The organism is Pseudomonas sp. AM14(2022) (assembly GCF_036346455.1).
Taxonomy (GTDB): Bacteria; Pseudomonadota; Gammaproteobacteria; order Pseudomonadales; family Pseudomonadaceae; genus Aquipseudomonas; species Aquipseudomonas putida_A.
Genome location: NZ_JAOTNY010000009.1, coordinates 1 through 57,360, shown reverse-complemented (window position 1 = coordinate 57,360; position 57,360 = coordinate 1). Strand labels below are relative to the sequence as shown.

Below are 57,360 nucleotides of genomic sequence, written 5' to 3'. Positions count from 1 at the left end.
CGGTTTGGGCAGGCTCATGGCAAGCACGCCGCTGGCCACTTGCTGAAACTGCGCAGCCGGCGGATAGACGCTCGCCAGATGATGGCTGGCGAACACCGGCTCACCGGTTTCCTGCAACCACTTGTGCAAGGCGCGAATGTCTTCTGGCTCCGGGCAATTGCCGTAACGGTGCAATTGCTTGTCTTCGATGATCGCAATGCCCCCGGCCCCGGCCAGCGCCATAAGCACTTGGGGTTGTTGCGCCAGACCGTCGAAGACGTTTTCCGGCGAGTCGATCATGGCCTGATTGAGCAGCGCCAACGCCTCGACTTTCTCCTCGCGCTGGCGGCTGATTTCCAGCGCTTCCATCGCGCTGATCTGCAGCGACAGCACCTGACCGATGGTCTGGCATGCGCTGCGCAGTTCATGCGGCACATGCAGCGGCTGGCGGTTGCCGCAGCTGATCAGGCCCCAGAGCTTGTCGCCCTTGAGCAGCGAGATGCTCATCGACGACAGCACGCCCATGTTCTTCATGTACTGGCAATGAATCGGCGAGACGCTGCGCAGGGTGGCGAAACTCAGGTCCAGCGGGGTCTGGGTGTCCGGGCGCAGCTTGGGCACCAGCGGCACTGGCTGATAATCGGCATTCGGAATGATCCGCAGCCAGTTGGTGCGGTACAGCTCGCGCGCCTGCTCGGGGATGTCCGAGGCCGGGAAAAACAGGCCGTTGAACACTTCCATCGACGGATCGGACGCCTCGGCGATCACCTGACCGTGGCCCTCTTCTTCGAAGCGGTAGATCAGCACCCGGTCGTAACCGGTCATCGCCTGGATTTCCCTGACGCTGATGTCATACAGCGCCTGCAGCGAGGTGGCCGCTTGCAGACGCTGGAGCATGCGCCCCAGATGGGTCTGGTTGCCGGCGACGTTACGCGGCTGGAAGTTTTCGACGTGGATTTCCAGTTCCAGGATCAACACGCCTTGATGACGGTGCAGCAGACCTTCGAACGCGGTGCCGTTGAGCCGGAAATGCAACGGTCCGGCATCGGCAAATACCGGTTGTTGCAACGCCTCGCGCACGACCGCCGCGTGCGTCTCACCCAGCAATTCGTGCAGTGGCTGGCCGATCAGTTCTTGCGCCGGGCGTGCCAGCAGGGTCTCGACGTTGGCGCTGATCTGAATGATGTCCAGCGCCGGCTCGCTCAGAGTCAGCAACAGGCCGTGGGGCTGGATTGCCCCGGGAAAGCGAATCGGTTCGTCGGCACAGTTGGCCAGCAGTTCTTCAAAGGCTTCTTGGTCTTGCGGGGTCATGCCAGTACCTCCCGGCTGTCGAGCCAGCGCTCGAAACAGCTGAATGTGGTTTGGGCCGCCGCAACAACGGCTTTACGTTCGTCCGCATCCAGCGGTCGACTGCCCAGGTATTCAATGAAAGCGCGCCAGCGGCGGCCGGTGGCGGCGCCATAGATGTCGAGGAATGCCGCGCCATTGTCGGCATTCAGGCTCAACCGCGAGGCGATTTCGCGGCGCAGGATCTGCCCGCCGAGGGTTGCCCCTTCCAGCACGTACATCACCCCCAGGCAGGCAGCGCTGGAGTCGATCACGGGCAACGACTGACACAATGGAAGATGGGCGATAGTCTCGGGCATCAGGCCCAGAGCCCTCAGATCATTGAGCAGGATCTGCGTCTTGAGACGTGGCGCAAGATCGAAATCGACCGGGATCACGCCACTGTCGAGCATTGCACTTTCCAGCGGTCGATAAAAGCCGTAGTAGGCCTGCATCAACCGTACAAAAGCGTTCGAATCGAGGGTATCGGAGAAAAAAGGAAGACGTTTTTCCAGTGCGATGTGCAGTTCGGCAGTGCCGGCTCGCAGATCTTGCAGCACCGGTGGCACATAAACTTCACGGGCCTTTGCTTGCATGTAGATCGCTCTTGGTGGGGCCGCTTCGGGGCCGGCAGGGTGTTTGCAGCTTTGGACGAATATTACACGGCAAACGCCTTTTTCTGACTTGGCGCACAGATTTTTCTGACGAAACCATCGCCCTCAGACCTTTCAGAGCTCTGAAGAATCAGAAAAGTTCGACTCGATCAAAGAGGCTGCCAATGCTGTACCGCGACAGCACCGCGTGACTGTACGGGTCAGCGCGCCCGCCGCCTGTGATAAAAAAGCGTCATCGCTTCTGGAGCCCAAGCCCATGGATCTCGCCACGCTTTCGCTGTTTCTCCCGGCCTGTTTCGCCCTGAACATGGCCCCCGGCCCGAACAACCTGTTGTCGGTGAGTAATGCCACCCGCTATGGTTATCGTCGGGCCTGCGCCGCCGGTATCGGGCGAATCGTTGCATTCGCCGCAATGATTGCCCTCGCCGGCGCGGGGCTGTCGGTGGTGCTGCAGACCTCGGAATGGCTGTTCCATGCGATCAAGATCATTGGCGCGGCGTACCTGCTGTACCTGGCCTGGCAACTGTGGCGCGCCAACCCCGAGGCCGAGCAGCAGGTCGCCGGAGCGTCGGTGGGGTTCTGGCGGCTGGCACGTCAGGAGTTTCTGGTGGCGGCGGGCAATCCGAAAGCGATCCTGTTGTTCACCGCGTTTCTGCCGCAATTCGTTGATCCGAGCCGCCCGGTGCCGGCGCAATTCGCCGTGCTCGGCGCGCTGTTTCTGCTGCTGGAATGGATTGCCATCGGCGCCTACGCGTGGATGGGCCTGCACATGCGCCGCTGGTTCGCCGAGCCGCGCGGCAAACGGGTCTTCAACCGTTGCTGTGCAGGGCTGCTGTCGGCGGCCGCTTCAGTGCTGTTGTTCGCCAAACGTGCTTAAGCCTCGGACGGGCCTTTGAGTTCGACCTGATTGCCGTCCGGGTCGAAGCAATACAGCGACAGGCCGTAGCCCTCGGCGCCGAAGCGTCTGGCGGCTTTTTCCACGGTCAGACCGTGCGCCTGCAAGTGCTCGGTCAGCGCCGGTTCATCGAACGGCTCGATGCACAGGCAGAAGTGATCGACGTTGCGCCGCTCGGTATCGGCCGCCCCGCCACCCTTTTTGCCCAGTTCGCCTTGCAAGTCGACGAGGTCGATCATCGAGGTGCCGGCGCGCAGGTGCACCAGACCCAATGGTTCGTTGTGCCTGACCACCTCGGCGCCGAAGACCTGGCGGTAGAAATCGATACTGCGTTGCAGATCGGCGACACGCAGGACGATGTGATCGAGGTGTTGAATGATGAACGGCTGCATGGGTTGGCTCCATTGAGTCGGTGACCCGCTGATTGTGGTGCAGAATCGAAAAAATTCACTGTCGATTTTTCGGTGGAGCCATCGAAAACCTGGATTTAAGCTCAGGCCATGAACATACAAAACGCACTGCTGCCGCCCCACGCCGAGATGGTTCGCGCCATGCTCGAACGCGACACCGCCTACGAAGGGGTGTTCTTCACGGCCGTGAAAACCACCGGGATCTTCTGCCGCCCCAGCTGCACGGCGCGCAAGCCGAAACCGGAGAACGTCGAATTCTTCGCCCATGCCGATGAGTGCTTGAGCGCCGGTTATCGCGCCTGCCTGCGCTGCAAGCCGCTGGACGCCGCAGCCATCGCCCCCGACTGGGTGCAGCGCCTGCTCACCGCCGTCGATGCCGACCCGGAAATGCGCTGGAGCGATGCGCAACTGCTGGCCGAAGGCATCGAACCGCTGAAGCTGCGGCGCTGGTTCAAGCAGCATTTCGGCATGACCTTTCATGCGTGGCTGCGCACGCGCCGGCTCGGTATGGCGCTGGGCGGGATCAAACAAGGCACCTCGATTGACCATGCGGCGTTCGACTCCGGCTACGAATCGCTCAGCGGTTTTCGCGATGCATTCCAGAAGTCGTTCCACATCACCCCGGGCCGCGCGGCCAACAGTGAACCGCTGCTGTTCACCCGCCTGACCACGCCGCTGGGGCCGATGATCGCCATGGCCGAACGTCGCGGACTGGTGTTGCTGGAGTTTCTCGATCGCCCGGCGCTGACCCGCGAAGTCGAAGAGCTGCAAATCCGTCATGGCTACGTGGTCGCCCCGGGACACAACGCGCCTTTGCGGCAGATCGAAGAGCAACTCAACGAATATTTTGCCGGGACGCGCAGTGCATTCAGCGTCCCGCTGCATCTGCCCGGCAGCGCGTTCGACCGGCAAGTCTGGGAGCAACTGCTGCAAATTCCTTACGGCCAGACCAGCACCTACGGCGCCATCGCCTCACGCCTGGGCAAACCCGGCGCCAGTCGCGCGGTAGGTTTGGCCAATGGGCACAATCGGCTGTCGATCGTGGTTCCGTGCCATCGGGTGATCGGTGCGGACGGTTCGCTGACCGGCTATGGTGGTGGACAGCCGCGCAAGGCGTTTTTGCTGAGGCTGGAAAACGCTGCGGTGCAGCTCACGCAACCACTGGCTTTCTGACACTTCGCTCCACTCACAAGAAGGGATTTCGATGAACGCGCTCGAAACTCGGTTCCACCAGTTACACCAGGAAGGTCTGCTGATCCTGACTAACGTCGCCGACGCCACTGGCGCGCGACTGGTCGAGCATGCAGGCGGTAAAGCGGTCGCCACCAGCAGCGCGGCAGTCGCTTGGGCGCATGGCTATCCAGACGGCAACACCCTGCCCCTTGAACGGCTGATCTCAACCGTGGAATCCATCGCGCGGGTGATCCAGGTGCCGCTGAGCGTGGACATCGAGGCGGGTTATTCCGATGACCTTGGCCGTGTGGCCGAAGTGGTCGACGCGGTGCTCGCCGCCGGTGCGGTCGGGATCAATATCGAGGACGGCAGCGGCGCCCCGGAACTGTTGGCGCGCAAGATCGAAGTAGCACGGCAGATCGCTCAGAAGCGTGGTGTTAAGCTGTTCATCAACGCACGCACTGACGTCTACCTCAAGGGCCTGGTACCGGCCGAGGATCGCGTCGCCGAAACCCTGCACCGTTCAGCGTTGTACCAGGCCGCCGGGGCCGATGGCTTGTTTGCCGCTGGCGTGACCGCCGCTTATGAAATCGAGGCAATCTGCAAGGGCACATCACTGCCGGTGAACGTGCTCGGCTTCGCCTGCCTGCCGTCGCCGACCGAGCTGCAAGCTCTGGGCGTGCGGCGCTTGAGCGCCGGGTCCGGGATCGCCGAGTTCCTCTACGGCGCGATGGGTTCGCTGGTGAAAAGCTTCCTCGCCAGCGGCAAGCTCGACACCCACGACCTGAAGGCGCTGACCTACGGCGAAGTCAACGGACTGCTGAAATAGCATGCCGGATCGTTATCAGGCGGCCAGCGAATTTCTGGCCGCGCTCGACGAGGACTGGCAGCGCCACGTTGCAGCCGTCGGCCCGTGCCTGCATCAACCGCACCCGACGCGTGATCCTTACGAATCGCTGGTGCGGGCGATTGCTTATCAGCAACTGCACGCCAAGGCTGGGGACGCAATTGTCGGTCGTCTGGTGGCGTTGTTTCCGGGGCAGACGTTTCCCCGGCCGGAACAGATTCTCGCGACCGACTTCGATCAGCTGCGCGGCTGCGGTTTTTCGGCGGGCAAGATTGCGACCATTCAGGGCATCGCCCGGGCAACGCTGGACGGTGTGGTGCCGGATTATCCCACCGCGCTGGCGATGGACGATGAAGCGCTGATCGAACGCCTTGTCAGCCTGCGCGGGGTTGGCCGCTGGACCGTGGAGATGCTGCTGATTTACAGCCTGGAGCGCATGGATATTCTGCCGGCGGATGATTTTGGCGTGCGCGAGGGCTATCGGCGCTTGAAGGCGCTGGAGGTACAGCCGACGCGCAGGCAGATGATCGAGATCGGCTTGGCGTGGAGTCCGTATCGGACGGTGGCAGCTTGGTATTTGTGGCGCGTTGCCAAGGTCTAGACCGCGTTATCGTTCTTCGCGAGCAAGCCCGCTCCCACAGAGGAACGCATTTCAAAATGTGGGAGCGGGCTTGCTCGCGAAGGCGCCCGTCGACTCAACCTCAAATCAAAGACCTGACTTCAACTTGCTGAACGCCCGAATCAAAGCCCGGTTGAACGCCTTGCCATTGTCATTCTTGCTGTACAGCGAAGCCCGCACCGCCTCCGACGGATACGTCCCCGGATCATTACGGATCGATGCATCCACCAGACCATCCGCCGCCGTGATCGCATTGGCGTAGTGGATGGTGTCGGTGATCGGCGCGATCACCTCAGGCGTCATCAGATAATCCATCAATGCCAGCCCCGCCTGCGGATGCGGCGCATCCTTGGGAATGACCATGGCGTCAAACCAGATCAACGTGCCTTCTTTGGGGATGCGGTAACTGAGCTGGAACGGCTTGTTCGCCGCTTGTGCCTGCCCCGCCGCAATCGCCACGTTGCCATTCCACGACATCGCCACGCAGGTGTTGCCGTTGGCCAGGTCGCTAATGTTCAGATCGTTGTCGAAGTAGCGAATGTACGGGCGGATCTTCGCCAGTTGCTGCTCGGCGAGTTTCAAGTCATCAAGGTTCTGCCGGTTGATGTCCAGGCCCAGGTACTTCATGACTGCCGCGAACACTTCGTTCGGATCGTTGAGCAGACTGACCCCGCAATCGGCAAATTTCGCCACCACGGCCGGGTCAAACAGCATCGCCCAACTGTCGGTCGGCGCCTGCGGCAGACGCTGCTTGATCGCCTGTTCCTGATAGCCCACCCCCGTGGTGCCCCAGGCGTAAATCCCGGCGTAGCGGTTACCCGGATCGAACACCGCCATGTGCTGGCGGAACTCCTCGCCAACCCCGGCAAAGTGCGGCACCCGCGCCTTGTCCAGCGGCTGGATCGCACCGCTTTCAATGGCCCGCGACAGGTGCTGGCCGGCGGTCAGTACCAGGTCATAACCGCTGCGCCCGGTGAGCAGTTTGGTCTCCACGGTTTCCAGCGAATCGAAGTGATCGGCGACCACCTGAATCCCGGTTTTCGCCTCGAAGTTCTTCAGCGTATCCGGGGCCAGGTACTCGCCCCAGATGTACAGATTGACCACCGGTCTGGCGGTGTCGGCGGCCTGCACACACAGGGGTGCGAGCACCAGCAATAACGCTTGAGTCAGTTTGTGCAGGCCCATCATCACACCCCCTTGATGTTTGGCGTGCCGGCGTATTGCGGCATGGTGATGCACGCGACGTTGCCGCCGCCGAGAAGGATTTCCCGGGAGTTTTCGATGCCGACGATCTTGTGCTGCGGGAACAGCTCGGCGAGAGTCGCCAGCGCTACCTGATCGTTGCGATCACCGAACAGCGGCACCACGATCGAGCTGTTGCCGGCGTAGTAGTTGATATACGACGCACAGATTCTGGTGCCGGCCTGACGGATGTGGGTACTGTCCTGCTGATCGAGGCCTTCGGCTTCTTCGGCGGTCCACTCCAGCACGTCCGGTTGCGGCAGCTTGTGCACGATCAACTCGCGGCCACGGCTGTCGCGGGTGCTGCGCAGGATGTCGTAGGCCTCTTGATAGATTTCCCACTGCGGATCGTCGCGGTTGTCGGTCCATTGCAGCACCACTTCGCCGGGGCGGACGAAGCAGGCGAGGTCATCGACATGGCCATCGGTTTCGTCGAACTTGCAGCCGCGTGGCAGCCAGATCACTTGTTCGGCGCCGAGGTAATCGGTCAGGCGCCGGGTTACTTCGTCCTTGCCCAGATGCTGGTTGCGATTGCGGTTGAGCAGGCACTGTTCGGTGGTGAGGATGCTGCCCTGACCATCGCTCTGGATGCCGCCGAGTTCGGCAATCAGCGGTGCGCGGTAACGGTCGAAGCGTTCGATTTCGAGGATCTTGCTGGCGATCTGGTCGTCCTTGTCCCACGGGTAATACAGCCCGCCGTCGAGGCCGCCATAGGCGTTGAATTCGAAGTCGACGCCACGCACTTCGCCGCTCTGGTCGTTGACCACAAAGCACGGGCCGCTGTCGCGGAACCAGGTGTCGTTGCAGGTCATCTCGACCACACGCACTTGCGGCGGCAACTGCCGGCGTGCGATGGCGAATTGTGCGGCGGAGGCACACACGGTAACCGGTTCGCTCTGCGCGATGGCGGTGACGATCTGCACCCAGACTTTCTGCGCCGGTTTCGCGCCGTTGCGCCACACGTCGGTGCGCTCCGGCCAGCCGAGCCAGCAGCCGGACTTGGCTTCGAATTCGCCGGGCAGACGGAAGCCGTCGCGCTTGGGGGTGGAGTCGAGCAAACGTGCCATGGTCAAACCTCGTCTTGGGGTTGGGAATGACCACAGGCTACGGTCGCGGACGGCTGGCCCGCCAACGATGAATATTGCGGAACAGTTGAATTCAACTCATCAATCGGCCAGTTGATCGTTGAACCATTCAAGCATCTGCGCCACCGCCGGCCGCTCCAGGCGCAGCCGTTCGCAGACCAGCGCGTACTGGCCGAGCGCGGTCATGCTCGATGCGAACGGCCGCACCAGCCGCCCGCTGAGCAAGTCCTCCTGCGCGGTGAGGTTGTCGCCCATCGCCACACCCTGCCCCTGTGCCGCCGCTTCCAGCGCCAGACCGGCGTGAGCGAAATACAACTGGCGCTGCGGGCGCAGATCGCCGGCGTGACTGGTCAGCCAGGCGGTCCAGGTCTTGCCGTCCTGATCGTCGTGCAGCAGGCAGTGGCGCGCCAGGTCTTTCGGGGTTTTCAGAGTGCCTTGGTTGAACAGTCCGGGGCTGCATACTGGGAAGAACTGCAGCGCCGGCAACGGCCGCACGAAATAGGCGCTGCTGTCCACCGGGCCGGTGCCGTAGGTGATCGCCAGGTCGATGTCTTCGCCCGGCGCGCTGGCGTCGATCGGCTGTTCGTAGAGATGCAGGGTGATGTGCGGATAGCGCACGTAGAAATCGGTGAGGCGGTTCATCAGCCACTTTTGCGCCAGCTCGGCGGTGACCGCCAGGCGCAACACCGCCAGCGAGGAAGGATCGCGCAGTTCATCGCAGGCCTCGCCGATCAGTTCGAAAGCCTGCTGCAGGCTCTGCATCAGGCGTCCGGCGGCGATGGTCGGGCGAATCTGCCGGCCTTCGCGGATGAACAGCGAGACGCCGAGCTGCTCTTCGAGTTGACGGATCTGGTGGCTGACCGCGCTGTCGGTGACGCACAACTCGGCGGCAGCCCGGCCGAAATGCGCGTGGCGGGCGGCGCATTCGAAGGTTCGCAGGGCCGCCAGTGAGGGGAGTCTTCGCATGGGTTGGGGTGCCTTTTTTGGGGACATGCTGACCGGGCCTTGAGCAGGCGTCCAGTGGCACCGCGTTATCGTTCTTCGCGAGCAAGCCCGCTCCCACATTTTGAAATGCGTTCCCCTGTGGGAGCGGGCTTGCTCGCGAAGGCGTCAACATGATCACCACAAATCTTCTAGGCTCAACCGCACCCACTTCAGCCAACCGGAGGCCCCACATGCACCTCGAAGGCTCCTGCCATTGCGGCGCCGTCACTTTCAGCCTGACCAGCGCCCATCCCTACCCCTATCAACGCTGCTACTGCTCGATCTGCCGCAAGACTCAGGGCGGTGGCGGCTATGCGATCAACCTCGGTGGCGATGCGGCCAGCCTCAAGGCTCAGGGGCGCAAGCACATCAGCATCTACCACGCGAAGATGAAGGAAGCAGGTGAAAAACGTGCCCATCGCAGCACCGCCGAGCGGCATTTCTGCTCACAGTGCGGCAGCGGCTTGTGGCTGTTCAGCCCGGAATGGCCGGAGTTGATTCATCCATTCGCCTCGGCCATCGATACGCCACTGCCGGTGCCGCCGCAGCACACACATTTGATGCTGGGGTCGAAGGCGCCCTGGGTCGAGGTGGATGCGAAACCCAAGGACAAGCAGTTTGCGGTGTATCCCGAGGAGTCGATTGCGCAGTGGCATGAGCGGTTGGGGTTGGTCAAATAAGCAGGGGGTTGTGTTGTGATTGATGGCTCTATCGCGAGCAGGCTCACTCCTACAAGGGAATGCATTCCAAATGCAGGAGTGAGCCTACTCGCGATAGGGCCCAACCTGTCTACACAAATCAGTCCAGATGCGCCCAGGTCATCCGGAACGACGCCCCACCCCACACTGATTCCCCGACCTCGACCTGCCCGCCATGGGACTGCGACACCCGCCGCACCAGTGCCAGACCCAGGCCGAAACCGCCGGTACGCCGATCGCGACTGGCATCCAGCCGCGAGAACGGCTCGAAGATTTTCTCCCGACCTTCCACCGGCACCCCCGGACCGTCGTCGTTGACCCGCACTTCGTAGTAATCGCCGCTGCGCACCAGCGTCACTTCGACACGGCGCTCGGCATAACGAATGGCGTTGCGCAGCAGATTGATCACTGCGCGCGCCATAAAGCGCGGCTCGATGCGTACGGTGTCGAGCAGGCAGTCACCAATCAGCAACTGCACCCCCGCCGCTTCCGCCTCCAGCGCCACGCTGCCGACCACGCTGTCGAGCCAGTTGGCCGCTTGAATGTTTTCGCACTTGATCACCGTCGCGCCACGTTCGAGGCTGGCGTAGGTCAGCAGCTCGGAGACCATTTCTTCCAGCTCGCCAAGGTCGGCGTACATGTCGGCGATCAGTTCGCGGTTCTGGCTGGCGTCCGGTTGCTGCTTGAGCTGGTCGAGTTCGAACGACAATCGCGCAATCGGCGTGCGCAGTTCGTGGGAAACCGCGTTGGTCAGCTCACGCTGATTGGCGATCAAACTCTCGATGCGCGCCGCCATCAGGTTGAAGTGTTCAGCCAGATCGCGAATGTTCGAGCGCTTGGACAGTTGAATGCGCACCGACAGGTCGTTGTCGCCAAAGCGCTCGGCGGCCAGACGCAGTTTTTCCAGATCGCGCCAGTGCGGACGCACCCAGAAAAACAACACACAGCCGATCAGCACGGCGATCATCAAGTAGGCACCGGCAATGTAGAACGGCATCAGGCTGGGTTCGGCGGGCAAGCGAATGCTGAGCAGTTGCGAGCCGCCGTCGATGGCTGAAATGTATTGGGTGTATTTGTCGCGGATCACCAGCAAGCCTTGAGCAAGCTCGGCTTTTTCCTCGTCGCTGAGCGCCAGTTGATCGGCGTCGACCAAGGTCAACCCCAGGCCATAGTGCGGGCGCAGGGCCTGCAATTGTTTTTCACGGGCCGGGCCGTCGAGGTTGCGCAGCAACTCCCCCAGCGTCCAGGCCTGACCACGCACCGCCTCGCGGTTGTAGTCCTGCATCTGATAGTCGAGCAAGGCATCGAACGTACGCTCGACAGTTTGCAGGGCCAGGACCAGGCCCACCGTCATCACCAGAAACAGCCCGAGGAATAACCGCAGCATCTACAGCTCCCACGCGAACGGATTGAACAGATACCCCTTGCCCCACACGGTCTTGATGCACACCGGTTCGCGTGGGTTGTCCTTGAGTTTGTTGCGCAACTTGCTGATGTACACGTCGACGCTGCGGTTGAGCCCGTCAAAAGCGATACCGCGCATGCGATTGAGGATGTCATCGCGGGACAGGGTCTTGCCGGCGGCGCTGGCCAGCAACCACAGCAGCTCGAATTCCATGGTGGTCATTTCGATGATCTCGCCGGCCAGACGCACTTCGCGACAGCTGCGATCGATGCTCAAGCGCCCGAACTCCAGCGCACTGACCACGCCAGCTTCCGGCATCTGCCGCCGCTGCAAGGCGCGCAGCCGCGCGAGCAAAACCGGCGGTTTGATCGGTTTGATCACGTAGTCGTCGGCGCCGGATTCCAGGCCGAGAATATGGTCGAGGTCGTCTTCCTTGGCGGTAAGGATGACAATCGGCGTGTCCGACACACTGCGAATCTCCCGGCACACGTGCAGCCCGCTCTGCCCCGGCAGCATCAGGTCGAGCACCACCACTTTGGGCTGGAACTCGAGAAACGCGGCCACCGCCAGATCACCGCGATGCACCGCGCGCACCTCGTAGCCATGCTGTTCGAGAAAGTGCGCAATCAACGTGGCCAGACGCTCATCGTCTTCGACCAGCAGGACTTTGCCAAAACCCAGGTTATCCATAACGACCGTCTGCCAACCCATGTGTGAAGTGGGCGACAGTATGGCGGGATTCGTCGGCGAGGCGTTGTTTCGGGCAGCAAAAACCGGCCGCAGGGGCCGGTTTTCGGTGATATTTCATACTCTTAAGAATTTTTAACAGTTTGTGTTTCAGGCCGCGGCCGGCACACCACTGTGAAAGCGGAATTCTTCATCCGGCGACTCGATCAGCTCCTGCTCGGCCGCACGCACCTTGTCGATCACCTGAGCGATGTCCTTCGCGTCGCCGTACTGGTAAGCCAGTTTCAGATAACCCTGAAAGTGCCGCGCCTCGCTTTTCAGCAGGCCGAAATAGAACTTGCCGAGTTCTTCGTCCAGATGCGGCACCAGCGCTTCGAAACGCTCGCAACTGCGCGCTTCGATAAACGCGCCGACCACCAGCGTATCCACCAGTTTCACCGGTTCGTGGCTGCGCACCACTTTGCGCAGACTCGAGGCGTAACGCCCGGCATGCAGCTGGCGCAGTTCGATCTTGCGGCGCTTCATGATGCGCATGACTTGTTCGTGGTGCACCAGTTCTTCCCGGGCCAGACGCGACATCATGTTGATCAGGTCGACGTGGGAATGGTACTTGGCAATCAGGCTCAGCGCGGTGCTGGCGGCCTTGAACTCGCAGTTCTTGTGGTCGATCAGCAGGGTTTCCTGATCGGCCAGTGCCGCCTGGACCCAGGCGTCGGGCGTGCGGCAGCCAAGGAATTCGTGGATTTCGGGAAGGATCATGGGGCTCACGGTAAAAGGTGTACGAGCAAAGGCCGCCGATTATACCGGCCTGCCCGCAGACCACCAGTCGCAGGCGTTGATATGTATCAAGTCGCAGGCGCATGAGCAGCAACTATAGTTGTGCAACGCCGTGCCTTTTCTTTGCTGGAGACTCCGCTCATGCAAGCCATTCGCAGCATTCTGGTGGTCATCGAACCTGAACATTCGGAAAGCCTGGCGCTCAAGCGCGCCAAGTTGATCGCCGGCGTGACCCAGGCCCATCTGCACCTGCTGGTGTGCGACCGCAAGCACGACCACGCCGGCATGCTCGGCGTGCTCAAAGCCGCGCTGCTGGCGGATGGCTACAGCGCGACCACCGAACAGGCGTGGAACGAGAGCCTGCATGAAACCATCATCGATGTGCAGCAGGCCGAAGGCTGCGGGCTGGTGGTCAAGCAGCACTATCCCGACAGTGCGCTGAAAAAGGCCCTGCTGACGCCGGCGGACTGGAAACTGCTGCGGCACTGCCCGACCCCGGTGCTATTGGTAAAAACATCCACTTCCTGGAAAGACCGGGTGATTCTTGCGGCTGTGGACGTGGGCAATGCCGATGGCGAACACCGGCATTTGCACACCACGATCATTGATCACGGCTACGACATTGCCAGCCTCGCCAAGGCGCATCTGCATGTGATCAGCGCGCATCCATCACCCATGCTCTCGGCGGCCGACCCGGCGTTACAGCTGAGCGAAACCATCGAAGCGCGTTATCGCGAGCAATGCCGGGCGTTTCAGGCGGAGTTCGATGTGGATGATGAACATCTGCATATCGAGGAAGGCCCGGCGGATGTGCTGATTCCGTTCATGGCGCACAAGCTGCAGGCGGCGGTGACCGTGATCGGCACCGTGGCGCGCACCGGGTTGTCGGGCGCGTTGATCGGCAATACCGCCGAAGTGGTGCTGGATGCGCTGGAAAGCGACGTGCTGGTGCTCAAGCCGCAGGAGGTTGAGGATCATCTGGTGGAGTTGGCGGTGAAGCATTAAGGACTGCGGCGTTTGAAAGTCAGTCTTCGCGAGCAAGCCCGCTCCCACATTTGGAATGCAATCTCCTGTGGGAGCGGGCTTGCTCGCGAAGCTTTTGATCTTCAGGCGCCGAAGGCGTCTTTCAGGAAGCCGGGGGCGATGTAGCGCTGATAATGCGCTTCCGACAGCAGGAAGAATTCCCGATCAATGGCATCGCGCAACTCTGGCAGGTTCCAGTCGCGGAACTCCGGCAGCAACACCATCCCGTAGGCTTCCAGATTAATGATCACCCGCGCCCCGCGTGCAATCAGCTGATAGGCCCAGCAATATTCCGACTGATGCGGCACGAAGCGGATCTTGCGCTGCTCCAGCTGTTGGCGCAGGCGCGCCGGATCGAAGATCTCGACCTTGCTCGCCATCACTTGTGACAGCAATTGCTCCAGACGCAACCACACCGCACGCTTTTCCTCCTCGCCGTAACCATTCCAGTGGATCACTTCGTGGTGGAAACGCTTGCAGCCACGGCACACCAGATCTCCGTAAACAGTGGAGCAGAGGCCGACGCAGGGGGTCTTGATGGTCTGATTGGGCATAAATTGGCAAAACACTGAAACGCGGAACAGGCCGGCATGTTAGCCCTTTGTCGGGCATTGATCACCCCTCAAACGTCAGGGGCAAGCGCTGGCTCGCGGTTTGCCTCGCCCGCGCACAACGCCACCAAAGTCCAATAGAGCGCGACTTACCTTTAAATTTTTTTTGCCGTAGAATCAGCCAGCCTTTTAAGGCGCCAATGTCCGTTAGAAGCTGTTTTCAAAGCGTCACGAGCACAGTCGTTCCTTCAGAGCGGTGTTGGCGAAGGGTTTTTCCAGCGGGGAAAAGCCCAACGCCAACCCTCATCAGCTCCCCGTTCTGCAGGCGTAAAACTTTGAAAGCAGCTTCTGTAAGGAATTGCCGGTAATTCTGGCCAAACGACTCACAACGTCGTGCGGTGCATGAGTACGGCAATTTCGGGATGAGCGTCCCGGACACCCATTTGGGACCACTGATGAGGGTAATAACTGTGCTTGAAGCCTACCGCAAACATATCGAAGAGCGTGCAGCCCTGGGTATCGTTCCCCAGCCGCTTAACGCCGAACAAACTGCAGGCCTGGTCGAGCTGCTGAAGAATCCTCCGGCTGGCGAAGAAGCTTTCCTCGTTGACCTGATCACCAATCGCGTACCACCAGGAGTGGACGAAGCCGCTTACGTCAAAGCCGGTTTCCTGTCGGCCCTGGCCAAAGGCGAAGTCACCTCCCCTCTGCTGGACAAGAAGCGCGCTGTAGAACTGCTCGGCACCATGCAGGGCGGCTACAACATCGTGACTCTGGTTGAACTGCTGGACAACGCCGAGCTGGCGCCAGTGGCTGCCGAAGAACTCAAGCACACCCTGCTGATGTTCGATGCCTTCCACGACGTGGCTGAAAAAGCCAAGAACGGCAACGTTCACGCCAAGGCCGTGCTGCAGTCCTGGGCTGACGGCGAGTGGTTCAAGAAGCGTCCTGTCCTGGCCGACAAGATCAGCCTGCGCGTATTCAAGGTCACCGGCGAAACCAACACCGACGACCTGTCCCCTGCGCCAGACGCCTGGTCGCGTCCTGACATCCCGCTGCACGCCCTGGCCATGCTGAAAATGGCCCGTGACGGCATCGTTCCGGACGAGCAAGGCAAGACCGGCCCGATGAAGCAGATCGAAGAAATGCGCGGTCAAGGCTTCCCGATCGCCTACGTCGGTGACGTGGTCGGTACCGGTTCCTCGCGTAAATCGGCGACCAACTCGGTGCTGTGGTTCTTCGGCGACGACATCCCTTACGTGCCGAACAAGCGCGCTGGCGGTTTCTGCTTCGGCAGCAAAATCGCTCCGATCTTCTACAACACCATGGAAGATGCCGGCGCACTGCCAATCGAGTTCGACGTGTCGAACATGAACATGGGCGACGTGATCGACCTGTACCCGCACGCAGGCAAAGTCTGCAAGCACGGTACCGACGAAGTCATCACCACCTTCGAAATGAAGACCCCTGTGCTGCTGGACGAAGTCCGTGCCGGCGGTCGTATTCCGCTGATCATCGGCCGTGGCCTGACCGAGAAGGCGCGCGCCGAACTGGGTCTGCCGGCATTCGATCTGTTCAAGAAGCCGGAAGCACCGGCTGAAAGCACCAAGGGCTTCACCCTGGCGCAGAAAATGGTCGGCAAGGCGTGCGGTCTGGCAGAAGGCAAAGGCGTTCGTCCTGGCACCTACTGCGAACCGAAAATGACCACCGTAGGTTCTCAGGACACCACCGGTCCGATGACCCGTGACGAACTGAAAGACCTGGCGTGCCTGGGCTTCTCCGCTGACCTGGTGATGCAGTCCTTCTGCCACACCGCGGCGTATCCGAAGCCGATCGACGTGACCACCCACCACACCCTGCCTGACTTCATCATGACCCGCGGCGGCGTTTCCCTGCGTCCGGGCGACGGCATCATCCACTCGTGGCTGAACCGCATGCTGCTGCCGGACACCGTGGGTACCGGTGGTGACTCGCACACCCGTTTCCCGATGGGCATCTCGTTCCCGGCCGGTTCCGGTCTGGTCGCGTTCGCCGCTGCCACCGGCGTCATGCCGCTGGACATGCCGGAATCGATCCTGGTGCGCTTCAAAGGCAAAATGAAACCTGGCATCACCCTGCGTGACCTGGTTCATGCCATCCCTTACTTCGCCATCCAGAACGGTCTGCTGACCGTCGAGAAGAAAGGCAAGAAAAACGCCTTCTCCGGCCGCATCCTGGAGATCGAAGGCCTGGAAGGTCTGACCCTGGAACAGGCGTTCGAACTGTCCGACGCCTCGGCCGAACGTTCGGCTGCCGGTTGCACCATCAAGCTGTCGAAAGAGTCGATCACCGAGTACCTGCAGTCCAACATCACCCTGCTGCGCTGGATGATCGGCGAAGGCTACGGCGATGCACGTACCCTGGAACGTCGCGCGCAAGCGATGGAAGCCTGGATCGCCAACCCTGAGCTGATGGAAGCCGATGCCGACGCCGAATACGCCGAAGTCATCGAAATCGATCTGGCCGAGATCAACGAGCCGGTACTGTGCGCGCCGAACGATCCGGACGACGCCCGTCTGCTGTCCAGCGTGGCTGGCGAGAAGATCGACGAAGTGTTCATCGGTTCGTGCATGACCAACATCGGTCACTTCCGCGCTGCCGGTAAACTGCTGGATCAGGTCAAGGGTCAGCTGCCAACCCGTCTGTGGCTGTCGCCGCCGACCAAGATGGACGCTCACCAACTGACCGAAGAAGGCTACTACGGCATCTACGGCAAGGCCGGCGCACGCATGGAAATGCCAGGCTGCTCGCTGTGCATGGGTAACCAGGCACGCGTTGAGCCGAACAGCACCGTGGTCTCGACGTCGACCCGTAACTTCCCGAACCGTCTGGGCGACGGCGCGAACGTCTACCTGGCTTCGGCCGAGCTGGCGTCCGTGGCTTCGATCCTGGGTCGCCTGCCGACCGTCGAGGAGTACATGGAATACGCTGGCAAGATCGACAGCATGGCGGCCGATGTTTACCGCTACCTGTCCTTCGACCAGATCGCCGAGTTCCGTGAAGCCGCTGCGAACGCCAAGATTCCAGTCGTTCAAGCCTAACGTTACAAAGCAATAGAAAACGCCGCCCATCGTGAGATGCGCGGCGTTTTTTTATGTCTGGGGACCTGTGGGAGCGGGCTTGCTGGCCTGCTGCACCGCACCATCGACGCTCAGCCCGCTGAGTATCACCCCGTTGGCCGTCACCTCCGGCAACGCCTCCAACACGGCCAGCGCCTCATGCTTGAGTCGCGCCAGAATCAGGCGCTTGCCCTCCTGATGCACCCGCAGGAAGAACTCCTGGATCGCCTCGATGCTGGTGCCGTCCAGATCCGGGGTTTCCTCCAGACTGAGAATCACCGTGTGCAGCGCCACGTCCGAATGACGAATCAAGTGCAAAGCTGCACCAAGAACTCGCTCGACGTTAGCAAAGAACAACGCTTCACTGGGCCGCACAATCAGCACTCCCGGCTCAGTCACCGCCGTTGGGTGACGCTGCAGATCGACAAAATCATGCCCGCCGTCGATCCGACCGAGCACCTGAATGTCCGCCGCCGACATCTGTTTGAGCATCAGCAACACGCTGATGGCCACCGACACCAGCAAGCCGTCGAGAATGCCCAGTACCAGCACCGCCCCCACCGCGCACAGCACCAGCAGCCGATCCCGGCGCCAGACGAAATAGCGCCCCAGCGGCTGCAGACTCAAGCCCCGCGCCAGCGCATGAACCACGATGGCCGCCAGAATCGGCTCCGGTGTCAGGGCGATCCACGGCAGCACCGTCAGCACGATCACCAGTACCACCAGCGCCGCCACCCCACCGGCCCAGCGAGAAGTCGCGCCAGCGGCCTCGTTCGCCGACGTTGCCGAATACCCGGCCCCCGCCGGCATGCCATGGAACAATCCGGACAACAAGTTCGCTGCGCCGAGCGCCAGCAGATCGCGGTTGGAGGTCACACGATCACCGTGCTTGAGGGCGAACGAACTGATCGAGCCGTACGACTCGGCGTACAGAATCATCACCAGCGCAAACCCCACCTCCCCCAGCCGCAGCCAGTCGGCAAACGGCAGCACCGGCAGGCTCGGCACCTCCAGGCTCAGGTCGATCAAACCGATCATGCTCACGCCATGAGCCGGCAGGTTCAGCCATTGCCCGGCGACGATGCCGATCACCACCACCAGCAAACCGCCAGGCACCCGTGGAAAGCGCGAGAACAGTCCCAACAGCACCAGCGCCACCGCTGCGACGGCCGCCGCCGGCCAGTTCCACTGCGGCAGTTGTTCGAGCAGTTGCGGGGCGAAGCGCACCAGATTGGCATCGGTCAGGTGCACGCCGACCACGCTGGCGACCTGCTTGAGGATGATGGTCAGCGCGAGGCCGAAAGCGAAGCCGCGCAGTACCGGTTTGGCGATAAACGCAGTGACGCTGCCGAAACGAAAGATCCCCGCCAGCAAGAACAGCCCACCGGTGACCAGCACCAACCCGACCGCCAGCGTCGCGCGTAACTGCGGGTCGCCATTGGCCATGGTCGCGGTGGCCGCCGCCAGCACCGCTGCTGACGAAGACGTGGCCGAGACAATGGCAAAGCGGCTGGTGCCAAACAACCCATAGCACAGCAACCCGGCAAACAGCGCAATCACCCCGGCCTGGGGCGCCAGTGCGGCGATGGTCGAATAGGCGACCGCTTCGGGTAATAGCAGACCGGCAATCGACAGACCGGCGAGGATATCCTGCCAGCGATTGGGTGGCTCTACAGATTGGGGCGCGCTCGACAATCCACTGTCTCCAGACGAAAAAAAGCCGCTGTGCGTATCACGCACAGCGGCCACTGTAGCTGAGTCTCTGGCGCTTTGGCTTACGCCGTCAGCGAATAAATCACCGCCGAAATGGCCACCAGACCGACCAGGGTAACGAATACGTTCGACGCCTGACCGCGATAGCGCGCCATCGCCGGTACTTTACGAATCGCGTACATCGGCATCAGGAACAGGATCGCCGCAATCACCGGACCGCCGACGGCCTCGATCATCCCGAGAATGCTCGGGTTCAGGGTTGCAACGATCCAGCACACCACCAGCATGAACGCCGCGACGATGCGATCCAGCGCTTTGGCGCCCGGACGCTTGCCGCTCTTGACGATCAGGCCCTTGAGGCCTTCGCTGGCACCGATGTAGTGGCCGAGGAACGACTTGGAAATCGCCACAAAGGCAATCAACGGCGCCGCAAAGGCGATGGCCGGGTTGCTGAAGTGGTTGGCCAGGTACGACAGGATCGACAGATTCTGCGCCTTGGCTTCGGCCAGTTGTTCCGGCGACAGGGTCAGCACGCAACTGAAGACGAAGAACAGCACCATCACCACCATCAGCAGGTGGGCGCGGCAGAGGATCTGCGAGCTGCGCTGCTCCGCATTGGCACCGTAACGACGCTTCTGGTCCACCGCGAAGGCCGAGATGATCGGCGAGTGGTTGAACGAGAACACCATCACCGGAATCGCCAGCCACAGTGTGTGCAGCAGTGCCGACGGTGCCGGCACTTGCGAAGCGGTGGTGAGAATGCCGCCATTCCAGTGCGGAATCAGGTACACCGCGAGGAACAGCAACGCGACGATGAACGGATACACCATCAGGCTCATCGCCTTGACGATCGCCTGCTCGCCGCAACGCACCACGGCCAGCAGGCCGAGGATCAGCACGAACGACAGCAGCGCGCGCGGTGGCGGCGTGATGTGCAGTTGGTGTTCGAGGAAGCTGGCGACCGTGTTGGTCAGGCCGACGCTGTAGATCAGCAGGATCGGGAAGATGGCGAAGAAGTACAGCAGGGTGATCAGCGCGCCGGCCTTGATGCCGAAATGCTGCTCGACCACCTCGGTGATGTCGGCGCCTTCGCGACCGGAGAGCACGAAGCGGGTCAGGCCGCGGTGAGCGAAGAATGTCATCGGGAAGGCCAGCAGCGCGAGGATCACCAGCGGCCAGAAGCCACCCAGACCCGCGTTGATCGGCAAAAACAGGGTACCGGCGCCAATGGCCGTCCCGAACAGTCCCAACATCCACGTGGTGTCATGGCGATTCCAGCTCGACAGTTCAGCTGGTGCTGCCGCTTCATAGCGTGCGTCGACGCTATTGGCCTGATCATTCATCCGGTCGGATCTCCGCATTCCGGTCACTTGCCACTCGGTCAGGACGCGTCGGAAAAAACCGACAGACATGCTCCGGCCGAAACAGGGGCGCGATTCTCCGCGATAAATGAGCAGAAGCAAAGACTTAGCTGAGGAATGGTTGTACGGAGCAGATCAGCGGGTTGTCGTTTTCGGGAAAATGGCTGTCGGCTCCGGATACGTGAGATGTCGTTTTCCGGCAAGTTTCAATGGAATACGAGCGGGAAGACTTGATCAGATTGATCGAGCCAGCATGAATCCGAGTGACATGCAAAACAGGCCGAACGCCAGCATTCCCCAGATTGGGTACATATCGCCCTTGTTTTTGATGCGCATTCTTTCTTCCCACTCATCGTGCTCACGTTCCAGTTGTTCCATTCTGGCTTTGCGATCATAGGTACTCATGTGGATTTTCCTTTGGATCATGGGTCGGACGGTTGTGAAACGAACAATCAAAACTTGAAGAAAACACCTGCTGCTGCGGTGATTGCTGTCACCACCCCAGCTATAACTGCGAGCGGATATAAATTTGTCTCTCTCTTAAGCTTTTTTTCCTCCGCCAATAGCTTTTTCCTCTCGGCCACAAGCTTTCTTGACTCATTCTCCAGCCTGTCGAGTTCCAGATTTTCAAGATCGTTCTTGAGCATTTGCCTTCCTTGGCTGTTGGCAGTCACCGCCCGAGCTACTGTATGCCTCATCATTTCTTGTTCATCGGCAGCCGCATAGCAGACGCATCCGCCAAATTCGTAGGCAAAATCCGCGAAAAACGTAGGTAGCCTCGTACAAAAACAGCGGCGAGCTCATCACCCCACACTTTCAATTTGGCCGACATGTTCTAGCGTGAGAGGAGTCCCTGCCCCACGGAGTCTTTGCCCATGCCCCTCGTCCGCGTCGAAATCAAAAAACACTCTGACCCCACCTTCGCCAAACGCATCGGCGAGCAGATCTACGCCGCCATGCGCAGCACCATCAACGTGCCGGAGCACGACAACTTCCAGATTCTCAACGAGCACGACGGCGAACATTTCATATTCGATCCGCAGTACCTGGGCATCCAGCGCAGCGATCAGTTGGTGATCATCCAGATCACCCTCAATGAAGGGCGGACGCTGGAGCAGAAAAAAGCCCTGTACCAGACCATCGCGCACAGCCTGAACACCCAACTGGGCATTCGCATGGAAGACGTGTTCATCAATCTGGTGGAAGTCAAAAAGGAGAATTGGTCGTTCGGCAACGGCATCGCTCAATACGCCAGTTGACAGCCCTTCGCCGCCGCCAGCATGATCGGCGGCATGAACCTTCGCCCGCTGCACCTCACCCGTACCACCACGACCGCCACCGGCGGGTCGTGGTGTTGCTGCCTGAGATGAATCCAGCGCAGTGAACCCAAGGCCCCGCCAGCAATGGACGGGGCCTTGTTGTTTCTCCCGTCCGTGCGGCTTTTGCAGCCCTCAAGGAGAAACATCATGTCCGCAGCATTGTTGATCATCGATATGCAGGTCGGTCTGTTCCATGGCCCGGAAAAACCCCACGACGGCGAACGTGTGCTCGCCAACATCCAGCAGTTGATCCGCCAGGCACGCCAGCAACACGTGCCGATCTACGCCGTGCGCCACACCGGCCCGACAGGTTCGCCGATTGCCGCCGGCAGCCCCTTCTGGCAATTGCTGCCGGAACTCGATCTGAATGCCAAGTCCGACCATGTATTCGACAAATCCAGACCCAACGCATTCCACGGCACGAATCTGGCGCAGCAGCTCAACGCTGCGCAGATCGACGACCTTTACCTGGTCGGCATGAAGACCCAGTTCTGCATCGACGCCACCTGCCGCGCCGCTGCCGATCAGGGCTTCAAACCGTTGCTGGTGGCCGACGCCCACACTTGCATGGACACCCCCGCATTACCCGCCCACATCATCATCGAGCACCATAACGCCACCCTCGGCGGAGCATTTGCACGGCTGATCAACAGCGCCGACGTGAGCTTCTGACGAAGCGCCCGCGCGCTCCCCGTTTCAGCTCCTACACTGGCTGAAGCGGGGCTGCGGCCACCATTGCCAAACCGCTCTGGAATCAGCACTCTGACACGACTTTCGCGACCACACCGTCATAGATCACAGGAGCCGCGCAATGCCCGCCACCGTTCTGGTACTGGTTGAAACCATCAATGACTATTTGCCGATTCTCGAGCATCAGGGCTTTCATCTGATCCTCGCACCAACCCCTGCCGAACGTGCGCAAGCCATCGCCAGCCACGGCGCACGGATCGACGCGGTGCTGACCCGTGGCCCGCTGGGACTGACCGCTGAGGAAATCGCCGCCCTGCCGGCGCTGAAAATCATCACCGTGATCGGCGCCGGTTATGAACACGTTGACCTGCAGGCTGCCAGCGATCGCGGGATCACCGTGACCAATGGTGCCGGGGTCAACGCTTCGTCGGTGGCCGATCATGCGATGGCGATGCTGTTGGCGCTGGTGCGCGACATTCCGCGCTGCGACGCGGCGGTGCGCCGGGGTGAATGGCCGAAGATCATGCGCCCGTCGCTGGCCAATAAACGCCTGGGCATTCTCGGCCTGGGCGCGGTGGGCATGGCGATTGCCAGGCGTGCTCACCTCGGTTTCGACATGCAGATCAGTTATCACAACCGTCAGTTGCGCAGTGATGTGCCCTATACGTTCTGCTCGACGCCAACCGAACTGGCGCGGGCCTCGGACTTTCTGATCGTCGCCACGCCGGGCGGGATTGGCACCCAGCATCTGGTGACTCGCCCGGTGCTCGACGCCCTTGGCCCGAACGGTTTCATCGTCAACATCGCGCGGGCCAGTGTGATCGCCACCGCTGAGCTGATCAGCGCCCTTGAGCAACGGCGGATTGCCGGCGCCGCACTGGACGTGTTCGATCACGAACCGCAGGTGCCGGATGCGCTGAAAACCCTGAGTAATGTGATTCTCACGCCACACGTCGCCGGCCTGTCACCCGAGGCCACCCAAGGCACGGTGGAACTGGTGGGAAAAAACCTCGTGGCGTTCTTCTCAGGGCAACCGGTGCTGACGCCCATCGCCCTGCCTCCAAGGCTCAACAACCAGCGCGTGCATTGAAAAGAGCCGGCAGCGCCCTGCTGCCGTACCTATTCGAAACGCTGATTATCCTGCAACACGCTAACCTATAAGACCGCTGCGCGCTTGTAGCTGCCCGAGTGCGCCATTAGATTAGCCAATGATGTCTGGCCTCCAAAATAAGCAGAAGGGATAAGCATGGCGCTTACTGACCAGTCCACCCGTATCCGCTCTGGCGAAGAACTCGATGCCAGCCTGATCGATCCGTATCTCAAGGCGCACATTCCGGGCCTGACCGGCACCCCGCAGATCAGCCAGTTCCCCGGCGGTGCGTCGAACCTGACTTACCTTCTGGAGTACCCGCAGCAGGAGTTCGTGCTGCGCCGACCGCCGTTCGGCCACAAGGCCAAATCCGCCCACGACATGGGCCGCGAATTCCGCATCCTCAATCAACTGCGCGACGGTTTCCCCTACTGCCCGAAAGCCTACGTGCACTGCACCGACGAGTCGGTGATCGGTGCCGAGTTCTATGTGATGGAACGGGTCAAGGGCATCATCCTGCGCTCCGACCTGCCGCCAGAACTGGGCCTCGATACGGCCAAGACTGAAGCACTGTGCAAGAGCTTCATCGACCGTTTCGTCGAACTGCACCGGGTTGACTACAACGCCTGCGGTCTCGGCGATCTGGGCAAACCTGAAGGCTATGTCGCCCGCCAGATCAAAGGCTGGAGCGAACGTTACGAAAAAGCCCTGACCCCGGACGCGCCGCATTGGGAGAAAGTCAAAGCCTGGCTCAACGACAAGATGCCGGCCGACCATCCGACCTCAAGCATCGTCCACAACGACTATCGCTTCGACAACGTGATCCTCGACCCGAACAACCCGATGCAGATCATCGGCGTGCTTGACTGGGAACTGACTACCCTCGGCGATCCGCTGATGGACCTGGGCAACACCCTCGCCTACTGGATTCAGGCCGATGATCCGGCACCGGTGCAACTGATGCGCCGCCAGCCGAGCCACGCCCCGGGCATGCTGACCCGCCGCGAATTCGTCGATTACTACGCCGAACGCTCGGGCATCCAGATCGACAATTTCGACTTCTACTACACCTACGGCCTGTTCCGTCTGGCCGGCATCGTGCAGCAGATCTACTACCGCTTCTACCACGGCCAGACCCAGGACAAACGCTTCGCGCAGTTCATTCACATGAACAAACTGCTGGAGCACATGAGCCTGCAGGTCATTGCGAAATCGAGCCTCTGACGGCCCACACCAAGGAACCCTTATGTCCAAGACTCAGTTGTTCGACCTCGACGGCAAAATCGCATTCGTCTCCGGCGCCAGCCGTGGCATCGGTGAAGCCATCGCCAAACTGTTGGCCCAGCAAGGCGCCCACGTGATCGTCTCGAGCCGCAAGCTCGAAGGCTGCCAGCACGTCGCCGACGCGATCATCGCCGCCGGCGGCAAGGCCACCGCGGTGGCCTGCCACATTGGTGAAATGGAACAGATCAGTCAGGTCTTCGCCGGGATCAAGGAACAGTTCGGTCGCCTCGATATTCTGGTGAACAACGCGGCGACCAACCCGCAGTTCTGCAACGTGCTGGACACCGATCTGGGTGCGTTCCAGAAGACTGTCGACGTGAACATCCGTGGTTACTTCTTCATGTCGGTGGAAGCCGGCAAGCTGATGCGCGAAAACGGTGGCGGCAGCATCATCAACGTCGCCTCGATCAACGGGATTTCACCGGGCGTGTTCCAAGGCATCTACTCGGTGACCAAGGCCGCCGTGATCAACATGACCAAAGTCTTCGCCAAGGAATGCGCGCAATTCGGCATCCGCTGCAACGCCTTGCTGCCGGGCCTGACCGACACCAAATTCGCTTCGGCCTTGGTGAAGAATGACGCGATCCTCAAGCAGGCACTGACGCAGATCCCGCTCAAGCGCGTGGCCGATCCGAGTGAAATGGCCGGGGCGGTTTTGTATCTGGCGAGTGATGCGTCGAGCTACACCACCGGGGTTTCGCTGAATGTGGATGGTGGGTTCCTGTCCTGATCTCTCTGACAAATGATTAACCCTGTGGGAGCGGGCTTGCTCGCGAAGTCGGAGTGTCAGGCAGCATTGCCTTGAATGACACACCGCATTCGCGAGCAAGCCCGCTCCCACAGGGGTTATCCGTAAGACAGTGACTTTGGGTAATGGCCTGACAAAGTGCACCGGCAAGCACCCCTACAGCACTACTGCGTGACACACCGGGTGGTGGTGATATGCCGGGTGACCTGCTCGTCAACATACATATCGCCCGACACCTGAGTGTTTTCCAGAGTCTGACAGGTACGCACCGGCGGTGGTGGCGGTGCAGCAGGAGGCGGTGGCGGAGGACTGGCGCAGCCGCTCAATAGCGCGATAGAGAAAGCCAGCGACAACGGCAGATACACGTGTTTCCCAGGATTATTCATAGGACGACCCGCGATGAATGGAAGAGCCACTTCCGCAATCGCGCACGAATACTGCGGATGACGGAATACCTGACCACTCATTCTTTATAGCCGACCACCCTGTAAGCGCCAGTGAAATGGAGGGGGGATAAGGGAATTGGCTGTCGATTTTGCGGGGAGTAACTCTGTGTGGGAGGGGTACATCAACAAGATTTTTTTGACTGGAAGGTCGCCATCGCTGCAAGCCAGCTCCCACAGGGGTTGAGTATTCCTGACTGAAATGGGTCAGCTGTCAGGCCGCCTTCGCGAGCAAGCCCGCTCCCACAGTTGGAATGGGTTTGTTCAGTTGTAAATGGGTCGGCTGTCAGGCCGCCATCGCCAGCAGGCTGGCTCCTGCAATTCAGAGAGCGAGCCCCCATGCGGCGAAGCCGCCCCACTCAACACAATGAGCGTTAGCTCGAGTACCGCTTTTGATCTGAGGGCCCGTCGGCAGGCTGAGTGGAGGGATTTGTCCGGGGGTGGGAGCGCAGCGATCGTTTGGCGCAGCCAAACACAGCGAGAGGAGGTGCAGCGAAGCAAACCGTAGGCGCTGCCCCCCGGATGAATCCCGCAGCGAAGGAACCCGAGCCCAGGCGAGGGCCGAACGTCAGGGTAAAGCCTTTTTGGTTACTTTTTCGGCGTCTGGAAAAAGTGACCCGCCGTCAGGGCGGAACCCTAAGCAGCCATAACCGCAGCAACGGATATACACCCAAAACAAACCAACACCAAAACCCTAGGCCATATCCGGATCCCGAGCAGCCCGCAAAGAATTGCTCTCCAACTCATACCGCAACTCATCAACCAACGCCGCCACAGCCTCCGGCGTACGCAACGCATTGAGCTTCAACCCACTGATCACCAGATCCACCTGCCCCGAATCCGGGTGATACAACTTCACCGTCAGCGAATGATCCCCATCCACTGAACACTCGCACGCCAAGGGCGAAAAACTCTGTTCGAGGCTGGCGCGCAACTGCGCAAGATTCATCATGGAGCCTGTTCCTTTAGCTGTTTCGAAGGGAGACGATCCCAAGCCAACAGGCTCGTATCGCACCCCAACAGACTAAGAACTGCCCTATCTCACCAGAACCTGCATTTGCACCGCATCAGCTAGTGCATTTGCACCTACCGCTGCCCCTTCGCGCCGCGCTCGCCAGAAAACAGACCACGCTCCCGCGCCCAGACAATCGCCTCGCTGCGACTGTGTACATCAAGCTTGGAATACACGGTCGCCACATGATTGCGCACGGTGTTCGGCGCGAGTTTCAGGCGGGCGGCAATCTCCTTGTCAGCCAGCCCTTCGCAGATCAGTCCCAGCACGTCGCGCTCACGCGCCGTCAGGTCAGTGAACGACACGCTCGGCAGTTGCGGCGAGTTGACCTTCTTCACATTGGCCAGTTTTTCGATCAGCGTCCGGCTGAACCACGAAGCGTCTTTCATCACCTCTTCAATCGCCGCCACCAGCTCCAGCTCGGTGCGCTTGCGTTCGGTGATGTCCATCAGCACCAGCAGATAGCACGGCGTGTCCTGAATATTCACGGTGTCGGCAGACACCGCGCACTCCAGCAGATCCGCGTCCTTCTTGCGCACCCGCACATCGACCCGATCCACTCGTCCGCTTTTCGCCAGGGCGGTCAGCAGTCGGGTCCGCGCACCATCGTCGTCAATGAAATTGAGCTGCGTCACGGTTTTGCCGACGACGTCGTCACTCTCGTACGCCAGGGTGTCGAGGAACGCCTGATTGACATCGATCACTTGCTGTTCGTCGGCGGTACAGATCAGAATCGGCACCGGAGTCAGGCGGAACGCCTTGGCGAAGCGCTCTTCGCTCTGACGCAGCGCCACCTCGGCCTTGTGGCGCAGCTCCATGTCGACAAAGGAAAACAGCATGCAATCCTCATCATTGAGCACCAACGGTTGCCCGGCAACGATCACTTGCTTGCTGCCGCCATCGGGCAGGCGCAGTTGAGCCTGCATCTGCGGAATGGTCGCCACATCGCGCAGGCGCTGGATCGCCAGATCCTTTTTTTCGGCCTGTTCGAAGATGTCGATTTCATAGGCCGAGGTGCCGATCACCTGCTCGCGGGTGTAACCGGTCATCTCCAGAAACCCCGGATTGACCTTGATGTAGCGCAAATCGCTGAGGCGGCAGATCACCGCCGGCGCCGGGTTGGCATTGAAGGTCTTTTCGAAGCGCTGCTCGGCGTTGGCCCAATCGGTGACGTCGCTCATGATCAGCACCAGTGACTCCGGCTGCCCTTCGCGGTCGGTCAGCACCATGCTGCGCACACTGTGCACCCAGACCCGTTCCGGGTCATCCACGGCATGCATCTCGATCAGTAGGTCGCTGAACACTTCACAGCGCGCGACGCGGCTGATCGGATAGTTCTCGGGCGGCAACAGATGATTGTTGCGATACCGCAGAGTGAAGCGCTTGGCATACTCGTCGGCATTAGTGCCCAGCTCACCGATCCGGCTGACACCGTGCATCGCCAGCGCCGCCTCATTGGCCCAGAGGATGCTCTGATCGAGCTCCAGCAGAATCACCCCGTCGGACAGCCCAGCAATGATCTGCTGCAGCTGGCGACGGTTGGTTTCAGTGGTCAGGACTTCCTGGCTCATTGGATCTCCACAGGGAATTCGCGTGTGAAGATTACGACCGCAGGCGTTCGTGATCGTGCCGAACACTTCAACAACACCACAAATCCCTGTAGGAGTGAGCCTGCTCGCGATAGCGGTCTGTCAGCCACATCAACGCTGACTGACACACTGCTATCGCGAGCAGGCTCACTCCTACAGGGGATCAATGGTGATCTGAAGATTCCACCAACTCCCGCAACGTATCGAGAAACAGCTTGAGCACCGGCGAGGCATCATCCGCCCGGTAAGTCGCATACAACGGCACCTCCGGCAGCGCCGGTGTCAGCTTGCGAAACACCAACCCCGCCGGGGCCAACTGCTCGATAGAAGCAGGTAGCAGCGCCACCCCGAAACCGGCGCGCACCAGACTGAGCAAGGTCTGCACCTCGATCACCTGCTGGCGAATCTGCGGGGTGAATCCGGCCTGAATGCAGCACTGATAAAGGAAGTTGGCGAACCGCGACTGCTTCAGTTCCAGCGCGACAAACGGCTCCTGCGCCAGATCCGCTGGCGCCAGCACTTCGCGCCTGGCCAGCGGATGATCAGCCGGCATCACCACATGAATCGGCTCGTAGATCAGCAGTTCATTGCGCAACAGCGGATCGTCATAACCGACGCGGAACACGCAGGCGTCGATACGCTTTTCCTTCAACGCCTTGACCTGCGCCGCCGGGGTCATTTCATGCAGGCGCCAGTTCACCTGCGGATAGCGCTCACGAAACAGGTGCAGGGCTCTGGGCAGCACGCCGACCATCACCGAGCTGATCATGCCGATTTCCAGCTCGCCAAGCTGCCCGCGCCCGGTCTGGCGCGTCAGATCCAGCGCCCGTTCCAGTTGTTCGAACACCAGCGGCGCCTGCTCCTTGAGCATCTGCCCCGCCGCTGTCAGTTCGACCCGGTGGTGACTGCGCTCGAACAACGGCGTGCCCAGCTCCTCCTCCAGCAGGCGAATCTGCTGGCTCAGCGGCTGCTGGCAGATGTGCAGGCGCTCGGCGGCCCGGCCGAAATGCAGCTCATCGGCCAGGGCCATGAAGTACCGCAGCAGACGCAGGTCCATGGCGGCTTACCCCAGACTCAGCGGTGTCGAACGCTGGCGCACGCCGGTCAGCGCAAACAAGGCGTTGGCAATCGCGGGTGCCACCGACGGACTGCCCAACTCGCCTACGCCACCGGGCTTGCCCGGCTCGCCATCCAGCACCACGATGTCGGTGGCCGGCATGTCCGACATCCGGGTCACGCGGTAGTCGTGGAAATTGCTCTGCACCACCCTGCCCTGTTGAATGTCGAGGCGATCAAACAACGCATGACCAAGACCCCACATCAAGCCGCCGTAGATCTGCTCCTCGACCCCGCCGGGCGAAACCGCCAGACCGCAATCGACCACACAGGTCAACTTCTCGACTTTCGGTTTGCCATCGACCATCGCGACCCGCGCCACCACCGCAATAAAACTGCTGTAACCCTGATGGGTCGCAATCCCCAGCGCAGTGCCCGGAGGTAACGGCTGGCCCCATCCGGCGCGTTCGGCAGCCTGTTTCAGCACCGCCACATGCCGTGGCCGCTCCTGCATGTTGGCCAGACGGAACGCCAGCGGATCCGCGCCTGCCGCATGGGCCAGTTCGTCCATGAAACTCTCGACGGCAAACACATTGGGAATAAAGCTCACCGAGCGATACCAGCCGCTGGGCACATGGCTTTCGTGCTTGACCCAGTTCAGCTCCAGATGCGGCGGACGGTAGGCGAAGTCCCACGCGGTGATCGCTTCGGTGGTGCTGTAATCCATGTGATCCGGGCGTTCGAAATAGCCCGGCTCCCACTGCTCCGGCGAGGCCGGTGACACCGCGTGCAGTTGCAGTGCGTTGAGTTTGCCTTGGGCATCCAGCGCGCCTCTGACCCGGTGCAGCGTCGCCGGGTGATTGAACAGTGCGTGCATCTCGTCTTCGCGGCTGTTGAGCAACTTCACCGGCACGCCGGTGTGTTGCGCCAGATACGCCACCTCGAACAACCAGTATTTGGCCTCCCGCGCGCCGAAGCTGCCGCCGGACACCAGCTCATTGATGGTGACCTTGTCCTTGGCGATCCCGCACACGGTTTGCGCGGCTTCCAGCGCCGAGGACGGCACCTGCACGCCGCCCCAATAAGTGATCGCCTTGTCCCGCACGTGCGCGGTAATGCAGATCGGCTCGAGCGGGTTCTGCACCTTGTACGGCATGCGGTAATCGGCTTCGAGCAGTTGCGCCGCGTGCGGCCATTGCGCGCCGACATCGCCATGCGTCATGACTTTGATGATTTGACTGTTCGGGTCGGAAATAGCGGCAGCCTGGGCGTTGGCCAGTTCCGCGCTGTCGAACCCGGCCAGCGGCGAATCACTCCATTTGATCTCCAGCACTTTGCGCCCCTGCTGCGCCGCCCAGAACGTGTCGGCCAGCACCGCGACGCCTTCCAGATTGCCGCCGAGCACGTCCGGGCGCCCGGGGATTGCAAGCACCTGGCGCACGCCCGGCACCTGCAATGCCGCCGCCGAATCCACGCTGACGACTTTCGCCCCGACCACCGGCGCGCGCTGAATCACCGCCACCAGCATCCCCGGCAACTGCACGTCGATGCTGTACTTGAAGCGCCCGCAGACCTTGGCCGTGGCATCGCGTTTGTGCCGCAGTTTGCCGATGTATTTGAACTGCGTCGGATCCTTCAGCGTGACACTGGCCGGCGCCGGCAAATGCGCCGCCACGCCGACCAGTTCGCCGTAGCCGAGGCTGCGTTTGCTGGGCAGATGAACCACCCGACCTTCTTCGGTGCTGCAGCTGTCGGGGCTGACTTTCCATTGCTGCGCTGCCGCCGTGATCAGCAGCGCCCGCGCCTTGGCCCCGGCCATACGCAGGCGCTCGTATTCGAGAGACACACTGGTGCTGCCGCCGGTGGAGAAGACTTTCCAGACCGGGTGAATGTAGGTCTCGAAGAACGGATCTTCCGGGGTGATCACCTGCACGGTCATCGGGTTCACATCCAGCTCTTCGGCCACACACGCGGCCAACGCCGTTTGCGTGCCGGTGCCGGAATCGTGTTTGTGCACCACCAGTTTCACTGTGCCGTCGGGGAAGATCCGCACCCAGGCGTTGGGCCCGAATTCGGTGGCCGGCGCCGGAGCTTTCGGGTCGCTGGCGGCGCTGCCGGAGGGCAGATACAAGGCAATCGCCAGGCCCGAAGCCACCGTCGCCGCTTGCTTGAGAAACACCCGCCGTGACGGTTCGAGCAAGGTGTCGGCGCGCAGGCTCATCACGCCTCCTTCGGCGCGTTCGCCGCACGTTTGATCGCTTTATTGATCCGCCCGTAAGTGCCGCAACGGCAGATATTCCCCGACATCGCATTGCGGATCGAATCGTCAGTCACCGCCGCGCCGGTGTTGAGCAGCGCCGCGGCGGACATGATCTGCCCGGATTGACAGTAGCCGCATTGCGGCACATCTTCGGCGACCCAGGCCAGTTGCAGCGGATGGCTTTCGTTTGGCGACAGGCCTTCGATGGTGGTGATGCTGTGGCCCGCGACGGCGGCCAGCGGCAACTGGCAGGAACGCACCGCGACACCGTCCAGATGCACGGTGCAGGCACCGCACAGGCCCATGCCGCAGCCGAATTTGGTGCCGGTGAGTTTCAGTTGATCACGCAGTACCCATAACAAGGGCATGGAGGGGGACGCCTCATCCAGCTCGCGTCGTTCGCCGTTAACCGTGAATGCGATCATTGTAAGGCTCCAAAAGAGCGGCCCGTCTTTGTGCGGGCCTGGTGACCGATTATTGGAAGCCCACGCAACACGCGGCCAGCGACGATTTCTGCCAACCGGTGTAAGCAGGACTAACAACATGTACAAGCGATACCCGTCGGTGCAGTCCATGAGCGCGTTCATCCAAGCGGCGCGCAGCGGCAGTTTTTCCAGCGCGGCGCGCAAGCTCGACCTGACCCACAGTGCGATCAGCCAGCAGATTCGCGCACTGGAAGATTTCATCGGTCAGCCGTTGTTCGTACGTGAGGGCGGCGGCAGCAACCTCACCGATGCCGGGCAGTTGTTTGCCAGCGTGCTAGCGGACGGGCTGGCGCAGATCGACCGGGCCCTGTCCTCGGTGAAAAACCGCAGCGTGGCGCAGCGCCTGACCCTGGACGTCGACAGTGAACTGGCGCAGAGCTGGCTCAATCCGCGCCTGCCGGAGTTGCTCGACGGACTTCCGGATTACGAGGTGACGCTGCTGTCGATGCCGCGCAGTGATCGCAGCACGTTTGAGCGGGTCGATCTGGCGTTGCGTTACGGCTATGGCGATTGGGATGACTGCGAGATGACGCAGATCTGCGGCGACCGGGTGCTGGCGGTGGCTTCACCGGCGCTGCTTGAGCGCTATGGTTTGCAGGTGCCGTTGAGCCCGGCGCAGATTCTTGAATTGCCGCTGTTGGGCTATACGCGGCGCTCGTGGATACCGTGGCTGGATGCGGCCGGAATGCCCCCGGTAGAGCCAGCGGCGCGGGTGATTTTCGATAATGCAGCGAACCTGATTGCGGCTGCCGAAGCCGGGGTTGGTGCCGGGCTGGTACGCGGCTTACTCGCCGCCGATGCGTTGCGCAATGGGCGGCTGGTGGCGTTGAACGAGGCGCAGATTGCTGCGCATTACAACCTGTATGCGGTTTGGCCGCATGGGCAGGCCGAGCGGGTGGCGCCGGTGGTTGAGGTGATCCGGCAGTTGGCTTTGCGTACGCAACACTGACGCCTTCGCGAGCAGGCTCACTCCTACAATTGGAATGTGCCCCCCCTGTAGGAGTGAGCCTGCTCGCGATAGCGCCGGCACAGTCTCCACAAATGTAAAACCAAAACCATATCGCCCAAGTATCACCACCGCGCCCAATTAATATTGTACGAACCCCTCCCCCCTTTCCAATACTCGCCCTCAGCAACCACCCACCCGGGCCGGATGCGAACAGGCGAGGGAATGCGCGAGTGCTGCGCATAGAAATGGCCGATAGCCCGGGGCGTGGATGCCGAGAGCCGCAAGGCTCCCTTCCCCGCTATCAGGAGATCGACTTCAATGATCATCGATATCAGCTGCTATCCCACGGATCTCGTGGACCTCGCCTGGAGGCATGACGGTGACCCGTTCACCGGCGAGCGTTTGCTGGAGATGATGGATGGCCCGTACATGGTCAACGGCAAACCTCGCCGGATCGACAAAGCCTTCATCCAGCCGCCGCAGGGCAACACCATTTACACCTGGACCGACGGCGAACTCTCGGGCCGTGAATCCATCGACGCCTACATGGCCTACACCCTGAAAATGGTGCAGACCTACCCGGATCGTTTCATCGGCTGCTTCGTCTACAACCCGCGCTGCGGTGTGGAAAACGGCGTCGAGGCGATCGAGCGCTACGTCAAGGAGCACGGTTTCAAGATGGTGCAGATGCAGGCCAATATGCACGCCTACCGGCCTGATCGTGCACTGGACTGGGTGCGCCCGTGCTTCGAGAAATGCGCCGAACTGGGCATCCCGGTCAAGCTGCACACTGGCGACGGGCCGTACAGCATCCCCTCGGAATGGGTGCCGATGATCAAGGAATTCCCCAACGTGAATTTCATCATGGCCCACTTCGGCGTGCAGACCGGCGGGGTCTACGTATTCGAACCGATGCAATGGGCGATGGAACTGCCCAACGTCTATTGCGAATCCGGCTGGTGCCTGCAATCGCGGATCGTCGAGTTCGCCAAGGTCTTACCGACGCACAAGATCCTGTTCGGCACCGACACCCCGCCGAACGAACCGGGCATGTGGCTGCGCCTGCTCGAAGTGTTGTGCCACGAGCCGCCGCAGGGCCTGAACCTCGACGAGGACACCCTCGAAGAATATCTGGGCAACAACACCGCGCGGATGATCGGCCTCGAACCGACCCCGCCGCCGCGTTCCGTTTCCGAAGCAGAGGCGCAACTCAAGCGCCCCGTCACCACGCAACTGGCCAGGAGCTGAACCGATGATCATCGACACCCATCTGCACCCCACCAATCTGGTCGACGAGGCCTGGCGCCACACCGGCGAACCGTTCACCGGCGAGCGCATGCTCAAACTGATGGACGGCCCGTACATGATCAACGGCAAACCGCGCCGCATCGACATGGGTTTCATCCAGCCGCCACCGGGCAACACCGGTTATCGCGACGGTAACCGCCGGGGCCGCGAGGGCGTGCGCGACTACATGTCGTATGTCGCCGAACTCTGTGTGAAGTACCCGGATCGCTTCATCGGCAACTTCAACTTCAACCCGCGCTGGGGACCGGAAAACGGTGCGGCGGAGCTGGAATTCCACATCAAGGAATACGGCTTCAAGATGCTCAAGCTGCACGCCAACATGCACGGCTATCGCCCGGATCGGGCGCTGGACTGGTTGCGCCCGGCAATGAAAGTCTGCGCCAAGTACAACATCGTGGTGCTGATCCATACCGGCGACGGCCCGTACACCATTCCGACAATGTTCTACCCGATCATCCGTGAGTTCCCGATGGTCAATTTCATCATCGGCCACTTCGGCATCCAGACCGGCGGCAACTACTCGTTCGAGGCGTTCTGGATGGCGATGGACACGCCGAACGTGTACTGCGAATCGGGTTGGTGCTTCCAGTCGCGGATCGTCGAATTCGCCAAGGAGCTGCCGCGCAACAAGATCGTGTTCGGCACCGACTCGCCGCCGAACGAACCGGGCATGTGGCTGCGCGAACTGGAGGTGTTGTGCTCACCGGCACCGCAAGGTCTGGGCATCGATGAGGATCATCTGGAGGACTACCTGGGCAACAACATCGCCCGTTTGTGCGGGATCGAGCCGACGCCACCGCCGAAGGATCTGGTTGAGGCGGATATTCGCCTGACCACCACGTACTTGTAGCCACACACAACCCATGTGGGAGCGGGCTTGCTCGCGAAAGCGGTGCGTCATTCAACAATGAAGGTGGCTGATCCACCGCATTCGCGAGCAAGCCCGCTCCCACATTGGGGCCGTGTTACGACAGTTACACAGCGACTTTACAGGCACGAAGATGACCCGGCGTTCCCTCGACCGGCAGGCCAACGGCTGCTCGATCGAACGCCCTCTCACCCCTGCGTGCCTGCTTTTTACGAGGTGAAACCATGACCCGTTCGACGCTCGGCGATTCTCAGGATTTTCACGTGTTCATCGACGCCTATCGCCGTGAGTACCCGGACGATGTGCTGACCATCACCCAATCTATTTCTGCCGATCAGGACATCACCGCCCTGGTCGATGCCCTCGCCGCACAGGGTCGCGATCCGTTGCTGATCTGCGAGAACGTCTGCGGCCTCAAGGTAACGGTGGCAACTAACCTGTTCGCCTCCCGCACCCGCATTGCCCGGTTGTTCGATGTCACCCCGGCACAACTGCACGAAACCTTTCAGCGCCGCGCCAACCAGCCCATCGCCCCGCGCTACGTGGAAAGCGGCCCGGTGCTCGATGAAGTGTTCGAAGGCGAAGCCGTGGATCTGGCGCTGCTGCCGATGCTCAAGCACTTCGACAGCGATCGCGGGCCGTACATCACCAACGCGATCATCATCGCCGAGGACCCGCTGACCGGCATTGCCAACATGAGTTATCACCGCTCGATGCGCCACGCCCGCCAGTCCCTGGCGACCAGCCTGCACTCGCGCGGACACCTGTGGCGGATGCTGCAGACCGCCCGTGAGCGCGGCGAAGAATTGCGCGTGGCAATGGTGGTCGGCGCGCATCCGTTGTTCATGCTCGCGGCGGCAGCGCGTTTACCCTACGGCAGCGATGAACGTGCCGTCGCCGGTGGCCTGTTCGGCGCGCCGCTGGAGCTGGTGAAAACCCCGCGCTATGGCATCGGCGTACCGGCTTACGCCGAATTTGTCCTGGAAGGCGCCATCGACCCGACGGCCTACGCCGAGGAAGGCCCGTTCGGCGAGTTCAGCGGTTACTCCTCGGATCGCTCGACCAACAACGTGCTGCGCGTCGACACCCTGCTGCGGCGCAAGGACGCCTGGCTGGTGGACGTGATGGGCGGCCGCTACGCCGAGCATCTGACCCTCGCCCGGCTGCCGCGCGAAGCGGAAATGAGCGAGAAGCTCAAGGCGCGTTTCCCCGCCGTCACCGCCGTGCATTATCCGAACTCCGGCACCCACTTTCATTGCTACGTGGCGCTGGATCAAAGCCGCGACGGCGAGGCGCGGCAGATCATGCTGGCCCTGCTCGGCTGGGATCCGTATCTGAAAAACGTGATCGCGGTGGACAGCGATATCGACATCACTGACGACAGCCAGGTGTTGTGGGCGCTGGCCACGCATTTCCAGCCGCATCTGGATATTTTCGTGATCGATGGCTTGCCCGGCAGCCCGCTGGATCCGTCGTCCTCGGTCAACGGCACCACTTCGCGCATGGGCCTGGACGCCACCCGTGGCTCGGGCTTCGACGGGATCAAGGCGCAGCTCGATCAGGACGTGCTCGAACGTGCCCGGCAACTGCTCAAAGGGCTGGCATCGTGAACCGCCAGCGGCTGGTGGTCGGCATCAGCGGCGCGTCCGGCTTCATCTACGGCGTGCGCCTGCTGCAATTGCTCGCCGAGCTGAACATCGAAAGCCACCTGATCATCAGCCGCGCGGCACTGCTGACCATGGCCCACGAGACCGATTACAAACTGGCCGATGTCACTGCGCTTGCCAGCCACTACCACCGCGCCGATGACGTCGCGGCCGGGATCGCCAGCGGTTCGTTTCGCTGCCTGGGCATGGTGGTCGCGCCGTGTTCGATGCGCACCCTGGCGGAGATCGCCACCGGCACGTCTTCCGGGCTGATCGGTCGCGCCGCCGACGTCACCCTCAAGGAACGCCGCACCCTGGTGCTGATGGCCCGCGAAACGCCGCTGACCCTCGCCCACCTGCGCAACATGACCGCCGTCACCGAGATGGGCGGAATCATCACCCCGCCGGTGCCGGCGTTCTACGCCCGGCCCGAAAGCCTGGCGCAGATGGTCGATCACAGCCTCGGCCGGGCGCTCGACCTGTTCGGCCTCGATGCCGGCGTTGCCACCCGCTGGAGAGAACAGAAATCCCCCTGTAGGAGTGAGCCTGCTCGCGATGGAGGAATGTCTGTGAAGTAATTCTCAGCTGACATACCGCCATCGCGAGCAGGCTCACTCCTACAAAAAAGCAACACAACCCGAATTCAATGTGCACCGGTCAATCAGTACAAAGGAGCCTTCATATGAACACCCCCTTCAACGCCCCAACCCCCAACACCAAAATCCCCGTGACCATCCTCACCGGCTTCCTCGGTGCCGGCAAAACCACCCTGCTCAACTACATCCTCAAGGAAAACCACGGGCGCAAGATCGCCGTGATCGAAAACGAGTTCGGCGAGGTCGGCATCGACGGCGATCTGGTGCTCAGCTCCGAGACCGAAGAGATCTACGAAATGGTCAACGGCTGCGTGTGCTGCACCGCCGAGGTACGCGAGGATCTGGTACGCATCGTCCGCGAGCTGGTGGCGCGTCCGGTGCGCCTCGATCACATCCTGATCGAGACCAGCGGGCTGGCCGATCCGTACCCGGTGGCGCAGAGCTTTTTCATCAATGACCCGATTGCCGAAGAAGTCGAACTCGACGCGATCGTGACCATGGTCGACGCCAGGCACATCGCCCAGCACCTGGAGGATCTGCAACTAGATGGCGTCGACAATCAGGCGGTGGATCAGATCGTCTGCGCCGACCGCATCGTCATCAACAAGGTCGATCTGGTCAGCCCTGAAGAGGTGGACATTCTGCGCGGCAAGATCCGTGGTTTGAACGCCACCGCAGATCTGGTGACCTCCACCCATGCGCAGATCGACCTGACGAAAATCCTCGGCATCGGTGCGTTCGAGTGCACGCAGAAGCTTATGGAAATCGGCGCGGAACCTGAGCATCACGACCATGACCACCAGCATGAATCAGAAGACCACGAACACGACCCGAGCGTGTCATCGGTGGGCATCGCCGTCGACGGCGCGGTCAATCTGATGGCGTTCCACCGCTGGATCAGCGAACTGCGCTCGTCCCAGGCCGACAACCTGTACCGCATGAAGGGCGTGCTCGCCGTGGCCAACGAAGACCAGCGCTACGTGCTGCAAGGCGTGCACAGCCTGGTGGAGTTTCGCGCCTCGACCGCATGGGGCACGGAGCCCCGTTCGAGCAAGATCGTGTTCATCGGCCGCGACCTGGACCGCGCGGCGCTGAACCAGGGCTTTGCCGCCTGCCTGGCAGGCTGAACAAGGCATCGGAGCCGGTGGATGGCGGCTTCGCAGCACGAATGACTGAAACCACTCAATTGACGGTGACACCGAACCTGTGGCGAGGGAGCTTGCTCCCGCTGGGTCGCGAAGCGGCCCCTGAAAAGCATGGGCCTGCTGCGCAGTCCAGCGGGAGCAAGCTCCCTCGCCACAGGTGTCTCATCACGGCGTCAATCAATTGATCGGCATCAGACGAATACCCCTCTCTACCGCATAAAAACAGCCAGAGGTGATTCCCCATGTCGTCAGCCACTCCTTCCTCCACCGTGCACCCCGTCGACCGCGTCCTGCCGGTGCGACAGATGCTCACCCTCGGCCTGCAACACATGGCCGTCTCGTACATCGGCGCCATCGCCGTGCCGTTGATCGTCGCCAGTGCCCTGAAGATGTCCCACGCCGATACCGTGGTGCTGATCAGCACCACGCTGTTCTGCTCCGGCATCGCCACCCTTTTGCAAACCGTCGGTTTCTGGAAATTCGGCGTGCGTCTGCCGATTCTGCAAGGCGTGGCGTTCAGCAGCGTCGGCCCGGTGATCGCCATCGGCAGCAACCCCGAAGTGGGCTTCGCCGGAGTCTGCGGCGCGGTGATCGGCGCCGGGATTTTCACCCTGCTGATGGCGCCGTTCGTGGGCCGATTACGGCGGTTTTTCCCGCCGGTAGTCACCGGTTGCATCGTCACAGTGATCGGTTTGCAGCTGTTCCCGATCGCCTATGAATGGGTCGGTGGAGGTCGCAACGCGAGCAACTTCGGCGCCCCGGCATTTCTCGCGGTGGCGGTGGTGGTGCTGCTGACCATTCTGCTGGTCAATCGCTATGGCAGTCCGCTGCTGCGCAACATGGCGGTGCTGGTGGGCATGCTGGTCGGATCCGGTCTGGCTTACGGTCTGGGCATGGGCAATTTCCACAGCGTCGAAGAGGCGCCGTGGCTGACCGTGCCCTACCCGTTCTACTTCGGCCTGCCGACGTTCAGCCTGATCCCCATCGCGACCATGGTGGTGGTGATGATCGTGCAGATGGTCGAGTCGATGGGGTTGTTCGTGGCCATCGGCGACATCGTCGACAAACCGGTGGAAGACCAGCAAGTGGTCAATGGCCTGCGCGCCAATGGCCTGGCCAGCACCATCGCCGGGATGTTCGCTGCTTTCCCGTTCATTGCCTTCATGGAAAACGTCGGTCTGGTGATCCTGACCGGCGTGCGCAGCCGTTGGGTGGTCGCCGTCAGTGGCCTGTTGATGTGTTCGATTGCGCTGGTACCCAAGGCTGGGGCGATCATCGCGTCGATGCCGACCGCGGCGCTGGGCGGTGCCGGCATTGCCATGTTCGGCGTGGTCGCGGCGGCGGGCATTCAGACCCTGGCCAAGGTCGATTACGAGCGCAATCGCTACAACGTATTGATCGTCGGTTTCACCATCGCCGCCGCGCTGGTACCGGTGCTCGCGCCCACCCTGTTCAAACAAATGCCCGAGTGGTCACAGCCGTTCCTGCACAGCAGCGTGGTCATCGCCTGCCTGGTGTCGGTGCTGCTCAACGCGGCGCTCAACGGCGTCAGCGTGCCAGAAACCACACCCGGCAAATCCGCCTCGCACATTCTCTGACTGGAGCCTGCCCATGACTCGACTTCAAAACATCCTGATCAAAAACCCGCTGGCGGTGATGACCGGCCTGCGCGGCCCGCGTGCCCGGGCCGGTGCGGTGGACATTCGCGTGGTCAACGGCCGCATCGCCGAAATGGCCGCCGACCTGGAGCCGCAACCGGGCGAGCGAGTGCTCGATGCACGCAACTGCGTGGTCTATCCGGGCTGGATCAACACCCACCATCACCTGTTCCAGAACCTGCTCAAAGCCGTGCCCGAAGGTTTGAATCAGGATCTGCAAGGCTGGCTGGCGAGCGTGCCCTACCCAAGGTTGAACCGCTTTACCCCGCAACTGGCGCGGATCGCCGCTCGGCTGGGCATGGTCGAGTTGCTGCTGTCCGGGGTGACGACCTGCGCCGATCATCACTATCTCTATCACGCCCACGGCACAACCGAGACCGGGGATCTGCTGTTCGATCTGGCCGATGAGTTCGGCCTGCGCTTTGTGCTGTGTCGCGGTGGCGCACTGGAGTCCGCCAGCGCCCACCCGGGCTTCTCGAAAACCGCGCTGCAACCGGAAAGCCTCGAACAAATGGTCGGCGACATCGAACGGCTGAAATCGCTGTATCACCAGGACACCCCGGACGCCCTGCGCCGGGTGGTCGTCGCACCCACCACGCCAACCTTTTCGCTGCCGCCGACCCTGCTGCGCGAACTGGCGCACACCGCGCGCGGCCTCGGTTTGCGTCTGCACACGCACCTGTCGGAAACGCAGAACTACGTGAATTTCTGCCGCGAGAAATATAACTGCCTGCCGGTGGAGTTCGTCGCCGAACACGAATGGCTCGGCCCCGACGTGTGGTTCGCCCACGCCGTGCACCTGCAACCCGGCGAAATCCGCATGCTCGCCCAGACCGGCAGCGGCATCTCACACTGCCCGGTAAGCAACGCGCGCCTGGGCAGCGGCGTCGCGCCGGTGCCGCAAATGTATGAGGCCGGCGTGCCGATCTCCCTCGGCGTCGACGGCGTCGCGTCCAACGAATCCGGAAGCATGGTCGGCGAAGCCAACACCGCATGGCTGATCCACCGCGCCGCACAAGGCGCCTCGGCGACCACTGCCGAAGACGTGATCCACTGGGGCACGGCGGGCGGTGCACAGGTATTGGGACTGGGCGCGGTCGGTACGCTGGAGGTCGGGCAAGCGGCGGATCTGGTGATCTACAGCCTTGATCATCCACGGTTCTTCGGCTTCCACGATTGCGCGGTTGCACCGGTCGTCGCGGGGGAACCGATCAGCGTGAAATACAGCCTGGTGGGCGGCCGGATCGTGGTCGATAACGGCGTGATTCCGGGGCTGGATATCGAACGGATGCGCGCCGAAGCATGGGAAGGTGTGCAGGCGATGATGAATATCGAGGATTGACCCGCAGGCGATGCAAAACCTGTAGGAGTGAGCCTGCTCGCGATAGCGATGTGTCAGCTGACATTTGCGCTACTGACGCACCGCTATCGCGAGCAGGCTCACTCCTACAGGGAACAACGGCGTATTCGCAGATTCGGGGTTTCTCGACTAAGGTTACCCCCTCATCGGATTGAGCCCCTGCCAGCTTCACCGGGCTCTTGATCAAGGAGAGACTGATGACGTCGCGTCGCAACATCGAACAGACTTATCGCACCTGGTCCAGCCCGATTCTGCTGGAACTGAAAAAGCGCGAACACCAAATGGCGCCGGTCGAGCGTCAGGCGCTGGAGAATGTGCTGGTAGAACGACGGTTGCTGGATATCGGCAATCCAAATGGAAGTGATCGCCGCCAAGGGGGCGCGAACAAAAACGAGCGTCCCGGCTGATCACTTAAAAAAACCTGTGGGAACTGCTCCCACAGGTCACGCCGCGTTTTCAGGCCGCGCGCTGCCCCTCCGCCACCATCGCCGAAGCCGCCAGCATCGCCCGCAACAACACCGCACACCCGGCCGCCAGATCGTCCGGCGCGGCATTCTCGATTTCGTTGTGGCTGATCCCGCCTTCGCACGGCACGAAGATCATCCCGGCCGGGCCGAGTTCGGCAAGGAAGATGGCGTCATGCCCCGCGCCACTGACGATGTCCATGTGTGACAGGCCCAGGCCTTGCGCCGCACCGCGCACGGCTTCGACGCAACCCTTCTCGAAGTACAGCGGCGGAAAATCTGCAGTCGGGGTCAGCTCATAGGTCAAGCCGTGTTCCTCGCAGGTTGCGTCGATGACCTGCTTCACCTCGGCGATCATCGAATCCAGCCGCTCCGGTTGCAGATGGCGGAAGTCGAGGGTCATGCGCACTTCGCCGGGGATGACGTTACGCGAGCCGGGATAGGCTTGCAGGCAACCGACCGTGCCGCAGGCGTGGGGTTGATGACCGAGGGCCGCGCGGTTGACCGCACCGACGATTACCGAGGCGCCGACCAACGCGTCCTTGCGCAGGTGCATCGGCGTTGGCCCGGCGTGGGCTTCGACGCCGCGCAGTTTCAGGTCGAACCACTTCTGCCCGAGGGCGCCGAGCACCACGCCGATGGTTTTCTGCTCGTCTTCGAGGATCGGGCCTTGTTCGATGTGTGCTTCGAAGTAGGCGCCGACTTGATGCCCGCTGACTTTGCGTGATCCGGCGTAACCAATGGCATTCAGGGCTTCGCCGACGGTGACGCCATCGGCATCGATCTTGGCCAGGGTTTCTTCGAGGGTGAATTTTTCCGCGAACACCCCGGAGCCCATCATGCACGGGGCGAAGCGCGAGCCTTCTTCGTTGGTCCAGACCACGACTTCCAGCGGCGCTTCGGTTTCTACGCCGAGGTCATTGAGGGTACGCAGCACTTCGACGCCGGCGAGCACGCCGAAACAGCCGTCGAACTTGCCGCCGGTGGGCTGGGTGTCGATGTGGCTGCCGGTCATCACCGGCGGCAGGTTCGGATTGCGCCCCGGACGACGGGCGAAGATGTTGCCGACTTCATCCACCGTGACGCTGCACCCGGCGTCCTTGCACCACTGCACGAACAGGTCACGAGCCTGACGGTCGAGGTCGGTCAGGGCCAGGCGACAGACCCCGCCCTTGACCGTGGCACCGAGCTTGGCCAGTTCCATGAGCGAGGCCCAGAGGCGGTCGCGGTTGATGTGCTGATGGGTGGATTGCAGAACGTCTACGGCTGCGTTCATGTTGATCTCCTCAGGCAGTTTTTTATGAGTTTCTTCAGGCAGTTCTTGTGTGTATTTGAGGCCGTCTTCGCGAGCAAGCCCGCTCCCACATTTGGAATGCGTTCACCCTGTGGGAGCGGGCTTGCTCGCGAAGGGGCCATTCCTCACACCGAAGATTTCACAACAGAGGGGCTGCTTCGCATCGAACACAACCCGTAATAAATCACCCCACCCAACGCCGAACCGGTAAACCAGCCGTAGCTGTAAAACCAGCTGAACGCATCGCTGCCCAGCGACAGCAAGGTCAGCACCACCGGCACGCCAAACGCGGTGAACCCGGCCCAGTTCCACGCCGGATAGACGTCGTCGCGATAAAGCCCGGCCAGGTCCAACTGCTGTTTCTTGATCAGGAAATAGTCCACCACCATGATCCCGGCGATCGGCCCGAGCAGGCTCGAATAGCCCAGCAGCCAGTTGGAATACACGGTTTCCAGGCTGACATCGGAAACGATCAGCCCGAGTTTTTTCAGCAACTCGTGGGCCATCAACGCCAGCCCGACGAAACCAGTGAGCAACACCGCTTTGGTGCGGTTGATCACCTTGGGCGCGATGTTCTGGAAGTCGTTGGTCGGCGAAACGATGTTCGCTGCGGTGTTGGTCGACAGCGTGGCGATGATGATCAGTGCCATGGCCACCGCGACCCACAGCGGGCTCTGGATATGGCCGATCAGGCTGACCGGATCCGACACGGTGACGCCGACCAGTTTCACCGACGCAGCGGTCATCACCACACCCAGCGAAGCGAACAGAAACATGGTCAGCGGCAGACCGAAAATCTGCCCGAGTATCTGGTCCTTCTGGCTTTTGGCGTAGCGACTGAAGTCGGGAATGTTCAGCGACAGCGTGGCCCAGAAGCCGACCATCGCCGTCAGCCCGGCGGCGAAGTAACTGACCACACTGGCGCCTTCAGGACGCTTGGGCGGAATCGCCAGCAGCTCGGTCATCGACACATTGGGCATCGCCCACATCAGCAAGCCAATGCCGACCGCCACCAGCAGCGGCGCGGACAGGGTTTCCAGCCACTTGATCGACTCGGCGCCGCGGATCACCACCCACAGATTCAGCGACCAGAAGATCATGAAGCCGATCACCTCGCCGGTTCCGCCGAGGGATTTCCAGCCGTCGAAGATCGAGCCGAGAAACAGGTGAATCGCCAGCCCGCCGAACATGGTCTGAATGCCGAACCAGCCACACGCCACCAGTGCACGAATCAGGCACGGCACGTTGGAGCCAAGCACGCCGAACGACGAGCGCAGCAGCACCGGGAATGGAATGCCGTACTTGGTGCCGGGGAAAGCATTGAGGGTCAACGGGATCAGCACGATGACGTTGGCCAGCAGAATCGCCATCAGCGCTTCGCCGACGGTCAGGCCGAAATACGCGGTAAGTACGCCGCCGAGGGTGTAAGTCGGCACGCACACCGACATGCCGACCCACAGCGCGGTGATGTGCCATTTGTTCCAGGTTCGTTCGCGCACCTTGGTCGGTGCCATGTCGTGGTTGTAACGGGGACTGTCGAGGACGTCACTGCCGGCTTCGAGTTCGAACAAGCCGTCGCGCTCGGTCACTTGCGATCTGTTCTGTTGCATGGCCGCTCCACTGTTCTTCTGATTATTTTTTTGCTCATCAGGCGGCTGCACACGGGATGCGAGCCGGACGATGGCCGGAGGAACTGACAACTTTCGTGTACCGGCCATGGTGTCAGCGGCGGCATCAATAAACGTGCCGGGTGCCCCGCTTAACGGTAGGGCCGTGGTTCAAACACATTGCAACTTTCTGATATTGCTCGGTTTAATTATTCACCGAAAGAGTCCGCGAAAACTTGTCTGCACGCTCAGGCCAAACGTTTGCCAAGTTGTTCGAACTGTCAGGACTCAATCTGGTGCACTGCACTTTTTTTCATCACGGGCGCTCAACCGCAGCTCAACTTCAAGCGGCTGATTTCACATAGGAAATCTTGCTCATATTTCCATCCTGTCAAGTGCGTCAAAATGGTGAACAGCCTCACCATTTTGGTGATTTATGTTTTTTATCGTTATTTTTCATAAACTTAAAACAGTCATAAGCTTATAAAAAATAATCTTGATCAATTGCAAAACTGCGACTAGCTTCTATTCCTGACAGCGCTGACAGGAATACGCCGATCAGCGTTGTACATCAATAAAACATTTAGAACCGGCACAAGTCGGTCATGCCTGCGAGGAACTCGGAATGTCTCTGTTGATCCGTGGCGCCACCGTTGTTACCCATGATGAAAGTTATCGCGCCGACGTCTATTGCGCCGACGGCGTGATCAAAGCCATTGGTCAGAACCTGGATGTTCCCGCCGGCGCCGAAGTGCTCGACGGCAGCGGCCAATACCTGATGCCCGGCGGCATCGACCCACACACTCACATGCAACTGCCTTTCATGGGCACCGTGGCCAGTGAAGACTTTTACAGCGGCACCGCTGCGGGTCTGGCTGGCGGGACCACGTCGATCATCGACTTCGTGATTCCCAATCCGCAGCAGTCATTGATGGAAGCGTTTCACCAGTGGCGCGGCTGGGCCGAGAAGTCGGCATCGGACTACGGCTTCCACGTCGCGATCACCTGGTGGAGCGAGCAAGTGCGTGAGGAAATGGCCGAGCTGGTCAGCCATCACGGGATCAACAGCTTCAAACATTTCATGGCATACAAGAATGCGATCATGGCCGCCGACGACACGCTGGTGGCAAGTTTTGAACGCTGCCTGGAACTCGGCGCCGTGCCGACCGTGCACGCGGAAAACGGCGAACTGGTCTATCACCTGCAACGCAAGTTGATGGCCCAGGGCATCACCGGGCCGGAAGCGCATCCACTGTCGCGGCCATCGCAGGTGGAAGGCGAAGCGGCGAGCCGGGCGATCCGTATTGCCGAGACCATCGGCACGCCGTTGTATCTGGTGCACGTTTCCACCAAAGAAGCGCTGGACGAAATCACCTACGCCCGCAGCAAGGGTCAACCGGTGTACGGCGAGGTGCTGGCCGGGCATCTGCTGCTCGACGACAGTGTCTACCAGCACCCGGACTGGCAGACCGCCGCCGGTTACGTGATGAGCCCGCCGTTCCGCCCGCGCGGCCATCAGGAAGCGCTGTGGCACGGTCTGCAAAGCGGCAATCTGCACACCACCGCCACTGACCACTGCTGCTTCTGCGCCGAGCAAAAAGCCGCCGGGCGCGACGACTTCAGCAAGATCCCCAACGGCACCGCCGGCATTGAAGACCGCATGGCGGTGCTGTGGGATGAAGGGGTCAACAGCGGACGCTTGTCGATGCAGGATTTCGTTGCCCTCACTTCCACCAACACCGCGAAAATCTTCAACCTCTACCCGCGCAAAGGCGCGATCCGCGTCGGCGCCGATGCCGACCTGGTGCTGTGGGACCCGCAAGGCACCCGCACCATCTCCGCCAAGACCCACCATCAGCAGGTGGACTTCAACATCTTCGAAGGCAAGACCGTGCGCGGCGTGCCGAGCCATACCGTCAGCCAAGGCAAAGTGGTCTGGGCCGACGGCGACCTGCGCGCCGAGCGCGGGGCCGGGCGGTACATCGAACGGCCGGCGTATCCGGCGGTGTTTGATTTGCTGAGCAAGCGGGCTGAGCAACATCGCCCGACTGCCGTTAAGCGCTAAAGCGAGGCCTTCGGCCTCATCGCGAGCAGGCTCACTCCTACAGATGTACGCATTCCAATTGTAGGAGTGAGCCTGCTCGCGATAGCGCCAGTTCAGACACCACAAAAACCACTGCCCATCAGAGGCAGAGAACCTCAATAACCGTGAGGCAAAAAACCGTGATCGATACCCTGAACCATCTCCCGCATCCGCACGAAAGCGCGGCCGCCCTCGCCGGCCATTTCACTGATCTGGCGCCACCGCTCAACGCCCGGCAGGCGCATTTGGAAGCCTCGCGCTGCCTGTATTGCTACGACGCGCCGTGCGTCAACGCGTGCCCGAGCGAGATCGACATTCCGTCGTTCATCCGCAACATCCATCAGGACAACGTGCCCGGCGCAGCGCAGAAAATTCTTTCGGCGAACATCCTCGGCGGCAGTTGTGCGCGGGTCTGCCCGACGGAAATCCTTTGTCAGCAAGCCTGCGTGCGCAACAACGCCCAGGAATGCGCGCCAGTGCTGATCGGCCTGTTGCAACGCTACGCCGTGGACAACGCGCACTTCACCGAGCACCCGTTCCAGCGTGCGGCGAGCACCGGCAAGCGCATCGCCGTGGTCGGCGCCGGGCCAGCAGGTTTGTCCTGCGCCCACCGCAGTGCGATGCACGGGCATGACGTGGTGATTTTCGAAGCACGGGAGAAGGCTGGCGGCCTTAATGAATACGGGATCGCCAAGTACAAACTGGTCGACGATTACGCGCAGAAGGAGCTGGATTTCCTCCTGCAGATCGGCGGCATCGAAATCCGTCACGGGCAGAAACTCGGCGAGAATCTGACCCTCAGCGAGCTGCATCAGCAGTTCGACGCGGTGTTCCTCGGCCTCGGCCTCAACGCCAGCAAACAGCTCGGTCTGGCCCACGAAGACGCGCCCGGCCTGCTCGCCGCCACCGACTACATCCGCGAACTGCGCCAGGCCGATGACCTGACGCAACTGCCACTGGCCGAACGCTGCATCGTCCTTGGCGCCGGCAACACCGCGATCGACATGGCCGTACAAATGGCCCGCCTCGGAGCGCGTGACGTGAATCTGGTGTATCGCCGGGGTGCGGCGGACATGGGCGCCACCGGCCACGAACAAGACATCGCCAAAGCCAATCAGGTGCGCCTGCTGACTTGGGCGCAACCGGAGGAAGTGCTGCTCGACGCGCAAGGCAAGGTGCGCGGCATGCGTTTCGCCCGCACGCAACTGGTCGACGGTCGTCTGCAAACCACTGGGGAGACCTTCGAACTGGCCGCCGACGCGATCTTCAAAGCCATCGGCCAGGCCTTTGACAGCAGCGCCCTCGCCGACCCGCTGGCCCGTGAACTCAAGCGTCAGGGCGAGCGGATTCAGGTCGATGACAACCTGCGCACCAGCATTCCCGGCGTGTATGCCGGCGGCGACTGCACCAGCCTCGATCAGGACCTCACCGTGCAAGCGGTACAGCACGGCAAACTCGCCGCCGAGGCGATCAACGCGCAACTGATGCTCAACGTGGAGGCTGCGTAAATGGCCGATCTCTCGATAGTCTTCGCCGGTATCAAAGCGCCCAATCCGTTCTGGCTGGCCTCCGCGCCACCGACCGACAAGGCCTACAACGTGGTCCGCGCCTTCGAGGCCGGTTGGGGTGGCGTGGTCTGGAAAACCCTCGGCGAGGACCCGGCAGCGGTCAACGTCTCGTCGCGCTACTCGGCGCACTACGGCAACAACCGCGAGGTGCTGGGCATCAACAACATCGAACTGATCACCGACCGCTCGCTGGAAATCAACTTACGCGAAATCACTCAGGTGAAGAAGGACTGGCCGGATCGCGCATTGATCGTCTCGTTGATGGTGCCGTGCGTGGAGGAATCGTGGAAACACATCCTGCCGCTGGTGGAGGCCACCGGCGCCGATGGCATCGAGCTGAATTTCGGTTGCCCGCACGGCATGCCCGAGCGCGGCATGGGCGCAGCGGTGGGTCAAGTGCCGGAGTACGTCGAGCAGGTCACTCGGTGGTGCAAGACCTATTGCTCGCTACCGGTGATCGTCAAGCTGACGCCGAACATCACCGACATCCGTGTCGCCGCCCGCGCGGCCCATCGCGGTGGCGCCGATGCGGTGTCGCTGATCAACACCATCAACTCGATCACCAGTGTCGATCTGGAACACATGGTCGCCCTGCCCACCGTCGGCAGCAAAAGCACCCACGGCGGTTACTGCGGCTCGGCGGTGAAGCCTATTGCGCTGAACATGGTCGCCGAAATTGCCCGTGATCCGCAGACGCAAGGCCTGCCGATCTGCGGCATTGGCGGCATCGGCAGTTGGCGTGACGCGGCGGAGTTCATCGCGCTGGGCAGTGGCGCGGTGCAGGTGTGCACGGCGGCGATGCTCCACGGTTTCCGGATTGTCGAGGAGATGAAGGACGGGCTGTCGCGCTGGATGGACAGCCAAGGCTACGCCAACATCGCCGAGTTTTCCGGGCGCGCAGTGGGCAATACCACCGACTGGAAGTACCTCGACATCAACTACCAGGTGATCGCCAAGATCGACCAGGACGCGTGCATCGGTTGCGGGCGCTGCCACATTGCTTGCGAAGACACTTCACACCAGGCGATCAGCAGCTTGAAACAGGCTGACGGCACGCATAAATATGAAGTGATCGATGAGGAGTGTGTCGGCTGCAATCTGTGCCAGATCACCTGCCCGGTGGCGGACTGCATCGAGATGGTGCCGATGGAGACCGGCAAGCCGTTTCTGGACTGGAATCATGATCCGAGGAATCCGTACCATGTCTCAGCTTAGGGCAGGTAGCGTCTGACCTGACGCCTTCGCGAGCAAGCCCGCTCCCACATTTGAAATGCATTTCAAAACTGTGGGAGCGGGCTTGCTCGCGAAGAGGCCAGCCGCTTCAACTCATATATCAGGGCTCCAACCCGATCCCGCGCAATATCACACTGGTCACCGTCTGCACCGCCCGTTCGAACTGCATGTCCGACAGCGGTTGATGCTCGTTGAGAATATTCACCTGATGATCGAAGTCGGCGTAATGCTGGGTCGAGGCCCAGATCATGTACAGCAGGCCCGACGGCTCCACCGGCAGAATCCGCTTGTCCTCGACCCACTGGCGGATCTTCGCTTCCTTCATTTTCGCCCAGTCGTACAAGCTCAGATCCAGCGCCTCGCCTAACGTTGGGGCGCCGTGGATGATCTCGTTGGCCCAGACTTTCGAGCCGTACGGCCGGCTGCGCGAGTGGTTCATCTTGGCGCGGATGTAGCTGCTGAGCACCACCCGCGGGTCATCGAACATCTCGAAGCACAGTGCGTCCTGCTTCCACACTTCCAGCAGGTCGAACAGCACCGCGCTGTACAGTTCACTCTTGGTGGAAAAGTAGTAATGCAGGTTGGAACGCGGCAGCTGCACTTCGGCGGCGATGTCGGCCATGGCGGTGCCGCCGAAACCTTTTTCGGCGAAGACTTTTTCCGCCGCGAGCAGGATTTTCTCGACGTTACTGCGACGGATCTCGATCTTGTGATTGCCCATGAGGGCTCCCTGACAACGACGTTGTTGAAGACTAGCATCCGCTCTGGCCTCGGGGCGACCGCTGCAAACAAAACTTCGTATGAAGGCCGGCGCATGGCTAAACTGGCGCTTCTTTGTCCTGCCTCAGAGGTATCCGCGATGCTGTTCAAGAACGTCCTGACCACCACTGCCCTGCTCGCTTCGCTGTTCGCCGCATCTTCGGTTTTCGCCCACGCCCACCTGAAAAGTGCCACCCCGGCCGCCGACAGCACCGTCGCCACGCCGGCCGATCTGCGCCTGACCTTTTCTGAAGGCGTCGAAGCCAGTTTCACCAAAGTCAGCCTGACCCACGATGGCGCCCCGGTCGCGATCAAACCGCTGACCACCGAAGGCGACAAGAAAACCCTGATCGTCACCCCCGCCGCACCTCTCGGCGCCGGTGAATACAAAGTCGAATGGCACGCAGTGTCGGTCGACACACACAAGAGCGAAGGCGCCTACCAGTTCAAGGTTGGCCAGTAATTCATGAGTGAAGCGCTGGTGCTGTGCCGTTTTGTGCATTTCAGCGCGGTGTTGATGCTGTTCGGCGCCTGGTTGTTCCGGCCGTTGCTGCTCAAGGCACCAGTGCCGACGTTGGATCGGCATCTGGCGCGACTGGCGCGTTGGCTGACCGCGATTGCCTTGGTCAGCGGTGTCACCTGGGCACTGTTGATCACCGCGAGCATGGCCGGTTCGGCGGCGGCAGCGTTCGATCCGGACACTGTTGGCGTGGTGCTCGGCAACACCTTTTTCGGCCAGGTCTGGCGCTGGCATCTGCTGATCAACGCGCTGTTGCTGGCATTGCTGTTCACGCCGTGGCGTTCGAATGTGCTGCTGCGCCTGGGCTTGAGTGCGCTGCTCTTGGCGACCCTGGCGCCGGTCGGTCACGGCGCGATGCTCGACGGCCTCAGCGGGCAACTGCTGATCCTCAACCAGATCGTTCATCTGACTTGCGTCGCTGCATGGCTGGGCGGCTTGTTGCTGTTGGTGTTGATCCTGCGTCAGCCGAGCACAGCGATGGGGCGGATCCTGCAACGCTTCAGCGGTGTCGGTTATGCGATCGTTGGCGGGCTGCTGATCACCGGGCTGATCAACGTGCGCGTGCTGACCGGGCAATGGTGGCCGACGCCGCTGTTCAGTGGGTTTGCGTTGATTCTGCTGATCAAGGCCTTGCTGGTGCTGGGCATGCTCGCGCTGGCGCTGTTCAATCGCTTGCGGATTGATGATTGCGAACAGCGGATGGGCGCGCTCAAGCGCAGTGTGGTGCTGGAGTGGTTGTTGGGGATGGGGGCTGTTGCTGCGGTCTCCCTGCTCGGTACCCTGCCGCCGATGATTGCTGGATAAACCCAATTAGACTGTGGGAGCGGGCTTGCTCGCGAAGGCGGTGTATCAGATACGAAAATATCGCCTGACACACCGCTTTCGCGAGCAAGCCCGCTCCCACATTTTTGATCTGCGCAGGTCAATGCGGTTGTGTGTCGCCCGCTGCGGTGTCGATGCTGACCACCACCGACATCCCCGGGCGCAAGCGCTCCTCTTCCTGCTGCCCCTCATCAATGGTGATCCGCACCGGCACGCGCTGGGCGATTTTCACAAAGTTGCCGGTGGCGTTGTCGGCCTGCAACAGGGCGAATTCCGAACCGGTGCCGGGCGAAATGTGCTGCACATGGCCGGTGAACTTGCGGTGGTTCAGCGCATCAACGGTGAAGCGCACAGGCTGCCCGACGCGCACATTGTTCATCTGGGTTTCCTTCATGTTGGCGATCACCCATTTCTGGTTCGGCACCAACGCCATCAGTTGCGCCCCGGAGTTGACGTAAGCGCCGAGGCGCACGCCGATCTGTCCGAGCTGGCCGTCGCGCGGGGCGACGATGCGGGTGTTCGACAAGTCGATCCGCGCCAGTTGCACCGCTGCTTCAGCGCTGGCCACCGAGGCTTCCAGCGAACCGCGATTGACGATCACCGTCTGCAGATCCTGCCGGGCGATTTCCAGATTGGCCTTGGCCTGCGCCACCGCCGCAATGCTCTGCGCATTGGCCGCGAGCGTCACGTCCATCTCGCGTTTCGACACCGAGCCGTCACTCACTAGCTCCTTGTTACGCCGCAGATCCGCCTCGCTTTTACGCAACTGCGCTTCGCTGTCGGCCACCACCGCCTGACGCAATTTGATCGTCGCTTCGGCACTGTTGCGTTGCTGCACAACGTTGGCCAGCGCGGCTTTCTGCACCGCCAGTTGCGCCAGCGACTGGTCGAGGCGCTGCTGATAAATCCGGTCGTCCAGCCGCACCAGCAGGTCGCCGGCCTTCACGTACTGGAAGTCCTGCACCGGCACCTCGAACACGTAACCGCTGAGCTGCGGGCCGATGATCGTCACCTGGCCACGCACCAGGGCGTTTTCAGTGGTTTCGACCGCACTGCTGAACGGCGGCAACTGCCAGGCGTAGAGCACGATCAGCACACCGACGATGGCAATCGCGGCAAAGCCCAGCGACGAGATGATCCGCACCCGCAACGAGCGCGGCTCGGTGTTCGGCGAGGACGGCGGTGCCACGCCTTCCGGGGTGGCGGCGATGGCATTGGTGGTTGTGGTGGTGGGTTCGGTCATGAATTGGAAGCACCGTCAGGAGGTACGGAAGGCGCGGGGTCGACGGCTTTGGTGGTGCTCATCAGCCACAGCGCACGAATGGACAGCCAGATCATGGTCAGCACCGCAATCACGGCGATCAGCATGAATACATCGTTATAGGCCAGCACGTTGGCTTCGCGAGTGGCCGCGTTGGACAGGCTGCGAATCCCGGCCAGATTGCGCAGGCTCGGGTCGGCCAGCAACGAGCCATAGGCCGACCCGCCGCTCTGTACGCGGGCGGCCACCAGCGGATCGGACAGCGTCAGGTGCTCGACCAGGTGACTGGAATGGAATTTCTCGCGCACGATCTGGAACGTGCCCAACAACGCCGCGCCGAGCAGGCCGCCGAGGTTGTTGCAGATCCCGAACAACACCGAAAAACTCACCAGATTGCGCGGATTGGTCAGCACGTTGCGGGTGCCGAACACCATGGTCGGTCCCAGAAAAAACGTGCTGCCGAAGGCCAGCAGAAACTGGCTGAAATACAGGTTCTGCGGGCGGGTCAGGTTATTGGAAAAACTGTCCATCACCGAACCGGTGGCCATCAGCGCCAGCGAGATGATCAACGGCATCAGCAGGTGCTTGGGGTCGATGGTCAGGGCGCTGGTCGCCAGCCCGGCGACGCTGCCGATCAGCATCACCACATACAGGCTGTGCAACTGCTCATAACCCATGTTGAGGTTCTGCATGAAACCGACGGCGCCGGTGGATTGCTCCGAAGTGACCATGCGAATCAGGGTCACCGCCAGCGCCAGGCGGATCATCGTGCCGCTGCCGAGCCAGCGGGTCATCAGCATCGGGTTGCTGCGATTGTGCTCGATCGCCAGACCGGCGAGGATCAGGGCAATCGAGGCCGCCAGCGCATAGCCGATCCAGTTGGCCTCCAGCCACCAGTCGATCCGCCCCAGCGAGAGCACCGCGCAAAGCAGTGCCACGCCGCTGGCGAGAATAGCGAAGGTCAGAAAGTCCAGCGGCTCGAAGGTTTTGAAGCGGTCACCGGGCGGCAACTTGAGCAGCAGCACGCAGCCCAGCGACAGCAAGGCCATGCCCAATTCGAACAGGTACAGGCCGCGCCATTCGGCAATCTGCAGCAAGTCTTCGGAGAACAGGCGCGCCAGCGGCAGCGCCAGTTGCGAGGCACCGAGACCCAGCACCAGCGCTTTCAACCGCCATTTGGCCGGAAACGCCTGAACCATGTAATACAGACCCAGCGAACTCAGCGCCGCACCGACCATGCCGTGCGCCGCCCGCACCGCGATGGCCGAGCTCAAGTCGTTGACGAACAGATGACCGAACGTCACTAGCGCATACAGCACCAGAAACACTTCGGTGAATGCACGCAGGCCAAACTGCTGGCGAAACTTCACCAGCAGCAGGTTCATCGACACGTTGGTCATCACGTAAGCAGCTGGCAGCCAGGCCATCTCCGCCGTGGTCGCGCCCAGCGCGCCTTGCAGGTAAGGCAGGTTGGCGACCACCAGCGAGTTACCCAAACCACCGGTCACCGCCACCAGCAGCCCGACCAGCGCATAGGCCAGGCGCTTGGGGTTGGAGTGCAGCGGCGTCGAGGGGGAACCGGGCAGACTGGGCTTCTCGTGAGGCTGCCAGTCGCGCGGGGCATATCGATCCATTGAAAGGCCTTGTGCTTGTGTTGCCGGGAGTTTGCCGCAAATCCTGCGGCAAACCCACAATCCTGTGGGAGCTGGCTTGCCGGCGATGACGGCAGTCGGCTCGGCAACAGGCTGACTGGCAGACCGTTATCGCGGGCACGCCCGCCCCCACAGGGTTCGTGGTGGATTCGTAAATTCTGTTTAAAGGTCCTCTCGCCCGCAACGGATTTTTCCCGCGCCGGGCAACTGCCACCCTTGCAGCCCTTCTCAACCTGCAAGGTGCCCGTTATGACCACGCCCCACTGGCAACGCTCCCCACGCCTGCTGAAAAACCTTTTGGCCGCCGCCCTGTTGCTGCCCGCCCTCGCCTTCGCCCAGGAACGCCCGTGGCCGGACGGTTCGCAACTGGTGATTTCAGTGTCGATGCAGTTCGAAACCGGCGGCCAGCCCGAGGGTGCGGAAAGTCCGTTCTCCGGCAGTCCATTGCCCAAGGGTTACCCTGATCTGCCGGCGCAGACCTGGTTTGATTATGGCTACAAGGAAGGCTTGTGGCGGATGCTCGACCTGTGGGATCGCACCGGGATCAAGGTCACCTCGCATGTGGTCGGCGAAGCGGCGCTCAAGCACCCGGAACTGGCGAAAGCGATTGCCGAGCGCGGCCACGAACTGGCAGCCCACGGCATGCGCTGGGCCGATTCCTACAAAATGAGTTACGACCAGGAAAAACAGTTCATCGGCGACGGTGTCAACGCGGTCGAGAGACTTACCGGCCAGCGCTCGGTGGGCTACAACGCCAACTGGTTGCGGCGCAGCGCCAACACGCTGAAGGTCCTGCAAGACCTCAACTTCAGCTACCACATCGATGATGTCAGCCGCGACGAACCGTTCGTGACCATGGTCCGTGGGCGCAAATTCGCCGTGGTGCCGTATACCTTGCGCAACAACGACATCGTGTTGATCGAGGGTCGGCATTTCTCCGCCGAGCAGTTTTATCAGCAATTGGTGCTGGAATTTGATCGCCTGTACGCCGAGGGCGCGAGCAAGCGGCGGATGATGTCAGTGAGTCTGCACGACCGCATCGGCGGCACCCCGGCGATGGTCGAGGCGATGGAACGTTTTATCCGCTATGCGCAGTCCCATCCAAAAGTGACATTCATGCGCAAGGACCAGATCGCCCGGATCGTCCTGACCGAGAAAAACCCGCTGATCGACAACACAGAGGCGCTCTATAACCGGTAAACCCGCCGAAAACAGCCCTCTTCGCAGCATTTGGAGGGCTGCCAAATCGTGCAAAATAATCGTAACAAGCCCTGTTGACTTTTGCGCAAAACCTCGCAACTATCCGCAACCATGTTGTACGACGACGTATGACAAATAATAAAAACAACAACAGGGAGCGTCACAGTGAGCACACTCGTCTGCAATTCCGTTCGCACGTCCCGTATTTCCTTCCCCCGCCCGTGTTCCACCCTGAGTTTGATCGGCTGCAGCAGCCTCGCCCTGGTTTTGCCGATGAGCGCAGACGCCGAAGGCTTCCTCGAAGACAGCAAAGCCACGCTGAACCTGCGCAACGCCTACTTCAATCGCAACTTCGTCAACCCGAACTACCCGCAGAGCAAGGCTGAAGAGTGGACGCAAAACTTCATCCTTGATGCCAAATCCGGCTTCACCCAAGGCACCGTCGGCTTCGGTCTCGATGTGCTGGGGATGTATTCGCAAAAACTCGATGGCGGCAAGGGCACCGGCGGTACGCAACTGTTGCCGATTCACGATGACGGGCGTCCGGCGGACAACTTCGGTCGCCTCGGCGTGGCGCTGAAGGCCAAGGTGTCGAAGACCGAATTGAAGGTTGGCGAATGGATGCCGGTGCTGCCGATCCTGCGCTCGGACGATGGCCGCTCGTTGCCGCAGACCTTTCGCGGTGGCCAGATCACCTCCACCGAAATCAACGGCCTGACCCTCTACGGTGGGCAGTTCCGTGGCAACAGCCCGCGCAACGATGCCAGCATGGAAGACATGTCGATGAACGGCCGCGGCGCCTTCACCTCCGACCGTTTCAACTTCGGCGGCGGCGAATACACCTTCAACGACAAGCGCACCCTGGTCGGCGTGTGGTACGCCGAACTCAGCGACATCTACCAGC

The 57,360-nt window shown here is 61.4% G+C and carries 52 protein-coding genes (1 of these 52 only partly in view); 28 read left to right on the top strand and 24 right to left on the bottom strand.

Annotated features, from left to right (window positions below):
• Together V3W27_RS18490 and V3W27_RS18485 are read right to left on the bottom strand one after the other, a co-directional pair.
• Positions 1-1,290, bottom strand: partial view of an ATP-binding protein gene (locus V3W27_RS18490; RefSeq protein ID WP_330207221.1) — the 5' portion only. It extends 957 nt beyond the left edge of the window; 1,290 of the gene's 2,247 nt are visible here — the first part of the coding sequence; the start codon lies at positions 1,288-1,290; its stop codon lies off the left edge, out of view.
• On the bottom strand, positions 1,287-1,901 hold the full coding sequence (locus tag V3W27_RS18485; RefSeq protein ID WP_330207220.1) for a biliverdin-producing heme oxygenase: 615 nt from the start codon (positions 1,899-1,901) through the stop codon (positions 1,287-1,289). Before V3W27_RS18485 ends, V3W27_RS18490 begins: the two co-directional genes overlap by 4 nt.
• A 274-nt stretch (positions 1,902-2,175) precedes the next feature.
• Here V3W27_RS18485 and V3W27_RS18480 point away from each other — a divergent pair, with 274 nt between their 5' ends.
• Positions 2,176-2,796, top strand: coding sequence for a LysE family translocator (locus V3W27_RS18480; protein WP_330207219.1), 621 nt, complete (start codon positions 2,176-2,178; stop codon positions 2,794-2,796).
• On the opposite strand, the gene V3W27_RS18475 is transcribed toward V3W27_RS18480, so the two are convergent.
• A complete protein-coding gene (locus V3W27_RS18475) occupies positions 2,793-3,206 on the bottom strand; it encodes a VOC family protein (protein WP_330207218.1) in 414 nt (137 codons plus the stop codon). The genes V3W27_RS18480 and V3W27_RS18475 overlap by 4 nt on opposite strands.
• A 108-nt stretch (positions 3,207-3,314) precedes the next feature.
• Here V3W27_RS18475 and V3W27_RS18470 point away from each other — a divergent pair, with 108 nt between their 5' ends.
• From V3W27_RS18470 to V3W27_RS18460, 3 genes are read left to right on the top strand one after another with little or no spacing between them, the layout of a single operon-like run.
• Positions 3,315-4,397, top strand: coding sequence for a bifunctional transcriptional activator/DNA repair enzyme AdaA (locus tag V3W27_RS18470; protein WP_330207217.1), 1,083 nt, complete (start codon positions 3,315-3,317; stop codon positions 4,395-4,397).
• A 31-nt stretch (positions 4,398-4,428) separates the two neighbouring features.
• Positions 4,429-5,226, top strand: coding sequence for an isocitrate lyase/PEP mutase family protein (locus V3W27_RS18465; RefSeq protein WP_330207216.1), 798 nt, complete (start codon positions 4,429-4,431; stop codon positions 5,224-5,226).
• A gap of 1 nt (position 5,227) precedes the next feature.
• Positions 5,228-5,845 carry a DNA-3-methyladenine glycosylase family protein gene (locus V3W27_RS18460; protein WP_330207215.1) on the top strand — a complete coding sequence of 206 codons (618 nt, stop codon included), beginning with the start codon at positions 5,228-5,230 and terminating at the stop codon, positions 5,843-5,845.
• 105 nt (positions 5,846-5,950) lie between these two features.
• Here the strand turns inward: V3W27_RS18460 and V3W27_RS18455 are convergent, their stop codons facing one another.
• The 3 genes from V3W27_RS18455 to V3W27_RS18445 all read right to left on the bottom strand — a co-directional run bounded on the left by V3W27_RS18455 (position 5,951) and on the right by V3W27_RS18445 (position 9,156).
• Complete coding sequence (locus V3W27_RS18455) at positions 5,951-7,048, bottom strand: extracellular solute-binding protein (RefSeq protein ID WP_330207289.1); 1,098 nt, start codon at positions 7,046-7,048, stop codon at positions 5,951-5,953.
• 2 nt (positions 7,049-7,050) lie between these two features.
• The gene (aguA, locus tag V3W27_RS18450) at positions 7,051-8,172 is read right to left on the bottom strand and encodes an agmatine deiminase (protein WP_330207214.1); all 1,122 of its coding nucleotides are present in this window, start codon (positions 8,170-8,172) and stop codon (positions 7,051-7,053) included.
• A 99-nt stretch (positions 8,173-8,271) separates the two neighbouring features.
• Complete coding sequence (locus tag V3W27_RS18445) at positions 8,272-9,156, bottom strand: LysR substrate-binding domain-containing protein (RefSeq protein WP_103367851.1); 885 nt, start codon at positions 9,154-9,156, stop codon at positions 8,272-8,274.
• Between the two features lie 209 nt (positions 9,157-9,365).
• Between V3W27_RS18445 and V3W27_RS18440 the strand changes: the two genes are divergently transcribed.
• Entirely contained in the window at positions 9,366-9,854 is a 489-nt protein-coding gene (locus V3W27_RS18440) for a GFA family protein (RefSeq protein ID WP_330207213.1), read from the top strand.
• Positions 9,855-9,972: 118 nt separating this feature from the next.
• Here the strand turns inward: V3W27_RS18440 and V3W27_RS18435 are convergent, their stop codons facing one another.
• The 3 genes from V3W27_RS18435 to V3W27_RS18425 form a co-directional block, all read right to left on the bottom strand.
• Entirely contained in the window at positions 9,973-11,259 is a 1,287-nt protein-coding gene (locus tag V3W27_RS18435) for an ATP-binding protein (protein ID WP_027613171.1), read from the bottom strand.
• Positions 11,260-11,967: a response regulator gene (locus V3W27_RS18430; protein ID WP_027613172.1), complete on the bottom strand. Its 708-nt coding sequence runs from the start codon at positions 11,965-11,967 to the stop codon at positions 11,260-11,262.
• Between the two features lie 147 nt (positions 11,968-12,114).
• Positions 12,115-12,723 carry a tRNA-(ms[2]io[6]A)-hydroxylase gene (locus tag V3W27_RS18425; RefSeq protein ID WP_003224098.1) on the bottom strand — a complete coding sequence of 203 codons (609 nt, stop codon included), beginning with the start codon at positions 12,721-12,723 and terminating at the stop codon, positions 12,115-12,117.
• 159 nt (positions 12,724-12,882) lie between these two features.
• Between V3W27_RS18425 and V3W27_RS18420 the strand changes: the two genes are divergently transcribed.
• Positions 12,883-13,746: a universal stress protein gene (locus V3W27_RS18420; protein WP_330207212.1), complete on the top strand. Its 864-nt coding sequence runs from the start codon at positions 12,883-12,885 to the stop codon at positions 13,744-13,746.
• A 101-nt stretch (positions 13,747-13,847) separates the two neighbouring features.
• Here the strand turns inward: V3W27_RS18420 and V3W27_RS18415 are convergent, their stop codons facing one another.
• Positions 13,848-14,318: a DUF1289 domain-containing protein gene (locus V3W27_RS18415; RefSeq protein ID WP_007965774.1), complete on the bottom strand. Its 471-nt coding sequence runs from the start codon at positions 14,316-14,318 to the stop codon at positions 13,848-13,850.
• Positions 14,319-14,785: 467 nt separating this feature from the next.
• Here V3W27_RS18415 and acnB point away from each other — a divergent pair, with 467 nt between their 5' ends.
• Positions 14,786-17,395, top strand: a complete 2,610-nt coding sequence (acnB, locus tag V3W27_RS18410) for a bifunctional aconitate hydratase 2/2-methylisocitrate dehydratase (protein ID WP_330207288.1) — start codon at positions 14,786-14,788, stop codon at positions 17,393-17,395.
• Between the two features lie 51 nt (positions 17,396-17,446).
• On the opposite strand, the gene V3W27_RS18405 is transcribed toward acnB, so the two are convergent.
• The 4 genes from V3W27_RS18405 to V3W27_RS18390 form a co-directional block, all read right to left on the bottom strand.
• Positions 17,447-19,108 (bottom strand): SulP family inorganic anion transporter, encoded by a 1,662-nt coding sequence (locus V3W27_RS18405; protein ID WP_330207211.1) that lies wholly within the window; start codon positions 19,106-19,108, stop codon positions 17,447-17,449.
• An 80-nt stretch (positions 19,109-19,188) separates the two neighbouring features.
• Positions 19,189-20,469 (bottom strand): HAAAP family serine/threonine permease, encoded by a 1,281-nt coding sequence (locus V3W27_RS18400; protein WP_027613177.1) that lies wholly within the window; start codon positions 20,467-20,469, stop codon positions 19,189-19,191.
• A 252-nt stretch (positions 20,470-20,721) separates the two neighbouring features.
• Positions 20,722-20,892, bottom strand: coding sequence for a hypothetical protein (locus V3W27_RS18395; RefSeq protein ID WP_007965765.1), 171 nt, complete (start codon positions 20,890-20,892; stop codon positions 20,722-20,724).
• A 47-nt stretch (positions 20,893-20,939) separates the two neighbouring features.
• Entirely contained in the window at positions 20,940-21,134 is a 195-nt protein-coding gene (locus V3W27_RS18390) for a hypothetical protein (RefSeq protein WP_096795935.1), read from the bottom strand.
• A gap of 228 nt (positions 21,135-21,362) precedes the next feature.
• On the opposite strand from V3W27_RS18390, the gene V3W27_RS18385 reads away from it, so the two are divergent.
• The 5 genes from V3W27_RS18385 (at position 21,363) to V3W27_RS18365 (ending at position 25,600) form a co-directional block, all read left to right on the top strand.
• Positions 21,363-21,746, top strand: coding sequence for a tautomerase family protein (locus tag V3W27_RS18385; protein ID WP_330207210.1), 384 nt, complete (start codon positions 21,363-21,365; stop codon positions 21,744-21,746).
• A gap of 207 nt (positions 21,747-21,953) precedes the next feature.
• Complete coding sequence (locus V3W27_RS18380) at positions 21,954-22,478, top strand: cysteine hydrolase family protein (RefSeq protein WP_330207209.1); 525 nt, start codon at positions 21,954-21,956, stop codon at positions 22,476-22,478.
• Positions 22,479-22,617: 139 nt separating this feature from the next.
• Entirely contained in the window at positions 22,618-23,586 is a 969-nt protein-coding gene (locus tag V3W27_RS18375; protein ID WP_139055953.1) for a 2-hydroxyacid dehydrogenase, read from the top strand.
• Positions 23,587-23,742: 156 nt separating this feature from the next.
• Positions 23,743-24,810, top strand: a complete 1,068-nt coding sequence (locus V3W27_RS18370) for a phosphotransferase family protein (protein ID WP_330207208.1) — start codon at positions 23,743-23,745, stop codon at positions 24,808-24,810.
• Positions 24,811-24,832: 22 nt separating this feature from the next.
• Positions 24,833-25,600 carry an SDR family oxidoreductase gene (locus V3W27_RS18365; RefSeq protein WP_007965755.1) on the top strand — a complete coding sequence of 256 codons (768 nt, stop codon included), beginning with the start codon at positions 24,833-24,835 and terminating at the stop codon, positions 25,598-25,600.
• Positions 25,601-26,755: 1,155 nt separating this feature from the next.
• On the opposite strand, the gene V3W27_RS18360 is transcribed toward V3W27_RS18365, so the two are convergent.
• The 5 genes from V3W27_RS18360 to V3W27_RS18340 form a co-directional block, all read right to left on the bottom strand.
• Positions 26,756-27,013 (bottom strand): DUF1652 domain-containing protein, encoded by a 258-nt coding sequence (locus V3W27_RS18360; protein WP_027613184.1) that lies wholly within the window; start codon positions 27,011-27,013, stop codon positions 26,756-26,758.
• Positions 27,014-27,147: 134 nt separating this feature from the next.
• Positions 27,148-28,644 carry a helix-turn-helix transcriptional regulator gene (locus V3W27_RS18355; RefSeq protein WP_330207207.1) on the bottom strand — a complete coding sequence of 499 codons (1,497 nt, stop codon included), beginning with the start codon at positions 28,642-28,644 and terminating at the stop codon, positions 27,148-27,150.
• Positions 28,645-28,825: 181 nt separating this feature from the next.
• A complete protein-coding gene (locus tag V3W27_RS18350) occupies positions 28,826-29,719 on the bottom strand; it encodes a LysR family transcriptional regulator (RefSeq protein WP_330207206.1) in 894 nt (297 codons plus the stop codon).
• Positions 29,720-29,725: 6 nt separating this feature from the next.
• Positions 29,726-31,939 carry a xanthine dehydrogenase family protein molybdopterin-binding subunit gene (locus tag V3W27_RS18345; protein ID WP_330207205.1) on the bottom strand — a complete coding sequence of 738 codons (2,214 nt, stop codon included), beginning with the start codon at positions 31,937-31,939 and terminating at the stop codon, positions 29,726-29,728.
• Positions 31,939-32,403, bottom strand: coding sequence for a (2Fe-2S)-binding protein (locus tag V3W27_RS18340; RefSeq protein WP_103369144.1), 465 nt, complete (start codon positions 32,401-32,403; stop codon positions 31,939-31,941). The genes V3W27_RS18345 and V3W27_RS18340 overlap by 1 nt, the downstream gene beginning before the upstream one ends.
• A 118-nt stretch (positions 32,404-32,521) precedes the next feature.
• Here V3W27_RS18340 and V3W27_RS18335 point away from each other — a divergent pair, with 118 nt between their 5' ends.
• The 9 genes from V3W27_RS18335 to V3W27_RS18295 all read left to right on the top strand — a co-directional run bounded on the left by V3W27_RS18335 (position 32,522) and on the right by V3W27_RS18295 (position 42,400).
• Positions 32,522-33,412: a LysR substrate-binding domain-containing protein gene (locus tag V3W27_RS18335; protein WP_150369615.1), complete on the top strand. Its 891-nt coding sequence runs from the start codon at positions 32,522-32,524 to the stop codon at positions 33,410-33,412.
• Positions 33,413-33,730: 318 nt separating this feature from the next.
• Positions 33,731-34,660, top strand: a complete 930-nt coding sequence (locus V3W27_RS18330) for an amidohydrolase family protein (RefSeq protein WP_007965237.1) — start codon at positions 33,731-33,733, stop codon at positions 34,658-34,660.
• A gap of 4 nt (positions 34,661-34,664) precedes the next feature.
• A complete protein-coding gene (locus V3W27_RS18325; protein WP_003224037.1) occupies positions 34,665-35,570 on the top strand; it encodes an amidohydrolase family protein in 906 nt (301 codons plus the stop codon).
• Positions 35,571-35,812: 242 nt separating this feature from the next.
• Entirely contained in the window at positions 35,813-37,198 is a 1,386-nt protein-coding gene (locus V3W27_RS18320) for a UbiD family decarboxylase (protein WP_330207204.1), read from the top strand.
• Positions 37,195-37,812 carry a UbiX family flavin prenyltransferase gene (locus V3W27_RS18315; RefSeq protein ID WP_330207203.1) on the top strand — a complete coding sequence of 206 codons (618 nt, stop codon included), beginning with the start codon at positions 37,195-37,197 and terminating at the stop codon, positions 37,810-37,812. Before V3W27_RS18320 ends, V3W27_RS18315 begins: the two co-directional genes overlap by 4 nt.
• Positions 37,813-37,916: 104 nt before the next feature.
• Positions 37,917-38,957 carry a CobW family GTP-binding protein gene (locus V3W27_RS18310; protein ID WP_330207202.1) on the top strand — a complete coding sequence of 347 codons (1,041 nt, stop codon included), beginning with the start codon at positions 37,917-37,919 and terminating at the stop codon, positions 38,955-38,957.
• Positions 38,958-39,217: 260 nt separating this feature from the next.
• On the top strand, positions 39,218-40,573 hold the full coding sequence (locus tag V3W27_RS18305) for a nucleobase:cation symporter-2 family protein (RefSeq protein ID WP_330207201.1): 1,356 nt from the start codon (positions 39,218-39,220) through the stop codon (positions 40,571-40,573).
• A 13-nt stretch (positions 40,574-40,586) separates the two neighbouring features.
• Entirely contained in the window at positions 40,587-41,975 is a 1,389-nt protein-coding gene (locus tag V3W27_RS18300) for an amidohydrolase family protein (RefSeq protein ID WP_330207200.1), read from the top strand.
• Positions 41,976-42,190: 215 nt separating this feature from the next.
• The gene (locus V3W27_RS18295; RefSeq protein ID WP_027613195.1) at positions 42,191-42,400 is read left to right on the top strand and encodes a hypothetical protein; all 210 of its coding nucleotides are present in this window, start codon (positions 42,191-42,193) and stop codon (positions 42,398-42,400) included.
• Positions 42,401-42,449: 49 nt separating this feature from the next.
• Here V3W27_RS18295 and V3W27_RS18290 read toward each other — a convergent pair whose 3' ends face one another.
• Positions 42,450-43,733 (bottom strand): Zn-dependent hydrolase, encoded by a 1,284-nt coding sequence (locus V3W27_RS18290; RefSeq protein WP_330207199.1) that lies wholly within the window; start codon positions 43,731-43,733, stop codon positions 42,450-42,452.
• A 143-nt stretch (positions 43,734-43,876) separates the two neighbouring features.
• Positions 43,877-45,361, bottom strand: coding sequence for an NCS1 family nucleobase:cation symporter-1 (locus tag V3W27_RS18285; RefSeq protein WP_134786072.1), 1,485 nt, complete (start codon positions 45,359-45,361; stop codon positions 43,877-43,879).
• 622 nt (positions 45,362-45,983) lie between these two features.
• On the opposite strand from V3W27_RS18285, the gene hydA reads away from it, so the two are divergent.
• From hydA to preA, 3 genes are all read left to right on the top strand, one after another.
• Positions 45,984-47,423 (top strand): dihydropyrimidinase, encoded by a 1,440-nt coding sequence (hydA, locus tag V3W27_RS18280; protein WP_204894748.1) that lies wholly within the window; start codon positions 45,984-45,986, stop codon positions 47,421-47,423.
• A gap of 158 nt (positions 47,424-47,581) precedes the next feature.
• A complete protein-coding gene (locus tag V3W27_RS18275) occupies positions 47,582-48,949 on the top strand; it encodes an NAD(P)-dependent oxidoreductase (RefSeq protein ID WP_330207198.1) in 1,368 nt (455 codons plus the stop codon).
• Positions 48,950-50,224, top strand: coding sequence for an NAD-dependent dihydropyrimidine dehydrogenase subunit PreA (gene preA, locus V3W27_RS18270; protein WP_115990121.1), 1,275 nt, complete (start codon positions 48,950-48,952; stop codon positions 50,222-50,224).
• A gap of 118 nt (positions 50,225-50,342) precedes the next feature.
• Here the strand turns inward: preA and V3W27_RS18265 are convergent, their stop codons facing one another.
• Positions 50,343-50,963 (bottom strand): TetR/AcrR family transcriptional regulator, encoded by a 621-nt coding sequence (locus V3W27_RS18265; RefSeq protein ID WP_330207197.1) that lies wholly within the window; start codon positions 50,961-50,963, stop codon positions 50,343-50,345.
• 138 nt (positions 50,964-51,101) lie between these two features.
• Between V3W27_RS18265 and copC the strand changes: the two genes are divergently transcribed.
• Together copC and copD are read left to right on the top strand one after the other, a co-directional pair.
• Positions 51,102-51,464, top strand: a complete 363-nt coding sequence (copC, locus tag V3W27_RS18260; RefSeq protein WP_098968231.1) for a copper homeostasis periplasmic binding protein CopC — start codon at positions 51,102-51,104, stop codon at positions 51,462-51,464.
• A gap of 3 nt (positions 51,465-51,467) precedes the next feature.
• Complete coding sequence (copD, locus tag V3W27_RS18255) at positions 51,468-52,325, top strand: copper homeostasis membrane protein CopD (RefSeq protein WP_330207196.1); 858 nt, start codon at positions 51,468-51,470, stop codon at positions 52,323-52,325.
• A gap of 118 nt (positions 52,326-52,443) precedes the next feature.
• Here copD and V3W27_RS18250 read toward each other — a convergent pair whose 3' ends face one another.
• Positions 52,444-53,586, bottom strand: coding sequence for an HlyD family secretion protein (locus V3W27_RS18250; protein ID WP_027613204.1), 1,143 nt, complete (start codon positions 53,584-53,586; stop codon positions 52,444-52,446).
• Complete coding sequence (locus V3W27_RS18245) at positions 53,583-55,238, bottom strand: MFS transporter (RefSeq protein WP_027613205.1); 1,656 nt, start codon at positions 55,236-55,238, stop codon at positions 53,583-53,585. Before V3W27_RS18245 ends, V3W27_RS18250 begins: the two co-directional genes overlap by 4 nt.
• Positions 55,239-55,505: 267 nt before the next feature.
• Here V3W27_RS18245 and V3W27_RS18240 point away from each other — a divergent pair, with 267 nt between their 5' ends.
• Both V3W27_RS18240 and V3W27_RS18235 read left to right on the top strand, forming a co-directional pair.
• Complete coding sequence (locus tag V3W27_RS18240; protein WP_330207195.1) at positions 55,506-56,456, top strand: polysaccharide deacetylase family protein; 951 nt, start codon at positions 55,506-55,508, stop codon at positions 56,454-56,456.
• A gap of 231 nt (positions 56,457-56,687) precedes the next feature.
• Positions 56,688-57,360 (top strand): OprD family outer membrane porin (locus V3W27_RS18235; protein WP_442962670.1); only part of this gene is annotated, 673 nt, incomplete at its 3' end.

Excerpts from the sequence above, each read along its gene's own strand:
- V3W27_RS18485 (WP_330207220.1), bottom strand. The coding sequence starts at position 1,901 with ATGCAAGCAAAGGCCCGTGAAGTTTATGTGCCACCGGTGCTGCAAGAT.
- V3W27_RS18480 (WP_330207219.1), top strand. The coding sequence starts at position 2,176 with ATGGATCTCGCCACGCTTTCGCTGTTTCTCCCGGCCTGTTTCGCCCTG.
- V3W27_RS18475 (WP_330207218.1), bottom strand. The coding sequence starts at position 3,206 with ATGCAGCCGTTCATCATTCAACACCTCGATCACATCGTCCTGCGTGTC.
- V3W27_RS18470 (WP_330207217.1), top strand. The coding sequence starts at position 3,315 with ATGAACATACAAAACGCACTGCTGCCGCCCCACGCCGAGATGGTTCGC.
- V3W27_RS18465 (WP_330207216.1), top strand. The coding sequence starts at position 4,429 with ATGAACGCGCTCGAAACTCGGTTCCACCAGTTACACCAGGAAGGTCTG.
- V3W27_RS18460 (WP_330207215.1), top strand. The coding sequence starts at position 5,228 with ATGCCGGATCGTTATCAGGCGGCCAGCGAATTTCTGGCCGCGCTCGAC.
- V3W27_RS18455 (WP_330207289.1), bottom strand. The coding sequence starts at position 7,048 with ATGGGCCTGCACAAACTGACTCAAGCGTTATTGCTGGTGCTCGCACCC.
- aguA (WP_330207214.1), bottom strand. The coding sequence starts at position 8,172 with ATGGCACGTTTGCTCGACTCCACCCCCAAGCGCGACGGCTTCCGTCTG.
- V3W27_RS18445 (WP_103367851.1), bottom strand. The coding sequence starts at position 9,156 with ATGCGAAGACTCCCCTCACTGGCGGCCCTGCGAACCTTCGAATGCGCC.
- V3W27_RS18440 (WP_330207213.1), top strand. The coding sequence starts at position 9,366 with ATGCACCTCGAAGGCTCCTGCCATTGCGGCGCCGTCACTTTCAGCCTG.
- V3W27_RS18435 (WP_027613171.1), bottom strand. The coding sequence starts at position 11,259 with ATGCTGCGGTTATTCCTCGGGCTGTTTCTGGTGATGACGGTGGGCCTG.
- V3W27_RS18430 (WP_027613172.1), bottom strand. The coding sequence starts at position 11,967 with ATGGATAACCTGGGTTTTGGCAAAGTCCTGCTGGTCGAAGACGATGAG.
- V3W27_RS18425 (WP_003224098.1), bottom strand. The coding sequence starts at position 12,723 with ATGATCCTTCCCGAAATCCACGAATTCCTTGGCTGCCGCACGCCCGAC.
- V3W27_RS18420 (WP_330207212.1), top strand. The coding sequence starts at position 12,883 with ATGCAAGCCATTCGCAGCATTCTGGTGGTCATCGAACCTGAACATTCG.
- V3W27_RS18415 (WP_007965774.1), bottom strand. The coding sequence starts at position 14,318 with ATGCCCAATCAGACCATCAAGACCCCCTGCGTCGGCCTCTGCTCCACT.
- V3W27_RS18400 (WP_027613177.1), bottom strand. The coding sequence starts at position 20,469 with ATGAATGATCAGGCCAATAGCGTCGACGCACGCTATGAAGCGGCAGCA.
- V3W27_RS18395 (WP_007965765.1), bottom strand. The coding sequence starts at position 20,892 with ATGAGTACCTATGATCGCAAAGCCAGAATGGAACAACTGGAACGTGAG.
- V3W27_RS18390 (WP_096795935.1), bottom strand. The coding sequence starts at position 21,134 with ATGCTCAAGAACGATCTTGAAAATCTGGAACTCGACAGGCTGGAGAAT.
- V3W27_RS18385 (WP_330207210.1), top strand. The coding sequence starts at position 21,363 with ATGCCCCTCGTCCGCGTCGAAATCAAAAAACACTCTGACCCCACCTTC.
- V3W27_RS18380 (WP_330207209.1), top strand. The coding sequence starts at position 21,954 with ATGTCCGCAGCATTGTTGATCATCGATATGCAGGTCGGTCTGTTCCAT.
- V3W27_RS18375 (WP_139055953.1), top strand. The coding sequence starts at position 22,618 with ATGCCCGCCACCGTTCTGGTACTGGTTGAAACCATCAATGACTATTTG.
- V3W27_RS18370 (WP_330207208.1), top strand. The coding sequence starts at position 23,743 with ATGGCGCTTACTGACCAGTCCACCCGTATCCGCTCTGGCGAAGAACTC.
- V3W27_RS18365 (WP_007965755.1), top strand. The coding sequence starts at position 24,833 with ATGTCCAAGACTCAGTTGTTCGACCTCGACGGCAAAATCGCATTCGTC.
- V3W27_RS18360 (WP_027613184.1), bottom strand. The coding sequence starts at position 27,013 with ATGATGAATCTTGCGCAGTTGCGCGCCAGCCTCGAACAGAGTTTTTCG.
- V3W27_RS18355 (WP_330207207.1), bottom strand. The coding sequence starts at position 28,644 with ATGAGCCAGGAAGTCCTGACCACTGAAACCAACCGTCGCCAGCTGCAG.
- V3W27_RS18350 (WP_330207206.1), bottom strand. The coding sequence starts at position 29,719 with ATGGACCTGCGTCTGCTGCGGTACTTCATGGCCCTGGCCGATGAGCTG.
- V3W27_RS18345 (WP_330207205.1), bottom strand. The coding sequence starts at position 31,939 with ATGAGCCTGCGCGCCGACACCTTGCTCGAACCGTCACGGCGGGTGTTT.
- V3W27_RS18340 (WP_103369144.1), bottom strand. The coding sequence starts at position 32,403 with ATGATCGCATTCACGGTTAACGGCGAACGACGCGAGCTGGATGAGGCG.
- V3W27_RS18335 (WP_150369615.1), top strand. The coding sequence starts at position 32,522 with ATGTACAAGCGATACCCGTCGGTGCAGTCCATGAGCGCGTTCATCCAA.
- V3W27_RS18330 (WP_007965237.1), top strand. The coding sequence starts at position 33,731 with ATGATCATCGATATCAGCTGCTATCCCACGGATCTCGTGGACCTCGCC.
- V3W27_RS18325 (WP_003224037.1), top strand. The coding sequence starts at position 34,665 with ATGATCATCGACACCCATCTGCACCCCACCAATCTGGTCGACGAGGCC.
- V3W27_RS18320 (WP_330207204.1), top strand. The coding sequence starts at position 35,813 with ATGACCCGTTCGACGCTCGGCGATTCTCAGGATTTTCACGTGTTCATC.
- V3W27_RS18310 (WP_330207202.1), top strand. The coding sequence starts at position 37,917 with ATGAACACCCCCTTCAACGCCCCAACCCCCAACACCAAAATCCCCGTG.
- V3W27_RS18305 (WP_330207201.1), top strand. The coding sequence starts at position 39,218 with ATGTCGTCAGCCACTCCTTCCTCCACCGTGCACCCCGTCGACCGCGTC.
- V3W27_RS18300 (WP_330207200.1), top strand. The coding sequence starts at position 40,587 with ATGACTCGACTTCAAAACATCCTGATCAAAAACCCGCTGGCGGTGATG.
- V3W27_RS18295 (WP_027613195.1), top strand. The coding sequence starts at position 42,191 with ATGACGTCGCGTCGCAACATCGAACAGACTTATCGCACCTGGTCCAGC.
- V3W27_RS18290 (WP_330207199.1), bottom strand. The coding sequence starts at position 43,733 with ATGAACGCAGCCGTAGACGTTCTGCAATCCACCCATCAGCACATCAAC.
- V3W27_RS18285 (WP_134786072.1), bottom strand. The coding sequence starts at position 45,361 with ATGCAACAGAACAGATCGCAAGTGACCGAGCGCGACGGCTTGTTCGAA.
- hydA (WP_204894748.1), top strand. The coding sequence starts at position 45,984 with ATGTCTCTGTTGATCCGTGGCGCCACCGTTGTTACCCATGATGAAAGT.
- preA (WP_115990121.1), top strand. The coding sequence starts at position 48,950 with ATGGCCGATCTCTCGATAGTCTTCGCCGGTATCAAAGCGCCCAATCCG.
- V3W27_RS18265 (WP_330207197.1), bottom strand. The coding sequence starts at position 50,963 with ATGGGCAATCACAAGATCGAGATCCGTCGCAGTAACGTCGAGAAAATC.
- copC (WP_098968231.1), top strand. The coding sequence starts at position 51,102 with ATGCTGTTCAAGAACGTCCTGACCACCACTGCCCTGCTCGCTTCGCTG.
- copD (WP_330207196.1), top strand. The coding sequence starts at position 51,468 with ATGAGTGAAGCGCTGGTGCTGTGCCGTTTTGTGCATTTCAGCGCGGTG.
- V3W27_RS18250 (WP_027613204.1), bottom strand. The coding sequence starts at position 53,586 with ATGACCGAACCCACCACCACAACCACCAATGCCATCGCCGCCACCCCG.
- V3W27_RS18245 (WP_027613205.1), bottom strand. The coding sequence starts at position 55,238 with ATGGATCGATATGCCCCGCGCGACTGGCAGCCTCACGAGAAGCCCAGT.
- V3W27_RS18240 (WP_330207195.1), top strand. The coding sequence starts at position 55,506 with ATGACCACGCCCCACTGGCAACGCTCCCCACGCCTGCTGAAAAACCTT.